Consider the following 57,671-nt stretch of genomic DNA (forward strand, 5'->3'; position numbering starts at 1 on the left):
GCACTGGAGCCCGGCGCACACCTTCGGGCTCGACGCGGCCCAGTCCCTGCTTGCTGGGACAGTGGGCTCCGCGGGCACCGAGGAAGAGGTCGCCGCCTGATGTCCACCCTCACCGAGGCGCCCCCGCCCCTCGCGCCCGCGACCCCGGAGAAGCCCCCGCGCAGGCGCGGCCGGTTCACCCCTTACTGGCTGCTGCTGCCCGGCATGCTGTGGCTGATCGTCTTCTTCGCGCTGCCGATGCTCTACCAGGCCTCCACCTCCGTGCAGCAGGGCTCCCTGGAGGCGGGCTACAAGGTCACCTGGCACTTCGCGACCTACTGGGACGCCCTGTCCGCGTACTGGCCGCAGTTCCTGCGGTCCGTGTTCTACGCCGCCGCCGCGACCGTGCTGTGCCTGCTGCTGGGCTATCCGCTGGCCTACCTCATCGCCTTCCGCGCGGGCCGCTGGAAGAACCTGATCATGATCCTGGTGATCGCGCCGTTCTTCACCAGCTTCCTGATCCGCACCCTGGCCTGGAAGACGATCCTCGCCGACAACGGCGTGGTCGTGCACACGCTGAACTCACTGCACGTCCTGGACCTCACCAACTGGCTCGGCTGGACGGCCGGCGACCGCGTCCTGGCCACCCCCCTCGCGGTCGTGTGCGGCCTGACGTACAACTTCCTGCCGTTCATGATCCTGCCGCTGTACACCTCGCTGGAGCGGATCGACGGCCGGCTGCACGAGGCGGCCGGCGACCTGTACGCCAAGCCGTGGACCACCTTCCGCAAGGTCACCTTCCCGCTGTCCATGCCCGGCGTGGTCTCCGGGACGCTGCTGACCTTCATCCCGGCGGCCGGTGACTACGTCAACGCCGAACTCCTCGGCTCCACCGACACCCGCATGATCGGCAACGTCATCCAGACGCAGTTCCTGCGCATCCTCGACTATCCGACGGCCGCGGCCCTCTCCTTCATCCTCATGGCCGCGATCCTGGCCATGGTCACGCTCTACATCCGCCGCTCCGGGACGGAGGATCTGGTCTAAATGCCCTTCGTCACCTGGCTCAAGCGCCATCTCGTCGTCATCGCCGGACTGCTGACGCTCGCCTATCTCCTGCTGCCGAACGTCGTCGTCACGGTGTTCTCCTTCAACAAACCGAAGGGGCGCTTCAACTACGAATGGCAGCGGTTCTCCACGGACGCCTGGAAGGACCCCTGCGGCGTCGCCGACATGTGCGGCTCGCTGTCCATCAGCCTCCAGATCGCCGTGTGGGCGACGGTCGGCGCCACGATCCTCGGCACGATGATCTCCTTCGCGCTGGTCCGCTACCGCTTCCGCGCGCGCGGCGCCGTCAACTCGCTGATCTTCCTGCCGATGGCGATGCCCGAGGTCGTCATGGCCGCCTCGCTGCTCACCCTGTTCCTGAACATGGGCGCCCAGCTGGGCTTCTGGACGATCCTCATCGCCCACATCATGTTCTGCCTGAGCTTCGTCGTCACCGCGGTCAAGGCCCGCGTGATGTCGATGGACCCGCGCCTGGAGGAGGCCGCCCGGGACCTGTACGCCGGTCCCGCGCAGACCTTCGTGCGGGTCACCCTGCCCATCGCGGCCCCCGGGATCGCCGCGGGCGCGCTGCTGTCGTTCGCGCTCTCCTTCGACGATTTCATCATCACCAATTTCAACGCGGGCTCGACCGTCACCTTCCCCATGTTCGTGTGGGGCTCGGCCCAGCGTGGAACACCCGTCCAGATCAACGTGATCGGCACGGCCATGTTCCTGATCGCCGTTCTCCTCGTGCTGACGTCGATGGCCGTCGGCAATCGCCGGAACAAGCAAAAGGCATAAGCCCTTTCCCGGCACGTCCTCTGTAGGGAGTTGAAATCATGGCCCCGAGCGCCATGAGCCGTGGCAAAGACAACTGGACCGCCTCTCTCTCCGAAGCCCAGCCGGTCCCGTACTGGCTGGAAGACCCCGGCAAGCCGCCCGCCGAGCCCGCCCTCACCGGCACCGAGACCTGCGACCTGCTGGTCGTCGGCGGCGGCTACAGCGGGCTGTGGACCGCGCTCAACGCCAAGGAGCGCGACCCGCGGCGCGATGTGGTGCTGCTGGAAGGCCGCGAGGTGGGCTGGGCCGCCTCCGGCCGCAACGGCGGCTTCTGCGCCGCCTCCCTCACGCACGGCCTGCCCAACGGCCTGGCCCGCTGGCCCGACGAGATCCACAGGCTTCAGGAGCTGGGCCGGCGCAACCTCGACGGGATCGAGGCGGCGATCGCCCGGCACGGCATCGACTGCGACTTCGAACGCACCGGCGAGATCGACGTCGCCACCGAGACCTACCAGGCCTGGGAACTGCGCGACTGGCACCGGGAACTCCAGGAGAAGGGCCTCGCGGACGGCATCGAGTTCCTGGACGCCGACGCCGTGCGCGAGCAGGTGAACTCGCCCACCTTCGAGGCCGGCCTGTGGGACCGCCGGGGCGTGGCCATGCTCCACCCGGCCAAGCTGGCGTGGGGCCTGAAGAAGGCCTGCCTGAAGCTCGGGGTGCGGGTGTACGAGCACACCCCCGCCCTGACCCTGAAGGGCTACGGCGCCGGGATGGCCGTACGCACCCCGTACGGCGCCGTCCGCGCCCGCAAGGTCGCGCTCGGCACGAACATCTTCCCGAGCCTGCTGCGCCGCGTGCGCTCGTACACCGTCCCCGTCTACGACTACGCCCTGATGACCGAGCCGCTGACCGCCGAGCAGCTCGCCTCGATCGGCTGGAAGAACAGACAGGGCCTCGGGGACTCGGCGAACCAGTTCCACTACTTCCGGCTGTCCGCCGACAACCGCGTCCTGTGGGGCGGCTACGACGCGATCTACCCCTACGGCGGCCGGGTCCGCGCCGAGTACGACGACCGGCCCGAGACGTACGCCAAGCTCGCGGGCCACTTCTTCACGTGCTTCCCGCAGCTGGAGGGCGTCCGCTTCACCCACGCCTGGGGCGGCGCGATCGACACCTGCTCCCGCTTCTCGGCGTTCTTCGGCACCGCCCACCAGGGCCGCGTGGCCTACGCGGCGGGCTACACCGGCCTCGGCGTCGGCGCGACCCGGTTCGGCGCGGACGTGATGCTCGACCTGCTGGACGGGGAGCACACCGAGCGAACCGAGCTGGAGATGGTCCGCAAGAAGCCGCTGCCGTTCCCGCCGGAGCCCTTCGCCTGGACGGGCATCGCCCTGACCAAGTGGTCGCTGGCCCGCGCGGACGCCCACGGGGGCCGCCGGAACCTGTGGCTGCGGACCATGGACCGGCTGGGACTGGGCTTCGACAGTTAGCCGGGGTCCACCCCGGGCCGCCGCGACAAGTCGGCCGAACCCGCGTAATGCTCCCCGGAGGACCTCCCTCTCCCCCGTGACGGACGCGACCGCGTCCACGACAACCACGGGAGAAAGGGAGGCCCTGTCATGACTGGGGCGAAGACGGCGGTCGAATGGCTGGCATCCGTCGCACCGGACCCCGAGGCCTGCCGCCGGGAGTGGGAGCGCAACCCCCTCGGGGTCGCGCTGCTGCCCGCCGGCAAGGCGTGGGACGTCCTGATCCCGCCGGGTGCCCTCGGCTACCCGACCCTCGACGTGCTCACCCGCGTCCTCGATCAACTCGGCCCGGTGCTGGTCGACTTCGGCGACAACCGGGTCGGGTTCCTCGTGCCCCCGGGCACCGCGGCCCGCTGGCTCGGCACCGGGATCAGGACCGCGGGGGCCGGCACCTGGATCGTCGTGCCGTATCCGGGCCGGGCGACCCGGGGCGTGCGCTGGCTGGTGCCGCCGGACGGCTCGGGCACGCTGACCGACCCGGCGCTGCTGGAACTGGCGATGCACGAGGCGGCGGCGGGGGCGGCGGGGGCGTCGAGGGAGGGGGGTGGGAACCGCTGACGCCCCGACACCTTGACAACGCGATTGGTCTGGACCAAGTTGTGTGCGCTCCGCCCCTCCAACTCCCCGGCACCCGGAGGCCCTTGTGGATCGTGCCCGACGCCCCAGATCCGTCCTCGCCGTGCTCACGGCCGCACTGCTGGCCGTGCCCGGCATCACCGCGCTCTCGTCGGCCGCCCACGCGGCCGACGCGGACGTCGCGGTCAACGGCGGCTTCGAGTCCGGCCTGACCGGCTGGACCTGCACCGCCGGCACCACCGTCACCTCACCCGTGCACAGCGGGAGCGCGGCGCTCCAGGCCACCCCGGCCGGCAGCGACAACGCCCAGTGCTCCCAGACGGTCACCGTCCAGCCGAACGCGCAGTACACCCTGTCCGGGTACGTCCGCGGTTCCTACGTCTACCTCGGCGCGAGCGGCACCGGCACCACCGACGTCTCCACCTGGACCCAGTCCGCCCCCGACTGGCAGAAGCTCAGCACCACCTTCCGCACCGGGGCGGCCACCACCAAGGTCGCGATCTACACCCACGGCTGGTACGGCACCGGCGCCTACTACGCCGACGACCTCACCCTCGTCGGCCCCGGCGGCAGCGGCACCACACAGCCGCCCGCCGCCCCCACCGGCCTGCGGACCACCACCGTGACCTCGTCCTCCGTCGGCCTGTCCTGGTCCGCGGTGACCGGCGCGACCGGTTACGCGGTCTACCGCGACGGCACCAAAGTGCAGAGCGTGACCGGCACCTCGGCCACCGTCTCCGGCCTCGCGGCCTCCACGGCGTACAGCTTCCAGGTCACCGCGGTGAACGACGCCGGCGAGTCCGCGAAGTCCGCGGCCGTGACGGCGACGACCGGCACCGGCACCGGCGGCGGGGGCACGTCCGACCTGCCCGCCCACGCCCTCGTCGGCTACCTGCACGCCAGCTTCGCCAACGGCGCCGGCTACACCCGCCTCGCCGACGTCCCCGACAGCTGGGACGTCATCGACCTGGCCTTCGGCGAGCCCACCTCGGTCACCTCCGGGGACATCCGCTTCAACCGCTGCCCGGTCACCGAGTGCCCGAACGTGGAGAGCGACGCCGACTTCAAGGCGGCCGTCAAGGCCAAGCAGGCCGCCGGCAAGAAGGTCCTGATCTCGATCGGCGGCCAGAACGGCCAGGTCCAGCTCACCACGACCGCGGCCCGCGACACCTTCGTCTCCTCCGTCTCGAAGATCATCGACACCTACGGCCTCGACGGCCTGGACATCGACTTCGAGGGCCACTCGCTGTCCCTGAACGCGAACGACACGGACTTCAGGAACCCGACCACCCCCGTGATCGTGAACCTCATCTCCGCGCTGAAGACCCTGAAGGCCAAGTACGGCGCGAAGTTCGTCCTCACCATGGCCCCGGAGACCTTCTTCGTGCAGAACGGCTACCAGTACTACGGCACCGGAAAATGGGGCGGCCAGGACCCCCGCTGCGGCGCCTACCTCCCGGTGATCTACGCGCTCCGGGACGACCTCACGCTCCTGCACGTCCAGGACTACAACTCCGGCCCGATCATGGGCCTGGACAACCAGTACCACTCCATGGGCGGCGCCGACTTCCACATCGCCATGACCGACATGCTCCTGACCGGCTTCCCGGTCGCGGGCGATCCCGGCAACGTCTTCCCGCCGCTGCGCCCCGACCAGGTCGCGATCGGCATGCCGGCGTCGACCAACGCGGGCAACGGCTACGTCTCCCCGTCCGAGGTCACCAAGACCCTGGACTGCCTGACGAAGAGGACGAACTGCGGCTCGTACGCCACCCACGGGACCTGGCCCGCGCTGCGGGGCCTGATGACGTGGTCGGTGAACTGGGACCGCTACGCGAACTGGGAGTTCCAGAAGAACTTCGACGCGTACTTCGGCTGAGCACGCGGGACAGGGCGGCCAGCAGCACGGTGCCCAGGCACCAGCCGGCCACCACGTCCAGCGGCCAGTGCCAGCCGTGGCGGACCAGGCCGTACGACACCCCGAGGACCAGGACCGCGCACCCCGCGACCAGGGCGCGGCGGGCGACGGGGGAGCGGAGCCAGGGGAGGAGGAGCAGGGTCGCGGAACCGTACGCGACCGCGGCCGTCGTCGTGTGACCGGACGGGAAGTAGCCCGTCCCCGGGGGCACCACCGGTGTCCCCGGCCGGGCCGTCCACTCCTTCAGCGGGACGACGACCGCCGGGACCAGCGCCATCAGCACGGCCGCGGCGAGCGGCGGCAGCCACCACCGCCCGGCACCGGCGGCCCGGCCCCGCCAGGCCGTGTACCCGAGGGCCACGGCGAGCACGGGCAGGGCGACCTGGACGTTGCCGAGGTCGGAGAGCAGCTGGGAGAACCGGTCCGGGTGCACGAGGGCCCGGCTGACGTCCGCGTCCAGCCCGAGCAGCGGCCCGCCGGCGACGACCTGCCAGGTGACGAGGGCGAAGACGACCGCCGGGAGGACCAGGAGCAGCATGGGCCCAGCTTGACAGACGGCCGCGGGGAAGGAGGCCGGCCGCCCCGGAACGGGGGGGTGGTTCCGAGGCGGCCGTCCGGACCGGAACGTCGCGCGCCCCGGGGGGTTTGGGGCGGCGACCGTCCGATCGGTGAGGAGATCCCGGAGCCGTCGGGCGCCGGTTGTGTGCGCGAGGGCACGACCAGGTCGAAGCTGGGGAGGCCCCGGCCCGGTGTCCGCCCGCAGTCCCCCGCGGGCGGGTGTATCTCTCATCTGAGGAGAACCTACGGCAGGCGGCGGCGCTTGGGCAGACGGAATCGGCTCCCGTCATCCACCCCGCACACCTTCTTCACACGGCCTGCCGCAGGCGTCTTCAGAGGTGCGGACCTCCCGCTCGGATGCGCGGGTCCCGGGGTGCCGCTCAGATGCGGGCGAACCCCTGCTCGATGATGTCGAGGCCCTCGTTCAGCAGGTCCTCGCCGATGACCAGCGGCGGCAGGAAACGCAGCACGTTGCCGTAGGTGCCGCAGGTCAGGACCAGCAGGCCCTCGGCGTGGCAGGCCTTGGCGAGCGCGGCGGTGGCCTCCGGGTTCGGCTCCTTGGTGGTGCGGTCCTTGACCAGCTCGATCGCGATCATGGCACCGCGTCCGCGCACGTCACCGATGACGTCGAACTTCTCGGCCATGGCGGTGAGGCGACCCTTCATGATCTCCTCGATGCGCTTGGCCTTGCCGTTGAGGTCCAGCTCCTTCATCGTCTCGATCGCACCGATCGCACCGGCGCACGCGACCGGGTTGCCGCCGTAGGTACCACCGAGGCCACCGGCGTGCGCGGCGTCCATGATCTCCGCGCGGCCCGTGACGGCGGCGAGCGGCAGACCGCCGGCGATGCCCTTGGCGGTCGTGATCAGGTCGGGCACGATCCCCTCGTCCTCGCAGGCGAACCACTGCCCGGTCCGGCAGAAGCCGGACTGGATCTCGTCGGCGACGAAGACGATCCCGTTGTCGGCGGCGAACTGCCGGATGGCGGGCAGGAAGCCCTTGGCCGGCTCGATGAAGCCGCCCTCGCCGAGCACCGGCTCGATGATGATCGCGGCCACGTTGTCCGGGCCGACCTGCTTGGTGATCTGGTCGATGGCCTGCGCGGCGGCCTCCGGGCCGGCGTTCTCCGGGCCGGTCGGCCAGCGGTACGCGTACGCGACGGGCACGCGGTACACCTCGGGCGCGAACGGGCCGAAGCCGTGCTTGTACGGCATGTTCTTCGCCGTCAGCGCCATCGTGAGGTTGGTCCGCCCGTGGTAGCCGTGGTCGAACACCACGACGGCCTGCCGCTTGGTGTAGGCACGCGCGATCTTGACGGCGTTCTCGACGGCCTCGGCGCCCGAGTTGAACAGCGCGGACTTCTTGGCATGGTCGCCCGGGGTCAGCTCGGCGAGCGCCTCCGCGACCTCCACGTAGCCCTCGTACGGGGTGACCATGAAACAGGTGTGGGTGAAGTCGGCGAGCTGGGCGCTCGCGCGGCGCACCACGGCCTCGGCGGAGGCGCCGACGCTCGTCACGGCTATGCCGGACCCGAAGTCGATCAGCCGGTTGCCGTCGACGTCCTCGATGATGCCGCCGCCGGCGCGCGCGGTGAACACGGGCAGCACGGAGCCCACGCCCTGGGCGACCGCGGCGGTACGGCGGGCCTGAAGCTCCTGCGACTTCGGGCCGGGGATGGCGGTGACGACGCGGCGCTCCTGCGGAAGTGCGGTCATGGGGGCTCCCTGATGATCTTGCGTACCGGGCGGTCCCGGGCGGTTCCGGGCGGTGCGTTTACGGACGCATACCTTCTTTTCTCGCAGGCTAAGACCGGTTCCGGAAGGTGGGCATGCTCCATGTGGGCGTTGTCGGCGACCCCCCTTGTCCGCCGTGGACATAGCCCGGCCGGGCGGGACGGCTCCTTACGGCCGCGTAAGCGGTGAACTCCCCCTGCCGGGGCGTTAGATTGACTCGCTGACGACGGACGGAACGGCTGGTCAGGGGGCAAGGTCGATGGACAGCGACGCGACGCGCGAGACCCGCGGCACCCACGCGAACCCGCTACCGCGGCCTATGGCGGCGCCGGAGGGGGCGGGACTACCACCGATGCCGCCCGGGGTGCCGCCGGCGCCCCCGATGCCGCCCGGCGCACCGCCGAAACCGGACGGCTCCGTCTTCCTCACCTGGCTGCGGACCCCCCGCCCGGAGGCGCCGCCGGGTGTGTGGCGCTTCGGACACCGGCCCCGTCCCGAGCAGGAGCCCGAGCAGATCCCTTCCCGGCAACTGCTCAGCGGCGCGCTGATCGCCTTCCTCGTGGGCTGGCTGGTGTGGTCCCTGCTGTGGAACGGCTACCTCGGCGCCTGGTGGGTGCTGCCGCTGGAGCTGTTCACACCGGACTCCTGGCGCCAGGGCAACGACGCCGTGGGCAACGCGATCCTCTGGTACTCGTACTACACCCTCATCGCCCTCGCCATCCTGTTCGTCGTCGGCCGCCTGGGCCGCTGGGGCGAGGTCTGGCGCCGCTACGGGCCGCGCGGCTGGCGTCCCGCCACGCCCGCGGCCGCGCCCCCGCCCACCCCCGGACAAGACCCCGCCGAATGGCCGCTGCTGCGGCAGGCCGGAGCCCACGAGGCTGCCGAGCGGCTGGCCGCTGAGGCGCGGGCCGGGCTCATGCGGGACGTGGATCACGCGCGGATCAGCAGGGCCTGGCAAGGCGTGCGGTCCGGCCGGCACAGCCTGGCCGGCTTCACCGGCGCCGTACTGAAGGACGGGGCCGCCGCCTGCCCGCACCCCTCCGGCGAACGCGACCTGCCCGCCCGGCACGCCCGCCACGACCTGCTCACCGGACAGGTCCGGCTCGGCACCACCGCCGACGACCCCCGCAACCCCTACCACTACCGCGGCGCCGGCCTCGCCCTGGGTCCCGACCTGCTCGGCACCTCCCTGCTCGCCGTCGGCCCGGCCGGCTCGGGGAAGACCGGCGCGGTGGTGCGCCCGCTCGCCGAGTCCCTGTGCCTGCACGCCCTGGCCGGCCGGACGTCGGTCGTGGTGGTCGGCGCGGCGAGCGCCGGGCTCGGCCCGGCCGAGGCCTACGACGTCGTCGTCCGCGTCGGCCACCCCGAATCCGTCTACGACCTCGACCTCTACGGCGGTACCACCGACCCCGACGAGGCCGCCGCCATACTCGCCGAGGCCCTCGTCGGCGACCTCGCGGACCCGCACCCCGGCAGCGACAGCCGCCGGTCCACCACCGTCCTCGCCCAGCTGCTCGGCCCGTTCCGCGCCGTCCACGACCGCTTCCCCTCCGTACCGGAGCTGCGGCAACTGCTCGACGGCGCCCCCGGCCCGCTGGCCGCGCTGCGCAAGGGCCTCACCGACACGGGGCACGCGTCCCTGCTCAGGGAACTCGACGCCCGGGAGCGGCAGATGGCCCACCCGGGCGACGTCGGGACGGTCCTCGCCGACCGGATCGCCCTGCTCGACCGGCCCGCCTTCGCCGCCTTCTTCGACACCTCCGGACAGAGCCGGCCGTTCTCCCTGAAGGCTCTCGACCACCCGGTCCGGGTCCGCATCGACCTGCCCCAGCGTGGTCATGCCGACGCCTCCCGGATCCTGGCGCGGCTCGTGCTCGCCCAGTTCACGGCCTCCGTGACGGTGCGGGAGGACCGGTCGCTCTTCGCCTGCCTGCTGCTCGACGACGCCTCCGGGGTCGTCACGCCGGAGGCCGTACGCGGCATCCAGCGGCTGCGCAGCGCCAACGCCGGCGTGGTGCTCACCCTGCGCACCCTGGACGACGCGCCCCGGCCGCTGCGCGGCCCCCTGCTGGGCGCCACGGGCTGCCGGATGGCGCTGTCCGGGCTCACTCCCTGGGACGGGCAGGACTTCGCCGAGGTGTGGGGCAAGGAGTGGACCGAGACCCGGGACGTCACCGACCGGCAGATCATCGCCGAGACCCCGGCCGGCAAGGCCGTGCACATGCTGCGCCGGGTCATCACCGGCCAGGCGCCCACCGCCCGTGCCGTCACCGTGCGCCAGGTCGAGCGGGAGCGGTGGTCGGCTTCCGAGTTGGCCCATGGGGTGCCGCCGGGGCACGCCGTGTTGTCGCTGACCACCGTGGAGGGCGAGCACGCGCCGCCGCTGCTGGTGGATCTGCGGGGGTGAGGGACGGGCGCGGGCTCGTACGGTGAGGCAGAATCGGGGTGGGCCGTTCATACACGGCGGCCAAGATCACCGGGATCGACGGATCTCCCTCACCGTGAAGGCCCCATGCCCCCGACTCTCGCCTCGCTCGTCCACCACTCCGCGCTCAAGCTGACCGTGCGCGCGGGCGAGGACCGTCTGGACGTGCCCGTCCGCTGGGCGCACGTCAGCGAGCTGGCCGACCCCGTCCCCTACATGGAGGGCGGCGAGCTGCTGCTGATCACCGCGCTCAAGCTGGACGCGGAGGATCCCGAGGCCATGCGGCGGTACGTGCGGCGGCTCGTCGGCGCGGGCGTGGTCGGGCTGGGCTTCGCCGTCGGGGTCAACTACGAACAGATCCCCGACGCCCTCGTCGACGCCTGCGCGCAGGAGGGGCTGCCGCTGCTGGAGGTGCCCCGCCGCACCCCGTTCCTCGCCATCAGCAAGGCCGTCTCCGCGGCGATAGCCGCCGACCAGTACCGGGCCGTCACCGCGGGCTTCGCCGCCCAGCGCGAGCTGACCAGACAGGCGCTGAACGCCGGCCCGGAAGGGGTGCTCACCGCGCTCTCCGCCCAGGTCGACGGCTGGGCCGCGCTGTACGACGCCTCGGGCGCCGTCGTCGCCGCCGCGCCGGAGTGGGCCGGCCGCCGCGCCGCCCGGCTCACCACCGAGGTGGAACGGCTGCGGGAGCGGCCCGCGCCGGCGTCCTCCGTCGTCGGCGGCCCCGAGCACGAGGACCGGGTGGAGCTGCACAGCCTCGGCACCGGCCGCCGCCCGCGCGCCGCGCTCGCCGTGGGGACGGCCGCCGCGCTCGGCACCGCCGAACGCTACGCCGTCCACTCCGCCATCGCCCTGCTCACCCTCACCACCGAACGTTCCCGCTCGCTGCACGCGGCCGAGCAGCGCGTCGGTGCGGCGGTGCTGCGCATGCTCCTCGCGGGCGAGCCCGACCACGCCCGGGCGGTCGCCGGGGACCTGTACGGCGAGCTGCTGGACGCCCCGTTCCGGATGATCGTCGCCGAGTCCGGCTCCGGCCCGGCCGGCGAACCGCTGGGCGAGCTGGCGGAGACCGTGGAGAGCGCGGCGGCGCGGGCCGGGGAGGCCGTGCTGGTCGTGCCCGAGGGGGAGCGGCTGGTCGTGCTGGCCGCCGACCGGGGCGCCGCGGTGGCCGCGTGCGTCGATCACGCGGCGGCGCGGGAGGCCGACCGGGCGGCGGCCGAGCAGGGCCGGGCGGAGGAGGACACCCTGGTCGTCGGCCTGTCCGCGCCCGCCGGGCCGATCGCGGCGGCGGCGGCGTACAAGCAGGCCGAGCAGGCGCTGTCGGTGGCGCGGCGGCGGGGGCGGGTGTTCGTGGAGCACGAGCAGCTGGCCGCCGGGTCGGTCCTGCCGCTGCTGGCCGACGACGCGGTGAAGGCGTTCGCCGACGGGTTGCTGCGGGCGCTGCACGAGCACGACGCCACCGGCCGGGGTGACCTGGTCGCCTCGCTGCGGGCGTGGTTGTCGCGGCACGGGCAGTGGGACGCGGCGGCGGCCGACCTGGGGGTGCACCGGCACACCCTGCGGTACCGGATGCGCAGGGTTGAGGAGATCCTGGGGCGCAGCCTGGACGATCCCGATGTGCGGATGGAGCTGTGGCTCGCCCTGAAGGCGACGTCCACGGACTAGACCCCGGTAGGACGAAGTGGCGTGGAGAGGGGCGGAGCGCCGAGTAGTCCAATCAGTAGTGTCCCGTCAGCCCACTGCTACGACTCGGACAAGCACCCCCGAGCCGGCCCCGCCCTACCGTGGACCACGCAAGCCAAGCGACACACCTCCAACGCGGAAGGGCCGGGACTCGTACATGACTTCCACCCATGCCTTCTGGCTCGCCGGCCGCCAGGCCACCGGCGAGGACACCTTCGACGTCACCTCCCCGTGGGACGGCCGGCTCGTCGGCAAGGTCAGCGTGCCGACCGACGCCCAGGTCGAGGAGGCCGTGGCCGCCGCGTACGCCGTCCGCGATGACTTCGCCGCCACCCCGGCGCACGTCCGCGCCGCCGCTCTGGACCACGTCAGCAAGCGGCTGGCCGAGCGCACCGAGGAGATCGCCCAGCTGATCTCCGCCGAGAACGGCAAGCCGGTCAAGTGGGCCCGGGGCGAGGTCGGCCGTGCCGTCTCCGTGTTCCGGTTCGCGGCCGAGGAGGCCCGCCGGTTCAACGGCGGGGAGGCCCAGCGGCTCGACACCGACGCCGGCGGCCAGGGCCGGCTCGCGCTCACCCGCCGCTTCCCGAAGGGTGTCGTGCTCGGCATCGCGCCGTTCAACTTCCCGCTGAACCTGTGCGCCCACAAGGTCGCCCCGGCGATCGCCGCCGGCGCCCCGATCATCCTCAAGCCGGCCCCGGCCACCCCGCTGTCCGGCCTGATCATCGGTGACCTGCTCGCCGAGACCGAGCTGCCGGCCGGGTCGTGGAGCATCCTGCCGGTGCCGAACGACAAGATGCCCGCCCTGGTCCAGGACGAGCGCCTGCCGGTCATCTCCTTCACCGGTTCCGAGAAGGTCGGTTACGCGATCATGGACTCGGTGCCGCGCAAGCACTGCACGCTGGAGCTGGGCGGCAACGGGGCCGCGGTCGTCCTCGGCGACTACGCCTCCGACGCCGACCTGGACTGGGCCGCGACCCGCATCGCGACCTTCTCCAACTACCAGGGCGGCCAGTCCTGCATCTCGGTGCAGCGCGTGATCGCCGACGCCTCCGTGTACGACCGGCTGCTGCCGCGGATCGTCGCCGCCGTCGAGGCCCAGGTCACCGGTGACCCGTCCGACGCGAAGACCGACGTCGGCCCGCTGGTCAGCGAGGACGCGGCCAAGCGCGTCGAGTCCTGGGTCAAGGAGGCGGTCGAGGCGGGCGCCACCCTGCTCACCGGCGGTGACCGTGACGGCGCCTCCTACGCGCCGACCGTGCTCACCGACGTACCGGCCGGTGCGACCCTCTCCTGCGAGGAGGTCTTCGGGCCCGTCCTCACCGTGCAGAAGGTGAACGGCGAGGCCGAGGCGTTCGCCGCGGTCAACGACTCCAAGTACGGCCTCCAGGCGGGCGTGTTCACCCACGACCTCCAGGCCGCCTTCCGGGCCCACCGCGCCCTGGAGGTCGGCGGTGTGGTGATCGGCGACGTCCCGTCCTACCGTGCCGACCAGATGCCGTACGGCGGCGTCAAGCAGTCCGGTGTGGGCCGCGAGGGTGTGCGGTTCGCGATGGAGGACTACACCTACGAGCGCGTGCTGGTCCTCACCGGTCTCGCGCTCTGACCTGCCACGGACAGGTCGGGAAACGGAACGGCCGCAGCCCACTGTGCGGGGGCTGCGGCCGTTCGCCGTTCCCTCTCGCCGAGGCAATCCGGAAGGGCTCCGCGGACGTACAGAAAGTAGGGCCGCATCCCTGAGGGAAGAAGGAGGGCCATCATGCGAGCATCACGAGCGAGGCGCCTCGTCGCGGCGTCCGCGGCCGGCCTGGTGATGGCCGGCGGCGCCGCGATCGGCGCGGCAGGCACGGCTTCGGCGGCAGCCCCCGCCGTGTCCACCCGGGTCACCGACGACTGGTGCTGGGGCCACTACGGCTGGAGCTGCTTCGACCATCGCTTCGACCACGGCTTCGGCGATCGCTTCGACCACGGCTTCGGTCATCGCTTCGATCACCGCTTCGGCGATCGCTTCGACCACGGCTTCGGTCATCGCTTCGACCACCGCTTCGATCACCGGTTCGACGACGGAGGCACCGTGATCGTCGTGGTCCGCTAGCGGTGAGAGGGCACGTCCCCCGCACCCCGCCACCCCGTAGGGGCCCGGCACCGCTGCCTTCCGGTGCCGGGCCCTCGTCGGTCCAGGTGCGCAGGTGCTCGCGCTGCTGCGCCGGCAGGGCCCGGCCGGGCCCGGCGGGTGGTCAGGGCGCGGCCGGTGCCGGTCCCGAACTCGCCCGTACGGTCAGCTCGGGCGTGAGCAGCACGACCTCGTCGCCGCCCCGCCCGTCCAGCTTGGCCACCAGGTGCTCCACCGCCTGCCGGCCCATCTCCTGGGCGGGGACGGCGACCGAGGTCAGCCGTACCGAGGCCTGGACGGCGACCTGGTCCGGGCAGACCGCGACCACGGACACGTCCTCGGGCACGGCCCGGCCCTGCTGGCGCAGCAGCGCGAGCAGCGGTTCCACCGCCGACTCGTTCTGCACCACGAACCCGGTCGTCCCCGGCCGCTCGTCGAAGATCCGGGCCACGGTCAGCGCCAGGGCGTCGTAGCCGCCCTCGCACGGCCGGTGCAGCACCCGCACGCCCGTCTCCCGGGCGCGCGAGCGCAGGCCGTCCAGGGTGCGCTCGGCGAAGCCGGTGTGCCGCTCGTACACCGCCGGCGCCTCGCCTATGACGGCGATGTCGCGGTGCCCGAGCCCCGCCAGATGCTCCACGCACAGCGCTCCGGTCGCGCTCCAGTCCAGGTCCACGCAGGTCAGCCCGGCGGTGTCGGCGGGCAGGCCGATGAGGACCGAGGGCTGGCCGGTGCCCCGCAGCAGCGGCAGCCGCTCGTCCTCCAGCTCGACGTCCATCAGGATCATCGCGTCGGCGAGACCGCTGCCGGTGACCCGGCGCACCGCGTCGGGCCCCTCCTCACCGGTGAGCAGCAGGACGTCGTAGCCGTGCGCCCGGGCCGTGGTGGCCACCGCGATGGCGATCTCCATCATCACCGGCACGTACATGTCGGTGCGCAAGGGGACCATCAGCGCGATGATGTTGGACCGTTTGCCGGCCAGGGCGCGGGCACCCGCGTTCGGGTGGTAGCCCAGCTCCCGGATGCTCTGCTCGACCCGTTGCCGGGTGGTCGCGGAGATGGACCGCTTGCCGCTGAGGACGTAGCTCACCGTGCTCGCCGAGACCCCGGCGTGCTGAGCGACCTCGGCGAGGGTGACCATCCGGCTCTCCAGAGTTTTTGAAGCGCTTCGACACTGCGCCGTGCGGACAAGGTGGGTGAAGGTAAGGCAGACCCTAGCTCCAGGCAAGGCAGGGTGTCCATAGGCCGTCGAAGCGCTTCGACGCATCCGGTGAGCCTTTCCGCCGTTCGCGCGCGAGGGGTGGTGGGGTCGGCCCGTTTCGGGTACCAACGATCCAGTAGCACTGGTCGGTAACGAACGGTCCCATTCGTCCCTCTTCGCGGCGAGGTGAGCCTGCATGTCCGCCACCACCACCCCACGCACCACCGTCACCGAGCGCGAGGCGCGCCAGGTGGCGGAGGCCGCCCGGCAGCAGGACTGGCACAAGCCCAGCTTCGCCAAGGAGCTGTTCCTCGGGCGCTTCCGGCTCGACCTCATCCACCCCCACCCGCTGCCCGACGACGAGTCCGTGCGGCGCGGCGAGGAGTTCCTGGCGAAGCTGCGTGCCTTCTGCGAGAGCGCGATCGACCCCGCCCGGATCGAGCGCGAGGCCCGCATCCCCGACGAGGTCGTGGCGGGCCTGAAGGAACTCGGCGCCCTCGGCATGAAGATCGACCCCACGTACGGCGGCCTCGGACTCACCCAGTTGTACTACAACAAGGCCCTCGCCCTGGTCGGCTCCGTCAGCCCCGCCGTCGGCGCGCTGCTCTCCGCCCATCAGTCGATCGGCGTACCGCAGCCGCTCAAGATGTTCGGCACCCAGGAGCAGAAGGACGCCTTCCTGCCCCGCTGCGCCCGCACCGACATCTCCGCCTTCCTGCTCACCGAGCCGGACGTGGGCTCCGACCCGGCCCGCCTCGCCACCACCGCCGTACCCGACGGCGAGGACTACGTGCTCGACGGGGTGAAGCTGTGGACCACCAACGGGGTGGTCGCCGACCTGCTCGTCGTCATGGCGCGCGTGCCGAAGTCCGAGGGGCACAAGGGCGGCATCACCGCGTTCGTCGTGGAGGCGGCGTCCGAGGGCGTCACCGTCGAGAACCGCAACTCCTTCATGGGGCTGCGCGGCATCGAGAACGGCGTCACCCGCTTCCACCGGGTGCGGGTCCCGGCGGCCAACCGCATCGGCCCCGAGGGAGCCGGGCTGAAGATCGCCCTCACCACCCTGAACACCGGCCGGCTGTCGCTGCCCGCGATGTGCGCCGGAGCCGGCAAGTGGTGCCTGAAGATCGCCCGCGAGTGGGCGGCCGAGCGCGAGCAGTGGGGCAAGCCGGTCGCGCTGCACGAGGCGGTCGGCGCCAAGATCAGCTTCATCGCGGCCACCACCTTCGCCCTGGAGGCCGTGCTCGACCTGTCCTCGCAGATGGCCGACGAGGACCGCAACGACATCCGCATCGAGGCCGCCCTCGCCAAGCTCTACGGCTCCGAGATGGCCTGGAGGATGGCCGACGAACTGGTCCAGATCCGGGGCGGGCGCGGCTACGAGACGGCCGAGTCGCTGCGGGCGCGCGGGGAGCGTGCGGTGCCGGCCGAGCAGATCCTGCGCGACCTGCGCATCAACCGCATCTTCGAGGGCTCCACGGAGATCATGCACCTGCTGATCGCACGGGAGGCCGTCGACGCCCACCTCTCGGTCGCCGGTGACCTCATCGACCCCGACAAACCGCTGTCCGCCAAGGCGAAGGCGGGCGCCAACGCGGGCGTGTTCTACGCCAAGTGGCTGCCGAAGCTGGTAGCCGGACCGGGGCAGCTGCCGACGGCGTACGGCGAGTTCAAGCACGGCATCGACCTCTCCGGGCACCTGCGCTACGTCGAGCGCACGGCCCGCAAGCTCGCCCGGTCCACCTTCTACGCCATGTCCCGCTGGCAGGGCCGGATGGAGACCAAGCAGGGCTTCCTCGGCCGGATCGTGGACATCGGCGCCGAGCTGTTCGCGATGAGCGCGGCCTGCGTCCGCGCCGAGCGGCTGTGGCGCGAGGGCGAGCACGGCCGCGAGGCCTACCAGCTCGCCGACGCCTTCTGCCGCCAGGCCCGCATCCGGGTGGACGAACTCTTCGCCCGGCTGTGGACCAACACCGACGACCTGGACCGCAAGGTGGTCAAGCACGTCCTCGGCGGGGCCTACACCTGGCTGGAGGAGGGCATCCTCGACCCGTCGGGCGAGGGGCCGTGGATCGCGGACGCGACCCCCGGGCCCTCGACCCGCGAGAACGCCCGCCGCCCCTTCGGCGGCTAGCAGTACTTGTCGCTCGGGTCCCGCGTCGTCCAGGAGCAGGTGTCGACCTTGCTGCCGCCCGCCTTGGTCAGGGTCGCCGTGTCCTTGTCGTTGTTCCAGACGTAGGCACGGCGGCCCTGGTACTTGTCCGACGCCGTGTCCGAGCCGCTGCCGGTGTGCACCTTCACGTACTTCCCGGCGCCGATCTTGACGTTGCCGAAGACGTACTTGTGGTTGGAGGCGTCCTTCAGCACCCACCCCTTGAGCGAGACCGCCGAGCCGCTGGTGTTCTTCAGCTGCACCCACTCGGCGTTCAGGCTCTTGTTCGAGCGGTTGTCCGTGCCGGGGCTGTCGAACCACACGTGGTGGATCCGCACGCCACCGGCGGCCTCGGCCGGGGTGCTGAGCAGGGTGCCGGTGAGCAGGGCCGCGCCGGCGAGGGCGGGCAGGGCTGCGCGTATGCGCACAGTACGCATGGAGAGATCCCCCCAGGATGTCGTCCGCGAAGTCGTGGCCGGGCCGGTCGGCGACCGGCCCGGCCTGAAGTGTTATCACATGATCTTCACTATGCGTCCACAGTTCTGCTGAACGCACCCGCGCGGGGGACGCGCTGTCCGGGCCGTCACCGCGTGCCGCCACAATGGGGGGATGACCGACAGTCCCGCCCGTCCGGCCCCCCTCGCCGACCCGCACCTCGTCTACGACCCCGCCCCCGGCGGGGGCCCCAAGGACGTGGTGGTCCTCGGCTCCACCGGATCCATCGGCACCCAGGCCATCGACCTCGTGCTGCGCAACCCCGACCGCTTCCGGGTCACCGCCCTGTCCGCGAACGGCGGCCGGGTGGCGCTCCTCGCCGAGCAGGCGCACCGGCTGCGGGTGCGGACCGTGGCGGTCGCCCGCGAGGACGTCGTCCCCGCGCTGCGCGAGGCGCTCGCGGCCGAGTACGGCGGTGCGGAGCCGCTGCCCGAGATCGTCGCCGGACCGGACGCGGCCACCGAGGTCGCCGCCTCCGAGTGCCACACGGTGCTCAACGGCATCACCGGCTCCATCGGCCTCGCCCCCACCCTCGCCGCCCTGGAGGCGGGCCGCACCCTCGCGCTCGCCAACAAGGAGTCGCTGATCGTCGGCGGCCCGCTGGTCACCGCGCTCGCGAAGCCGGGCCAGATCATCCCGGTGGACTCCGAGCACGCGGCCCTCTTCCAGGCGCTCGCCGCCGGCACCCGGGCCGACGTCCGCAAGCTCGTGGTCACCGCCTCCGGCGGCCCCTTCCGCGGCCGGACCAGGGACGAACTGGCACACGTCACCGTCGCGGACGCCCTCGCCCACCCCACGTGGGCGATGGGCCCGGTCATCACCGTCAACTCCGCGACCCTCGTCAACAAGGGGCTGGAGGTCATCGAGGCCCACCTCCTCTACGACCTTCCCTTCGACCGCATTGAGGTGGTCGTGCACCCCCAGTCGTATGTCCACTCGATGGTCGAGTTCACCGACGGATCCACGATCGCCCAGGCGACGCCCCCCGACATGCGCGGGCCCATCGCCATCGGACTGGGCTGGCCCGAACGTGTCCCGGACGCGGCCCCCGCGTTCGACTGGGCCAAGGCATCCACCTGGGAGTTCTTCCCGCTGGACGACGAGGCCTTCCCCTCGGTGAACCTCGCCCGGCACGTGGGGCGGCTCGCGGGCACGGCCCCGGCGGTGTTCAATGCCGCCAACGAGGAGTGCGTCGCGGCCTTCCTGAGCGGCGCGCTGCCCTTCAACGGGATCATGGATACCGTCACCCGGGTGGTGGAGGAGCACGGCACCCCGGTCACGGGAACTTCACTCACGGTGTCGGACGTCCTCGAAGCGGAGACCTGGGCGAGGGCCCGGGCCCGTGAACTCACAGCCACGACGGCGACCGCGGAGGCGCGTGCATGACGACCTTGATGTTCATCCTCGGCATAGTGGTCTTCGCGGTCGGCCTGCTCGTCTCGATCGCGTGGCACGAGCTGGGGCACCTGTCGACGGCCAAGCTCTTCGGCATCCGCGTGCCGCAGTACATGGTCGGCTTCGGCCCGACCATCTGGTCACGCAGGAGGGGCGACACCGAGTACGGCATCAAGGCGATCCCGCTCGGCGGCTACATCCGCATGATCGGGATGTTCCCGCCGGACGACCAGGGCCGGGTCTCCGCCCGCTCCACCTCCCCGTGGCGCGGCATGATCGAGGACGCCCGCTCGGCGGCCTTCGAGGAGCTCCAGCCCGGCGACGAGACGCGCATGTTCTACACGCGCAAGCCGTGGAAGCGGGTCATCGTCATGTTCGCGGGCCCCTTCATGAACCTGGTGCTCGCGGTCGCCCTCTTCCTCACGGTGCTGATGGGCTTCGGCATCCAGAAGGAGACCACCGTCGTGGAATCCGTCTCGCCCTGCGTCATCGCGCAGAGCCAGCACCGCGACAGCTGCAAGAAGTCCGACCCGTCGTCCCCGGCCGCGCAGGCCGGCATGAAGGCGGGCGACAGGATCGTCTCCTTCGACGGCAAGCCGACCGAGGACTGGAACACGCTCTCGGACCTCATCCGGGACAGCGCCGGGAAGGACGTCTCCTTCGTCGTCGACCGCGACGGCCGGGACGTGACCCTGCACGCGAAGATCGCCACGAACCAGGTCGCCAAGAAGGACACGGGCGGCAACTACGTCGACGGCTACGTCAAGGCCGGCTTCCTCGGCTTCAGCCCCGCCACCGGCGTCGTCAAACAGGACTTCGGCGAGTCCGTGACCTGGATGACCGACCGGGTCGGCGACGCCGTCGACTCCCTCGTCGCCCTGCCCGGCAAGATCCCGGCCCTGTGGGACGCCGCCTTCGGCGACGGCCCGCGCGAGCCGGACTCCCCGATGGGCATCGTCGGCGCGGCCCGGGTCACCGGCGAGATCGCCACCCTGGACATCCCCGCCTCACAGCAGCTGGCGATGTTCGTGTTCGTGCTGGCCGGCTTCAACCTCTCCCTGTTCCTGTTCAACATGCTCCCGCTGCTCCCGCTCGACGGCGGGCACATCGCGGGCGCCCTGTGGGAGTCGCTGCGGCGCAACCTGGCCCGGGTGCTGCGCCGCCCCGACCCCGGACCGTTCGACGTCGCCAAGCTGATGCCGGTGGCGTACGTGGTCGCCGGGATCTTCGTCTGCTTCACCGTCCTGGTGCTCATCGCCGACGTCGTGAACCCGGTGAAGATCTCCTAGCCGCCCGTCGTCCACCGCGGCCCGGACCCCTCGGGTTCCGGGCCGCATTCCATCGGGTGGTTTACGGGTGGGATGTGCTGACGCGGGACCCGGTGCCGTAATCTCAAAGCCTGGAGCCCGCCGTTGCACGGGACCGGACCTTGATTCACGACTTGGGGTTGCACAGCAGATGACTGCGATTTCTCTCGGCATGCCGTCCGTTCCGACCAAGCTCGCCGAGCGCCGGAAGAGCCGGCAGATCCAGGTCGGAAGCGTGGCGGTCGGCGGAGACGCGCCCGTCTCGGTCCAGTCGATGACCACGACCCGCACGTCCGACATCGGCGCCACCCTCCAGCAGATCGCCGAGCTGACCGCCTCCGGCTGCCAGATCGTCCGGGTGGCCTGCCCCACCCAGGACGACGCCGACGCCCTCGCCACCATCGCGAAGAAGTCCCAGATCCCGGTGATCGCGGACATCCACTTCCAGCCCAAGTACGTCTTCGCCGCCATCGAGGCCGGCTGTGCCGCCGTCCGCGTCAACCCCGGCAACATCAAGCAGTTCGACGACAAGGTCAAGGAGATCGCCAGGGCCGCCAAGGACCACGGCACCCCGATCCGCATCGGCGTCAACGCCGGCTCCCTGGACAAGCGCCTGCTCCAGAAGTACGGCAAGGCCACCCCCGAGGCCCTGGTCGAGTCGGCGCTGTGGGAGGCGTCCCTCTTCGAGGAGCACGACTTCCGCGACATCAAGATCTCCGTCAAGCACAACGACCCGGTCGTGATGATCGAGGCCTACCGGCAGCTCGCCGAACAGTGCGAATACCCCCTCCACCTCGGCGTCACCGAGGCCGGCCCCGCCTTCCAGGGCACGATCAAGTCGGCCGTCGCCTTCGGTGCCCTGCTCTCCCAGGGCATCGGCGACACGATCCGGGTCTCCCTCTCGGCCCCGCCGGTCGAGGAGGTCAAGGTCGGCCTGCAGATCCTCCAGTCGCTCGGCCTGCGCCAGCGCGGCCTGGAGATCGTCTCCTGCCCGTCCTGCGGCCGCGCCCAGGTCGACGTCTACAAGCTCGCCGAAGAAGTCACCGCCGGCCTGACCGGCATGGAGGTCCCGCTCCGCGTCGCCGTCATGGGCTGTGTCGTCAACGGCCCCGGCGAGGCCCGCGAGGCCGACCTCGGCGTCGCCTCCGGCAACGGCAAGGGGCAGATCTTCGTCAAGGGCGAGGTCATCAAGACCGTCCCCGAGTCCAAGATCGTGGAAACCCTCATCGAGGAGGCCATGAAGCTGGCGGAGCAGATGGAGGCCGAGGGCGTCGCCTCCGGCGAACCGTCGGTGTCGGTGGCGGGCTGAGCTTTCCGGCACCGGCCGGACCGCGCCCCGCAAGGGGCGCGGGGCCACGCTGGATGTGCGGCTCGGCCACGGGGGCGCGCGGCCACGGCCGGCGCGCGTCGGCGGCGATCCCGGCCCCCGGCCTCGGAGGCGCACCGCAAAGCCGGCGCGGCTATAGTGCGGAGATCAGCAGACCCCCAGCGTGAGGCCCCGCACGTGTTGACCCAGACCACCTCACGAGTGCTCGAACCCGGCGACCTGGACGCCGCGCTCGCCGTCCTCGACCGCGAGCCGGTCGCGAACGCCTTCGTGACCTCGCGGGTCCAGGTCGCGGGCCTCGACCCCTGGCGGCTCGGCGGCGAGATGTGGGGCTGGTACGAGGACGGCATGCTCACGTCCCTGTGCTACGCGGGCGCCAACCTCGTGCCGATCTGCGCCACCCCCCGCGCCGTCCGCGCCTTCGCCGACCGCGCCCGCCGGGCCGGCCGGCGCTGCTCCTCCATCGTCGGCCCCGCCGAATCCACCGCCGGACTGTGGCGGCTGCTGGAGCCGCACTGGGGCCCGGCCCGCGAGGTCCGCGCCCACCAGCCGCTGATGGTCACCGACCGCATGCCGGCCGACATCACCCCGGACCCGTACGTCCGCCGCGTCCGCAAGGACGAGATCGAGACGATCATGCCGGCGTGCGTGGCGATGTTCACCGAGGAGGTCGGCGTCTCGCCCCTCGCCGGCGACGGCGGCCTGCTCTACCAGGCCCGGGTCGCCGAACTCGTCGGCTCCGGCCGCTCCTTCGCCCGCGTCGACGACCAGGGCCGGGTCGTGTTCAAGGCGGAGATCGGCGCGGCGACCCCCCAGGCCTGCCAGATCCAGGGCGTGTGGGTGGCCCCCGAGTACCGGGGCAGGGGCCTGGCGGCCCCCGGCATGGCGGCCGTACTGCGCTACGCCCTGGCCGATGTGGCCCCCGTGGTCAGCCTGTACGTGAACGACTTCAACACCGCGGCGCGCAGGGCGTACCGCAAGGTGGGCTTCCGTGAGGTGGGAGCCTTCATGAGCGTGCTCTTCTGACCGCCCTGTACGCTCCCCGCATGGACCTCGTGATCGGCCCCCTGGACCTCACCGCCCACGTGGACGAGGCCCTCGCCGTCCAAGCCCTCGCCTTCGGGCTCGGCCCGGACGAGGTCGCCGTGCGCCGGCAGATCGTCCAGCGGCACATGCAGTACCGCGGCGCGCGCGCCTACGGGGCCACCGTCCGGGGACGGCTCGTCGGTTTCGTCTACGGCATGCCGAACAGCCGTACCCACTGGTGGTCCACCGTCGTCGAGCCCTACCTGCGCGCGGGCGGCAACGACTTCTGGCTGGACGACTCCTTCGTCATCACCGAACTGCACGTCCACCCCGACCACCAGAACCGCGGCATCGGCCGGCGTCTGATCACCACCATCACCGACACCGCCGACGAACCCCGCTCCATCCTCTCCGCGATCGACACCGACAGCCCCGCCCGCGGCCTCTACCACTCCCTCGGCTACGTCGACCTCGCCCGCCGGGTCCACTTCCCGAGCGCGCCGAGGCCGTACGCCGTGATGGGCGCCCCGCTGCCACTGCGCAGGCGTTAACCGATTTCCACCGGCACGGGCGGCCCGGCTAACCTCCATGCCATCACCTTTACCCGGCAGGAGTACGAGAACCATGGCCAACGCACCGGTCCAGCGCATGTCCCAGTTGATGGCGAAGACGCTGCGCGACGACCCGGCGGACGCCGAGGTCCTCAGCCACAAGCTCCTCGTCCGCGCCGGCTACGTCCGCCGCACGGCCGCCGGCATCTGGAGCTGGCTGCCCCTCGGCAAGAAGGTCCTCGCCAACGTCGAGCGCGTCGTCCGCGAGGAGATGGACGCCATCGGCGCCCAGGAGGTCACGCTGCCCGCCCTGCTGCCGCGTGAGCCCTACGAGGCCACCGGCCGCTGGGACGAGTACGGCCAGGAGCTGTTCCGGCTCAAGGACCGCAAGGGCGGCGACTACCTCCTCGGCCCCACCCACGAGGAGATCTTCACCCTCCTGGTCAAGGACCAGTGCACGTCCTACAAGGACCTGCCGGTGATCCTGTACCAGATCCAGACCAAGTTCCGTGACGAGGCCCGGCCCCGCGCCGGCATCCTGCGCGGCCGCGAGTTCCTGATGAAGGACTCGTACTCCTTCGACCTGGACGACGAGGGCCTCGCCCGGTCCTACGCCCTGCACCGCGAGGCCTACCAGCGCGTCTTCGAGCGCCTCGGCCTCGACTACCGCATCGTCGCGGCCACCGCCGGCGCCATGGGCGGCTCCAAGTCGGAGGAGTTCCTCGCCCCGGCCGAGGCCGGCGAGGACACCTTCGCCGACTGCCCGAACTGCGACTTCGCCGCGAACACCGAGGCGATCACGTACGAGCTGAAGCCGGTGGACGCCTCCGGCGTGCCCGCCGCCGAGGACATCCCGACCCCCGACACCCCGACCATCGAGACGCTGGCCGCCTCGCTCGGCGTCCCGGCCTCCGCCACGCTGAAGAACCTGCTGGTCAAGGTGGACGGCGAGATCGTCGCCGTCGGCGTGCCCGGGGACCGCGAGGTGGACCTGGGCAAGGTCGAGGCGCACTTCGCCCCGGCCACCGTCGAGATGGTCACCGAGGCGGACTTCGCCGCGCGCGGCGACCTGGTCCGTGGCTACGTCGGCCCGCAGGGCCTGGGCGAGAAGGTGAAGTACATCGCCGACCCGCGCGTGGCCCCCGGCACCGCCTGGATCACCGGCGCCAACAAGGAGCACACGCACGCCAGGAACGTCGTCGCCGGCCGGGACTTCGAGGTCGACGAGTACGTGGACGTCGTGGTGGTCCAGGAGGGCGACCCCTGCCCCCGGTGCGGCACCGGCCTGAAGCTGGACCGCGCCATCGAGATCGGCCACATCTTCCAGCTGGGCCGCAAGTACACCGACGCGCTCAAGCTGGACGTCCTCGGCCAGAACGGCAAGCCGGTCCGCGTCACCATGGGGTCCTACGGCATCGGCGTCTCCCGTGCCGTCGCCGCGCTCGCCGAGCAGACCGCCGACGAGCACGGCCTGGTCTGGCCCAAGGAGATCGCCCCGGCCGACGTGCACGTCGTCGCCGCCGGCAAGGCGCTCCAGACCGAGCTGGCCCTCGAGGTCTCCGACAAGCTCGCCGCCGCGGGCGTCCGCGTCCTGGTGGACGACCGCGCCGGGGTCTCCCCGGGCGTGAAGTTCACCGACGCGGAGCTGATCGGCGTCCCGCAGATCCTGGTCGCCGGCCGCCGCTCCGGCGAGGGCGTCCTGGAGCTGAAGGACCGCAAGACCGGCGAGCGCGAGGAACTGACGGTCGAGGCCGCGATCGCCCGCCTGACCGCACGGTAAGCGGGAGCGACAGCGCGAGGGACACCCCGGGTTCGCCAGGGGTGTCCACGAACACGGGTGTCTCATGGGACCGGGGCGTCCCGTGAGCCCGCGTAGTCCGTGAGCCCGGGCACGGTAGCCGTGCCCGGAGCCCTGGTGCGCGCCTGGCTTGGTGGCGCCGGGCGACCTGGCCGTCACGGCTCACGGGCCTGGCGGCCCGGCCCCGCTCACCCAGGCGCTGACGTTCGGCGGCGCTCGCGCGGGGCTTCTCGCGTTGGCGCCGTCCGTCGCCTGGGCGGCCTGCGCGCACCGGGCTGCCGCCGGCCGACGCGTCTCGTGCGCGTCAGGCCCCGCCGCGTCCGGCTCGCCGGCGCCGGGCGACTTGCCCTTCACGGCTCCCCGGCGTTGCGGGCCGGCCTCGCTTCGCAAGGAGCTGTCGTTCGGCGGCGCTCGCGCGGGAGGATCTTCTCCCGTTGGCGCGCTGCGCGGCCCGCGCGCCCTAGGCTCCGCCGCGCCTGGCTCGGTGGTGCCGGGGGGCTTGTTCTCCACGGCTCGCGGGCCCTGTGGCCCGGCCTCGCTCCGCCAGGCGCTGTCGTTCGGCCGCGCTCGCGCGGGAGGATCTTCTCCGGTTGGTGCGCTGCGCGGCCCGCGCGCCCTAGGCTCCGCCGCGCCTGGCTCGGTGGTGCCGGGGGGTTTGTCCTTCACGGCTCGCGGGCCCTGTGGCCCGGCCTCGCTCCGCCAGGCGCTGTCGTTCGGCCGCGCTCGCGCGGGAGGATCTTCTCCGGTTGGCGCGCTGCGCGGCCCGCGCGCCCTAGGCTCCGCCGCGCCTGGCTCGGTGGTGCCGGGGGGCTTGTTCTCCACGGCTCGCGGGCCCTGTGGCCCGGCCTCGCTCCGCAAGGCGCTGTCGTTCGGCCGCGCTCGCGCGGGGCCCCTCGCGTTGGTGCGCTCCGCTGCCTGCGCGGCCTGCGCGCACCGGACCACCACCAGCCCGCGCGGCCCCGGTGCATCAGCCCCGCGCCGGCCGACGCGGCCCGCCCGCGCCAGGCCCCCGCGTCAGGCTCGATGGTGCCGCTCCTCGTCGCAGGTGCGGGCACGGCGGCGTCGGCTGGTCAGAGCCAGCTCGCGAACTCCAGCAGGAGTTCCGCGTCCTTCTCGCGGCCGACCCGGCGGGCCCGCACCCCCGACTCCACCGCCCGGAACAGGGTCCAGCCCCGCAGCCGTTCCTGGTCGACCTCCAGCGACTCGGCGAGGCGCTTGATCCGGCGCCGGGTGGTGGACGGCCCGGAGGACGCCGCGATGAGGTCCTCCACCCGGTCGCGCACCAGCCGCGCCAGATCGAAGGCGCTCTCGCCGACCACCGGGTCCGGGCCCACCGCCAGCCAGGGCATCCGGTCCCCGGAGAGCACCTTGCTCTGCCGGAACGTGCCGTGCAGCAGCAGGTGCTCGGGCGGCGCGGCCAGCAGTTCGGCACGGGCGGCGAGGGCCGCCTCCACCAGCGGGGCCGCCTCCGGGTCGGCTCCGGCACCCGCCCGCATCGCCACCGCCTGCCGTCCGGTCCGCTCGGCGACGGTCTCGAAGACGTGCCCGGCCGGCGGCGCGACCCACAGCCTGCGCAGCGTGCCCGCCGCCTCCAGCAGCGCCTTCGCCTCCGGCAGCGACCGCACCGACACGTCCGGGTGCAGCCGCTCCAGCAGCAGCACCCCGTCCTCCGCCTCGGCTTCGAGCAGTTGTACGGCGCCCAGCCCGCCCCAGTGCGCCAGCGCCGCCCGCTCGCTCTCCGGGCGGGCCCGGGGCGGCGCCAGCTTCAGCACGGCCGGGGCACCGTCGGCCCGCCGCACCAGCACCACCAGGCTGCTGCGGCCGCCCGGCACCTGCACCCGCTCGACGGTCAACTCACGCCGGGCGACGGCCCGCTCGGCCACCGCGGGCAGCCGCGCCAGCCAGTCGTCACCGGCCGGTGCCGTCTCACCGAGCGCCCGCACCAGGCGCTGCGGCGGTTCGAAAGCCATGCGCGAGTCGTTCCCTTCGTGTCCTGTGCTGCCGGGACCCCGCCCGAGTCTCCCGTCCTGATCCCGTTGTCGATCGTGTCCGGTGCCGTCCTGCCGTCCTGCCGCCCCGCCGGCGGTCAACGCGCCGGCGACCCGGACGGCGACGGTGCCGTGCCGGCCGCACCGGTCCGCTCGCCGGACCGCTCGGCCAGACCAGGGAAGGCTACGCTCCCCCCGCTCCAGCGCACCGCCCGCACCGCGGCCTCCCGCAGCGCCCCGGCCGCGTCGGCCCGCCGCGCGCCGCTCGTGGCCCGCACCAGGTCCGAGTACACGCCGGCGACCCGCTCCTCCAGCCGCGCGGCCAGCCGCAGCGCGGTCGCCCGGTCCTCGACCGGGAACGGCAGCGCGTACGCGGCGCTCGCGGCGACCGGCGCGCCGCCCAGGTCGCGCACGGCGCGCACCAGCGCGTCCCGGCGCGCGCGGTGCGCGTCGTACGCGGACCGCGCCTCCGCCCGCCGCGGCTCGCCGATCCGTCCGCCCACGACGCCGTACCCGTACACCGCCGCGTGCTCCGCCGCCAGCGCGGCCTGCAACGCGGTCAGCTCGGCATCCGCGGCCCGCTCGGTCCCGTCGCTCACCTGGCCCCCTCCGTCAGCAGGTACGCGTGCGCGGCCCCGGCCGCCGCGACCGACGCCAGCAGCCGCGCCAGCTCGCCCGGCACCTCCAGCAGGTCCTTGGCGCGCTGGTCGGCGAGGGCGCGCTCGGCGGCGGCCAGCCCGGTCACGGCGTCCTTCTCGCCGGCCGGGACGGGAGCGGGCGAGGCGGTGGCCGTGGCGGAGGCCGTGGGCGCCGTACCGTCCGTGAAGGCCGCCGCGTGCGCCGCCACCTGGGCCCGGAGCGGGCGCAGCCGCTCCGCCAGCCCGGGATGCGCGGCGAGCACGGCGTCGTACCGCGCCAGCAGGCCCCGGCTGTCGCGCGCCGCACGCGCGCGTGCCCGCTGCGCGGCCGACGGCCCGTCGTCGCCGGACCCGGGTCCGGCCGAGCAGCCCACCAGCAGGGCGCCGCCGGCGGCCGAGGCGAGCAGGGTTCTTCTGCGCGGCCCCGGGGGCACGCGCGGAGGCGGGGGGTACGGCACGGCTGACGTCCTCGGGGGCTCGTACGAACACACGGGCGGGAATGCCGGCCCGCCGTTGATCACGGTACCCGCGAGTCCCTCCGCCTCGCGTCACCGGCTCGGCGGCCGACCGTCCCGCCCGCGAACCGCCCCGGACCTCTCCTGCGATCCGGCCCCCGCCGGAGGCAGTACCCTTTGATCAGACACGCGACCCATCCCACAACAGCACACGCGGCCGAGGAGTCACCCGGATGAGCACCACCCAGAGCGAGAGGCTGCGAGAGCTGCTGGAACCGCTCGTCACCTCCCAGGGGCTGGATCTCGAAGAGATCGCCGTGGACTCCGTCGGACGCAAGCGGGTGCTGCGCGTGGTCGTCGACTCCGACACCGGGGCGGATCTGGACGCCATCGCCGATGTGAGCCGCGCGCTCTCGGCGAAGCTGGACGAGACGAACGCGATGGGTGACGCGGCGTACGACCTGGAGGTCGGAACCCCCGGCGCGGAGCGCCTCCTCACCGAGCACCGGCACTTCGTGCGCGCCACCGACCGGCTCGTGAGGTTCCAGCTCACGGAGGGCGGCGAGCTGGTCGCGCGGATCCTTCAGGTCGACGACGAGGGCGTCGACGTCGAGGTGCCCGGCGTGAAGGGCCGCAAGGCCACCGCCCGCAGACTCGGCTTCCCGGAGATCGCCAGGGCGCGCGTGCAGGTCGAGTTCAACCGCAAGGACAGCGCCGGCCCGGCCGGCGAGAAGGACATGAAGGAAGAGGAGGAGGCGTAGCCGTGGACATCGACATGAGCGCCCTGCGGGGCTTGGTTCGGGAGAAGGAGATCTCCTTCGACCTGCTGGTCGAGGCGATCGAGTCGGCCCTCCTCATCGCCTACCACCGCACCGAGGGAAGCCGCCGGCACGCGCGCGTGGAGCTCAACCGGGAGACCGGGCATGTGACCGTGTGGGCGAAGGAGGACCCCGACGACCTCGCCGAGGGGCAGGAGCCCCGGGAGTTCGACGACACCCCGTCCGGCTTCGGCCGCATCGCCGCCACCACCGCCAAGCAGGTGATCCTCCAGCGGCTGCGCGACGCCGAGGACGACGCGACGCTCGGCGAGTACGTCGGCCGCGAGGGCGACATCGTCACCGGTGTGGTCCAGCAGGGCCGCGACCCGAAGAATGTGCTGGTGGACATCGGCAAGCTGGAGGCCATCCTGCCGGTGCAGGAGCAGGTGCCCGGCGAGACCTACCCGCACGGCATGCGCCTGCGGTCGTACGTCGTCCGGGTGGCCAAGGGCGTGCGCGGGCCGTCCGTCACCCTCTCCCGTACGCACCCGAACCTGGTGAAGAAGCTCTTCGCCCTGGAGGTGCCGGAGATCGCCGACGGGTCCGTGGAGATCGCCGCGATCGCCCGTGAGGCCGGTCACCGCACCAAGATCGCCGTACGGTCCACCCGTTCGGGCCTGAACGCCAAGGGCGCCTGCATCGGCCCCATGGGCGGCCGGGTGCGCAACGTGATGGGCGAGCTGAACGGCGAGAAGATCGACATCGTCGACTGGTCGGACGACCCGGCGGAGATGGTCGCGAACGCCCTGTCACCCGCTCGGGTGAGCAAGGTGGAGGTCGTGGACATGGCCGCCCGGTCCGCGCGGGTGACCGTGCCGGACTACCAGCTGTCGCTGGCGATCGGCAAGGAGGGCCAGAACGCCCGCCTGGCGGCCCGGCTGACCGGCTGGCGGATCGACATCCGGCCCGACACCGAGCAGGCCGGGGAGTAGACCGGGGAGCGGCCGGGGCGCCGGGGAATAGATCCAAGCCGCCCGGCGCTGAGATCACGACAACAGCCGTTCGATTTTTGCCCCGAAGGGGTGAGGTCGGTACGGGGAGGTAGACTTAGCTGTGTCTGGCCGGACGCATGACCGAGCACGCCCTGAACGCACCTGTGTGGGGTGCCGGGAGCGGGCGGCCAAGAACGATCTCCTGCGGATCGTGAAGACCGAGGGCGCGTGCGTCCCCGATCCTCGCGGTACGCTGCCCGGCCGGGGTGCGTACGTACACCCCGCCCTGGTCTGTCTCGACCAGGCGGTACGCCGCCGGGCGTTCCCGCGGGCACTGCGCGTCCCGGGACCGCTCGACACAAAGGCGTTGCGCCGATACGTCGAGCAGACAACAGTTGCCGAGCAGGCAACGCAGTAAGACAAGCCGCACGGAACCCCGTGCGGTCTGGTACCTCGCGAGTCGAAAGCAGGTCGAGATTGCGATGAGCACTCGATGAGTACGCGATGAGTACGCCCATGAACTAGCGACGGTCCGGCTTCAACCCGGACCTCAAAGGAGCGAAGTGGCTAAGGTCCGGGTCTACGAACTCGCCAAGGAGTTCGGTGTCGAGAGCAAGGTCGTCATGGCCAAGCTCCAGGAACTCGGTGAATTCGTCCGTTCGGCGTCTTCGACCATCGAAGCGCCGGTTGTACGCAAGCTGACCGACGCCTTCCAGGGCGGTGGCAACGGCAAGTCCGCCGGCAAGCCCGCCCCGCGCAAGGCTGCCCCCAGGCCCGCCGCGCCCTCTCCGGCGCAGGCGGCCCGTCCGGCTGCTCCGGCCCCGAGGCCGGCGGCCCCCAAGCCCGCGACGGCGCCCGCTGCCCAGCAGCCGGCCGCCCCGTCGGCCCCCTCGGCGCCCGCCCAGGCCCCGGGCCCGCGCCCGGTGCCGGGTCCCAAGCCCGCGCCGCGTCCGGCCCCGGCCGCCCCGGAGTTCACCGCTCCGCCGGCCCCGGCCGCGCAGACCCCGCAGGCTCCGGCCGCCCAGGGTCCGCGTCCCGGCGCCCGTCCCGGTGCCCCGAAGCCCGGTGGCGCCCGTCCGGCCCCCGGCCAGGGCCAGGGTGCCCGTCCGGGTCAGGGCGGTGGCCGCCCCGAGCGCCAGGCCGCGCGTCCCGGTGCCCGTCCGGCCGGTCCGCGTCCGGGCAACAACCCCTTCACCTCCGGCGGCAACGCCGGCATGGCCCGTCCGCAGGCCCCGCGCCCGCAGGGCGGTCCGCGTCCCGGCCCCGGCGGTGCCCCCGGCGCCGGTCCCCGTCCGCAGGCGCCCGGCGCCCAGGGCGGCGGTCCGCGTCCGCAGGCTCCGGGCGGTGCCCGTCCGTCGCCGGCCGGCATGCCCCGGCCGCAGGGCGGTCCGCGTCCCGGCCCGGCCGGTCCGCGTCCGAACCCCGGCATGATGCCGCAGCGTCCCGCTGCCGGCCCGCGTCCCGGCCCCGGTGGCGGTCGCGGCCCGGCCGGTGCCGGTCGTCCCGGTGGCGGCGGCGGCGGTCGTCCCGGTGGCGGCGGCTTCGCCGGCCGTCCCGGTGGTGGCGGTGGCGGCTTCGCCGGTCGTCCCGGTGGTCCCGGTGGCGGTGGCGGCGGCTTCGCCGGCCGTCCCGGTGGTCCCGGCGGTGGCGGCGGTGGCCGTCCCGGCTTCGGCGGCCGTCCCGGCGGTCCCGGTGGCCGTGGTGGCACGCAGGGCGCCTTCGGCCGTCCCGGCGGTCCGGCGCGTCGTGGCCGCAAGTCGAAGCGGCAGCGTCGCCAGGAGTACGAGGCCATGCAGGCCCCGAGCGTCGGCGGCGTGATGCTGCCGCGCGGCAACGGCGAGACCATCCGTCTCTCCCGCGGCGCGTCGCTCACCGACTTCGCGGAGAAGATCAACGCCAACCCGGCGTCCCTCGTCGCGGTCATGATGAACCTCGGCGAGATGGTCACCGCGACCCAGTCCGTCTCCGACGAGACCCTCCAGCTCCTCGCCGACGAGATGAACTACACGGTTCAGATCGTCAGCCCGGAGGAGGAGGACCGCGAGCTGCTCGAGTCCTTCGACATCGAGTTCGGCGAGGACGAGGGCTCCGACGAGGACCTGGTGGTCCGTCCGCCGGTCGTGACCGTCATGGGTCACGTCGACCACGGTAAGACCCGGCTGCTCGACGCCATCCGCAAGACGAACGTCATCGCGGGCGAGGCCGGCGGCATCACCCAGCACATCGGTGCCTACCAGGTCGCGACCGAGGTCAACGACGAAGAGCGCAAGATCACCTTCATCGACACCCCGGGTCACGAGGCGTTCACCGCCATGCGTGCCCGTGGTGCGAAGTCGACCGACATCGCGATCCTGGTCGTCGCGGCCAACGACGGCGTCATGCCGCAGACGGTCGAGGCGCTCAACCACGCCAAGGCGGCCGACGTGCCGATCGTCGTCGCGGTCAACAAGATCGACGTCGAGGGCGCGGACCCGACCAAGGTGCGCGGTCAGCTGACCGAGTACGGCCTGGTGGCCGAGGAGTACGGCGGCGACACCATGTTCGTCGACATCTCCGCCAAGCAGGGTCTGCACATCGACTCGCTGCTGGAGGCCGTGATCCTCACGGCGGACGCCTCGCTCGACCTGCGGGCCAACCCGAACCAGGACGCGCAGGGCATCTCGATCGAGTCCCGTCTCGACCGCGGCCGTGGTGCCGTGGCGACGGTCCTCGTCCAGCGAGGCACGCTGCGGGTCGGCGACACGATGGTCGTGGGCGACGCCTACGGCCGTGTGCGCGCCATGCTCGACGACAACGGCAACAACGTCGCCGAGGCCGGCCCCTCGACGCCGGTGCAGGTCCTGGGCCTGACCAACGTCCCGGGTGCGGGCGACAACTTCCTGGTGGTCGACGAGGACCGTACGGCCCGTCAGATCGCCGAGAAGCGCGCCGCCCGCGAGCGCAACGCGGCCTTCGCCAAGCGCACGCGCCGCGTCTCGCTGGAGGACCTGGACAAGGTGCTCAAGGCCGGCGAGGTCCAGCAGCTGAACCTGATCATCAAGGGTGACGCTTCCGGTTCGGTCGAGGCCCTGGAGTCCTCCCTGCTCCAGCTGGACGTCGGCGAAGAGGTCGACATCCGCGTCCTGCACCGCGGCGTCGGTGCGGTCACGGAGTCCGACATCGACCTGGCGATGGGCTCGGACGCCATCGTGATCGGCTTCAACGTCCGCGCGGCCGGCCGCGCGGCGCAGATGGCCGAGCGCGAGGGCGTGGACGTCCGGTACTACTCGGTCATCTACCAGGCGATCGAGGAGATCGAGGCGGCCCTCAAGGGCATGCTCAAGCCGGAGTACGAAGAGGTCGAGCTCGGTACGGCGGAGATCCGCGAGGTCTTCCGCTCGTCCAAGCTGGGCAACATCGCGGGTGTCCTCATCCGCTCCGGCGAGGTCAAGCGCAACACCAAGGCGCGCCTCATCCGCGACGGCAAGGTCATCGCGGAGAACCTCAACATCGAGGGACTGCGTCGCTTCAAGGACGACGTCACCGAGATCCGCGAAGGCTACGAGGGTGGTATCAACCTCGGAAACTTCAACGACATCAAGGTCGACGACGTCATCGCGACGTACGAGATGCGGGAGAAGCCGCGGGCGTAACGCCTGGGGTTCGCGCTGGCCGGCGGGACTGCGGTCCCGTCGGCCAGCGCGCCGTTTTGCGCCGGGCGCCCGTCCGGCCGGCCGCACCGAAAGCCTGTCGAGCCACCGGCGGGTACGCGGTACGGTTCTTGATGTCCCCGGCCCACACGGACCCGGGGCCACCGATCCCGTACCGGCGGGTGAACCGGTTGCACACATGTACGTGGGGACTCTGTCCTTCGACCTCCTCCTCGGCGACGTCCACTCGCTGAAGGAGAAGCGCTCCGTCGTCCGCCCGATCGTCGCCGAACTCCAGCGGAAGTACGCCGTGAGCGCGGCCGAGGTGGACCACATGAACCTCCACCGGCGGGCGGTCATCGGCCTCGCCGCGGTCTCCGGCGACGTGGCGCACCTCACCGACGTCCTGGACCGGTGCGAGCGGCTGGTCGCCGGCCGCCCCGAGGTGGAACTGCTGTCCGTGCGACGGCGCATCCACGGCGACGACGACTGACCACGAAACGCAAGCAAGAGAAAGAACGGGAGACGGACCAGTGGCCGACAACGCGCGGGCTAAAAGGCTGGCGGACCTCATCCGGGAGGTGGTGGCCCAGAAGCTGCAGCGCGGGATCAAGGACCCGCGGCTCGGCTCACACGTCACCATCACGGACACCCGGGTCACGGGTGACCTCCGGGAGGCGACCGTCTTCTACACGGTCTACGGCGACGAGGAGGAGCGCAAGGCGGCGGCCGCCGGCCTGGAGAGCGCCAAGGGCATCCTGCGCTCCGAGGTGGGCCGCGCGGCCGGGGTGAAGTTCACGCCCACCCTGACCTTCGTCGCGGACGCCCTGCCGGACACCGCCCGGACCATCGAGGACCTCCTCGACAAGGCCCGGCAGTCCGACGAGAAGGTGCGCGAGGCGGCCACGGGCGCCGCGTACGCCGGCGGCGCCGACCCGTACCGCAAGCCGGCGGACGACGACACCGACACGGACGGCGACGCCACCGAATGACCCCGAAGCACACCACGCCCGACGGCCTCGTCATCGTCGACAAGCCGTCGGGCTTCACTTCGCACGACGTGGTCGCCAAGATGCGCGGGATCGCCAGGACCCGCCGCGTCGGCCACGCCGGCACCCTCGACCCGATGGCGACCGGCGTCCTGGTCCTCGGCGTCGAGCGCGCCACCAAGCTCCTCGGGCACCTCGCGCTCACCGAGAAGGAGTACCTGGGCACGGTCCGCCTGGGCCAGAACACCCTCACCGACGACGCCGAGGGCGAGATCACCTCGTCCACCGACGCCTCCAAGGTGACCCGGGACGCCATCGACGCGGGCATCGCCAAGCTGACCGGCGAGATCATGCAGGTGCCGTCCAAGGTCAGCGCCATCAAGATCGACGGCGTACGGTCCTACAAGCGGGCCCGTGAAGGCGAGGACTTCGAGATCCCCGCCCGGCCGGTGACCATCTCCTCCTTCGCGGTGTACGACGTCCGGGACGCGGTCGCCGAGGACGGCACGCCCGTGCTCGACCTGGTGGTGTCGGTGGTCTGCTCCTCCGGCACCTACATCCGCGCCCTCGCCCGCGACCTGGGCGCCGACCTCGGTGTCGGCGGCCACCTCACCGCGCTGCGCCGCACCCGCGTCGGCCCGTACCGGCTGGACGCGGCGAGGACACTGGACCAGCTCCAGCAGGAGCTGACCGTGATGCCGATCGCCGAGGCCGCCACCGCCGCGTTCCCGCGCTGGGAGGTCGACGCCAAGCGGTCCCGGCTGCTGCTGAACGGCGTCCGGCTGGAGATCCCCGACGAGTACGCCGGAGCCGGTCCCGTCGCCGTGTTCGACCCCGACGGCCGTTTCCTCGCGCTGGTCGAGGAGGACCGGGGGAAGGCGAAGAGCCTGGCCGTGTTCGGCTGAGGCGCCGGCGTCCGAGCCCCGGGTCCCGGGCCGTCCGCCGTGGAGCGGCCGTCTGCCGTGGAGCGGCGGCTGGCCACACGGGGTCGGTCTTGCCGCCGCTCCACGGTCCCCCTCGGTTCCCCCACCCCTAGGGATATCCAGCGACATCCGCCTATTCACCCGTCCGGGCAGGCGCTCGGAGTGAACCGGGGGAGCGGAAGGGGGCGCGTTCCCCGCGCGATCTTTCCGGCCGATCATCCCGCGCCTACCGTCGGAACCAGGGCACGGGGACGGGCGGGGAGGTACGAGCATGACGGAACGGGGCCCGCGGAGCGGAAGCGGGCGCCGGGGGGACGGGAGCGAGGAGCGGCCGTCCGAGCAGCGCGCGGAGGGGGACCGCGCGGGCGGGGACGGCGCGTACGGGGACTGCGCGGGCGGTGCGCCGGGTGCGGGTCCGGATGACCGGGCCGCCGCCCTCGTCCGCATCCGGGACCTGGCAGGGCGCCCGCGCGGACTCGGCTTCCTCGCCGATCACCAGGGCACCCTGCTCACCAGCCACGAGGCTGTCGACGGCCTGCCCCGGCTGGTGCTGCACGCCGGTGGGGACCGTACCTGCGTGGTCGGCCCCGACGCGGTCACCGCACTGCCCGGTCTCGACCTCGCCCTGGTGCGCACCGAGGGCCTCGGTGTGGAGCCGCTGCCGCTGACCGTGCGGGAGCGCATCGACGCCGGCACCTACGTGCAGGTCGCCGCCGGCTGCTGGCGCGAGGCGCGGGTGCTGGCCGCCACGCAGGTGACGTGCACCGCCACGGACCGCTTCCACCTCCTGGACGACGCGCTGGAACTAGCCATCGGCACGGCCGGCCGGGACGCGCTGCGGCTGGGCGGCGGCGCGGCCGGCGGACCGGTGCTCGACGCACGCACCGGCGCGGTCGTCGGCGTCCTCGGCACCGCCCTGCACAGCGCCCAGCGCGACGCGGGCTTCGCGGTGCCGCTGCGGCCGCTCGACGGCGCCCTCGCCGACCTGCTCGCCCGCAACGCGGCCACCGTGCCCGCGTACGGCGCCGACCTCAACCTCGCCGGCATCCTCCAGCTGACCACGGCCTCGGCCGGATACGACGGCCCTCCGGGCGCCGTCGAGCCGGTCGAACGCCCCGGCGTCGCCCGCGAGCTGGCCGCCTTCACCACGGGCGACCGGCCCGTGCTCGGCCTCGTCGGCGCGCCGGGCTGCGGGCGTACGACAGAACTCGCGGCGCTCACCGCCCGCCGTGCCCGGGGTGAGCGGCCGGCCCCCACGCTCTGGCTGCGCGGTGCCGACCTGAGGGACACGGACGACTCGGTGGCCGGCGCGGCCCGCCGCACCCTGGCGCGAGCCGCACGGGTCGTCGCCGCGTCCCGTTCCGGCCGGCCCGACGACCTGGGCGACGTCACGCCCGAACGCGTGGCCCGCCTCGCCGCCCGGGCCGGCCGTCCGCTGCTGCTCCTCCTGGACTGCCCCGAGGAGATGCCCCCCGCCCTCGCCGACCGCCTGTCCGCCTGGGCCCGGACCACGGCCACCTGGCTGACCGGGACGGGAACCCGGCTGGTGGTGGCCTGCCGGGAGGAACACTGGGAACGCACCGGCCGGGCCTTCCCGCCGGACGTCCTCCACGTGCCGGGCGACCCGGGGGAGCGGGATCACAAGGGTGCGGCGGAGAACGGTGAGCCGCCGGGCACGCAGCCCGGAACCGGGCCGGACCGTGCGCCGGCCGCGGACTGTGCCGGAGCGGAGGGCGCGTCGGCTGGGCCCGCGGTCGAGGCGGGCGGTGCCGGTGCGGGGTGTGCGTCGACCGGCTCCGTGGCTGAGGCGGACGGTGCTGGCGCGAGGCGCGGCCCGGCTGGGCCCGCCGCCCTGGCGTGTGGCGGTGAGCCGCTGCGCGGCGCACCGGCCGGTCCTCCGGCCGCGCCCACGGGTTCAGCCGGACCGGCCGAGCCGCCGTATGGTCTCGCCGGTCGCCTGCCCTCGCCCGGTGCCTCCACCGACGGCGGCGAACCGCGGGTGCCCCTGCCCCGGTTCGCCTTCTCGGCGGGCGGTCCCGAGCCCCATCACACCCCGGTCCGCCTCACCTCCCCTGCGGGCAGCCCCGAGCCGGACCTCCCCCCGGGTCACCTCGGCTCCCCGTCCGACAGCCCCGCACCGGACCGTCCTGCCCGCACCTCCGAGCCTCCGCCCCAGGCCCGCCCCGTACCCACCGAGCCGCCCCCCGGCGAAGCCCCCCACCCCCCAGCCACCGATCCCCTTCCGCCCTGTCTGCGGATCGGGGACTTCTCGTTCGGGGAGGCGCGGTGGGCTCGGGCGCGGTACGGGATCCCGGAGGGCGTGCTCGGTGAGCGGGACGCGCGGCATCCGCTCGCGCTGCGGCTGTTGTCCGAGGTCCGGGCCGCCGTACCCGACGCACCGGTCGCCGGGCCCGTCGACCGGCACGACGTGTTCGCCGCCTACCTCGATCTGATGTGCCTGCGCGTCGCGGTCCGCCTCGCCGCCGCCGGCGGTCCGCGCGGCACGGCCCTGCGGCGGCTCGCGGCCCGGGTGGCCGGGCAGGTGCACGAGGCCGCCCGGCGCAGTCTCGGACCGGGGCAGGGGGAGCTGGACCGGGAGTCGTTCGAGGCGCTGTTCCCCCGGGGCCCCGCCCCGGCCCGGCTCGGCGGCGGCACCGGCTGGGCGTCCGCCGTGCTGGCCGAGGGCCTCCTCGTGCCGGCCGGTACCGGCTACCGCTTCGCCCACGAGGAGCTGGCCGACTGGATCCAGGGCACGCACCTGGACCTGGACGCGGCACTGCCGGCCCTGGTGCACCGCGTCGGCGAGCCGGGCGCGGCCCGCCCGGTTCCGGTGCCGCACCACCGCGTCGGCCCCGTCGTCCAGGCGCTGCTGCTCCTCGCCCGCCAGCAGGGTCCCGGGCAACTCGCCCTCCGCCTGCGGGAGATGGTGGACGCGCTGGACCGTGACACCGGCTCCTGGTGGGCCGCGCGGCTGCTCGCCCGGACCCTGTTCCAGGTCCCGGACGCGACGCCGTACACCGAGGTGCTGCGCCTGCTCGCGGACCGTGTCGTCGCCTGGCACGGTGACGGGCGGCCCGTGCCGGCCGACTTCCGCCCCGCCTTCTGGACCGGCCTGCCCCTCCCCGGCACCGAGCGCGTGGACCTGCTGCGCCGCCTCGTCCTGGCGGACCCGGCGCCGCCCGCCGCCGGCGACCGGTACCTGGACGCCGCCGCCGGACTGCTAGCCGCCGCACCCGCCGTCGTACAGCCCCTGCTCACCCAGTGGTTCACGGACGAGCGGCCGCTGCCCGCGACCCCGCACGCCACCGTGGCCACCGCCGCACAGGCGCTGCTGCACACCCACCGGCACGGTGCCCTGGACGACCTCACCGAGGTGCTGGTGGCCAGCGCGCACCGACGTGCCGACGAACTGCTCGCCGTCCTCGCCGAGGAGGAACCGTCGGCCCTGTGCCGGGCGGTGGACCGCTGGGCGCACGACGAGCGCCCCGCCCGCCGGGTCGCGGCCGTGGCCTTCGCCTTGCGCGCGGCCCCCCACGCCCGCTCGGACGCCGACCGCGAGCTGCTGCGCTACGCCGCCCTCACCCTGCTCGCCCGCCCCGCCGACCGCGGCCTGCACGGCGCCGCGCTGGCCCTGCTGGTCCGCGATCCGCGCACCCGGGACCGGCACCTGCCCGCGGCCCTGCGCCACTTCACCGACGGCGACCCGCAGTTCCCGCCCAGCGCCCTCGTCCCGGCCCTCGCCACGCACCCGGAACCGGTCCTGGAGGCCTTCCGCGCCCGCCTGTGCGCTCCGGGCGCCGGTGGTCCGGACACCGGAGCGGTCCTGCGCGGTCTCACCCAGGTCCCCACCGCGGCCCTGGCCCGCCGGGTCGCCGTCCTCGTCCGGGAGGCGCTGCTGCGGCGCCCGGAGACCGCCGGACCCGTCGCCGGACAGATCGCCGTCCAGGTCGAGCGCCGCCTCGAACAGGGCCCCACCGCCCGCCCGGTCCTGCTGCCCCTCGTCACCGGCCTGCTCGACGGCGGCCCGGAACCGCTCCGGGCGGCCCTCGCCACCGTCCTCGCCGCCCCCGGCACCCCCGCCTCCCACCCGCTCCGTCGCGAGCTGCTGGAGGCCCTGCTCGCCCGGGAGGAGGACCCGTCCGTCCTGCTCGCCGTCCTGTACGCGGCCACGGAACACGGCGGCCGGGCGGAGGAGGCCCGCGGCCTGGTCCACCGCACCGGCCTGCTCCTCGTCCGCACACCCGAGGGAGCCACCCGTTTCGACCGCGCCCTGGTCGACATCGGCCGGCACGTGCCCGGCTTCGCCGCCCGCATGGCACGCTGGCTGACCGAGGCCCCGGACGACTGGGCGGCCGTGGTCGGCCCCAGCGCCCGCCGCACGATCGAGACCCTGTCGGGCATACGCGTACCGGCCTGAGCGGCGGCGGGAGCGTGCGCCCCGTCACAGCCCCCATGCCGATGCTGGCGAGATGCACCCGGCATGGCACCCTTAGACCTGCACGACGAGGTCAAGGTAGACACGGACAAGGGTTCGAGGAGCGGTCACAGTGCAGCGCTGGCGTGGCTTGGAGGACATTCCCCAGGACTGGGGGCGCAGCGTCGTCACCATCGGTTCCTACGACGGCGTCCACCGCGGCCACCAGCTGATCATCAAGCACGCCGTCGACCGGGCCCGCGAGCTCGGCGTCCCCGCCGTCATGGTCACCTTCGACCCGCACCCCAGCGAGGTCGTCCGCCCGGGCAGCCACCCGCCCCTGCTCGCCCCGCACCACCGCCGTGCGGAACTGATGGCCGAGCTGGGCGTCGACGCGTGCCTCATCCTGCCCTTCACCACCGAGTTCTCCAAGCTCTCGCCCGCCGACTTCGTGGTGAAGGTCCTGGTGGACAAGCTGCACGCCAAGGCGGTCGTGGAGGGCCCGAACTTCCGCTTCGGCCACAAGGCGGCCGGCAACGTCGAGTTCCTCATCGAGCAGGGCAAGATCTACGACTTCGACGTCGAGGTCGTCGACCTGTACGTCACCGGTGAGGCGGGCGGCGGCGAACCGTTCTCCTCCACGCTGACCCGCCGCCTGGTCGCCGAGGGCGACGTCGCGGGCGCCCGCGAGATCCTCGGCCGCCCGCACCGCGTGGAGGGCGTCGTCGTCCGCGGCGCCCAGCGCGGCCGGGAACTGGGCTTCCCGACGGCCAACGTCGAGACGCTCCCGCACACCGCCATCCCGGCCGACGGCGTGTACGCCGGGTATCTGCACGCGCAGGGCGAGGCCATGCCGGCCGCGATCTCCGTCGGCACGAACCCGCAGTTCGACGGCACCGAGCGCACGGTGGAGGCGTACGCGATCGACCGCGTCGGCCTCGATCTGTACGGCCTGCACGTCGCGGTCGACTTCCTCGCTTATGTGCGCGGGCAGGCGAAGTTCGACTCGCTGGAGGCCCTGCTGGAGCAGATGGCCGCGGATGTGAAGCGGTGCCGGGAGATCGTGGCGGCCCAGGAGTAGCCGCTGCGGCGGGAGTCCTTCGGCGGGCCTCGTCACACGAGAAGGGCGGCCGGTGCGGTGAGCACCGGCCGCCCTCTTTTCGCGGCCCTTACTGCTGGGGCGGGGCCGGGGGCGCCTGCGGAGGCTGCTGCGCCTGCTGCCCCGGCTGGGGCTGCGGTTCCGGCTGCGGCTGTGACGGCGGCTGGGGCTGCGGCTGCGGCTGTCCGGCCTGCGGGTAACCCGGCTGCTGCGGCGCCCCCGGATAGGGCTGCGGCTGGCCCGGCTGGGGCGGGTACGGCTGCTGCGCCGGAGCGTACGGCTGGCCTGCGGGCGGGCCGTACGGCTGACCGGGGGCCGGGGCGTACGGCTGGCCTGCGGCCGGGGGATACGGCTGGCCGGGGGCCTGGGGGTACGGCTGCCCGGCGCCGTACAGCTGTTCCGGCGTGGGCTGACCCGGCAGCGGCTGTCCGGGCATGGGCTGTCCGGGCATGGGCTGGCCCGGCATGGGCGCTCCCGGCATGGGTGCTGCCGGCATCGGCCCTCCCGGCATGGGCGGGGCGGCCACCGGGGGCGGGTTGCCGTCGCTCGTCCACAGGCCGTGTGCCTGCTGGTGGCGGGTGAAGTCCTCGGCGACCAGCGCGGCGAGGTTGAAGTACGCCTCGCGCGTCTTCGGCCGCATCATGTCCAGGTCGACCTCGGCGCCGGCCGCCAGGTGCTCGTCGAACGGCACGACGACGACCCCGCGGGTGCGGGTCTGGAAGTGCGCCACGATGTCCTCGACCTTGATCATCTTGCCGGTCTCGCGCACCCCGGAGATGACGGTGAGGGACCGGGAGACCAGGTCGGAGTAGCCGTGCGCGGACAGCCAGTCCAGCGTCGTACTGGCGCTGCTGGCGCCGTCCACCGACGGCGTGGAGATGATGATGAGCTGGTCGGCGAGGTCGAGCACCCCGCGCATGGCGCTGTACAGCAGTCCGGTGCCCGAGTCGGTCAGGATGACCGGGTACTGCCGGCCGAGCACGTCGATCGCGCGCCGGTAGTCCTCGTCGTTGAACGTGGTCGAGACGGCCGGGTCCACGTCGTTGGCGATGATCTCCAGACCCGAGGGCGCCTGGGAGGTGAACCGCCGGATGTCCATGTACGAGTTCAGGTACGGGATGGCCTGGACGAGGTCACGGATGGTGGCCCCGGTCTCCCGGCGCACCCGCCGCCCGAGCGTACCGGCGTCCGGGTTGGCGTCGATGGCGAGGATCTTGTCCTGCCGCTCGGTGGCGAGGGTGGAGCCGAGCGCGGTGGTGGTCGTGGTCTTTCCGACGCCGCCCTTGAGGCTGATGACCGCGATCCGGTAGCAGGACAGCACCGGCGTACGGATCAGCTCCAGCTTGCGCTGCCGCTCGGCCTCCTCCTTCTTGCCCCCGAGCTTGAACCGGCCGCCCGCCGCCGCGGGCCGCCCGCTCTTCGCCTTCTGCCTCCTGTTGTTGAGCAGCCGGTCCGAGGACAGCTCCACGGCGGCGGTGTAACCCAGCGGCGCGGCACCGGGGTTGGTCGGCTGCCGCTGATCGTGCTGAACGGGCTGCGGCCACGAGGCGCCGGAGCGGGGGTCGACCGGGGCGTGCGGGGCCTGCGGGGCGCCGGGGGTGCCGTCCGGGTTCTGGGGCGGCTGCGGGAAGCCGTAACCGTCCAACTGGGCCTGGGGGTTGGGAGTCCCCGGCGGCGGGAAACCGTAGCCGCCGGACTGCGCCGGGGGGTTGGGCACGCCCGGCTGCGGGAAGCCGTAACCGCTCGGCGGGGTGGGGCCGTTGGGGTGTGGCTGGGGCGCAGGGGGCTGCGGGAAGCCGTAACCGTTGGACTGGCCAGGCGGATTGCCGGCGCCGGGCTGGGCCGGCGGGTTGGGAACGCCGGGCGCGGGGGCGCCGGGCTGGGGGAAGCCGTAGCCGCTCGGGGGCGTGGGGCCGGGAGTCGGGCCGTCGGGGACCGGGGCGCCGGCTGCGCCCGGCTGGCCCGGTCGCTGGGCGGGGTCGGCCTGGTCCGCGGTGTGGTTCGGCTGGTTCCACGCGGCGGGCGCGGGCTGCGGGGCCTGCGGGTGGAACGGCGGCTGCTGACCGGGTGCGCCGGCGGGGCCCTGCGGGCCGGTCGGTTGCGGCTGCTGACCGGGCATCGGACCGGGCTGCTGCGGGGCGGCACCCGGCTGCTGCCCGGGCTGCGCGGGCCACTGGCCGGCGGCGGCGGGGGCGGCCGGCTGGTACGACGGCGGCAGCGGGGGCACCCCGCCCTGCGACGCGGCCGGCGTCCAGCCGGGCTGGACGCCCGGCGGGGCCGGGGGAGCGGGGGGTACGGCGCCGTAGGGGGCACCGGGAACGCCGGGGGCGGGCTGAGCCGCGTGGGGCTGGGCGCCGGGGGCGGGCTGAGCCGCGTGGGGCTGGGCGCCGGGGGCGGGCTGAGCCGCGTGGGGCTGGGCGCCGGGAAGGCCGGCGTTCGGCTGGGGGAAGCCGTATTCGCCGGGCCGGCCGGGGACAGGCTGGGGCGCGTCGGCCTGCGGAGCGCCGGGTCCGGGGGTACCGGGCTGGGCGGCGCCGGCCTGCTGGGCCGGGCTGTCGGAGGCACCGTGGTCCGCAGCCTCACCACCCGATAGGGCGCCGTCTTCCGCCGCACCCGCCTGTGGCGCACCGCCCGGGGCCGTCAAGTCCGCTGCCCCGGCGGTCGAGGGCTCCGGCACGTCGGACCGCGCCGAGTCGGCGGTGCCCTCGGAGGCCGGGGCAGGACGCACGGCGTCGACCGCGCCCTCGTCGGCACCACCCTGCTCGGTGCGCTCCTCCTCGGAGCCGTCCTTCTCACTGGCGGTCAGCTCACCGGCGGCCTGCTCGGCCACGCCCTCTTCCGCCCCGGCCTTCGCATCGGCGGCGATTGCGTCGGACGCGGAACCCCCGGAAACGGCGGCCTCCGCCACCGAACCGTCCCGCGCGGCAACCTCGCCACCGGACTCCTCGGCGCCGTCCTGGCCACCGGACGTCCCGGCACGGCCGACGTCGCCCTCGGCATCGACGGCCCGGTTGGTGCGGGCGGCACCGGGAGCACCCTCGGAACTGCCGGAACCGTCAGCACCAGCGGCCCCTTCGACACCAGCGGTGTCCTCCGAACTACCGGAACCCTCCGAACTACTCACACTCGCCGCACCGTTGGCGCCCTCGGTACCGGAGGAACCCTCACTCACGGCCCCGGCCGGCTCTCCGGCGGCGCCGGCCCGCTCGGTGATCTCCGCCATCTGCCGCTTCAGGGCGACGGCGGAGAACCGCATGGTCGCCCCGCTCTCCAGATCCCCGTTGTCGGTCTCCGGCTCGACCACGCCGGAAGCGGCCGACGCCGAGGCCTCCGGCTGGGCGGGCTGGGCCGGCTGCGGCTCGAAGCCCTCGGGCAGCCGCGGCATCGGGACGGGATCACCGGTCGGCGGCGCGGGCTGCGCGGGCCCGGCCGGGTGAGCGTGGGCGGCGCCCTGCGGCGGAGTGAACGAGGCGTCCTGCGCCGGACCGTAGGGAGCCCCCTCCGTCGGACGGTGCGAGGCCCCCTGCCCCGGAATGAACGGCGTCCCCTGCGGCGGAGTACCCACCGGCGGGGTGGCCGGCGGTGTCGGTGTCGGACCCGGAACCGGCGTGCCCGTGGGGAACGGCAGCCCAGGAGCCGCCGGAGTGACCGGCTCACCGGTGGCCGCGGACCCGGTGGACGCGGCGAAACCGCCCGCACCGCCCACGCCACCGGTACCCGTACCGCCCGCTCCGGACGCATTCTGCGTGTACCAGGCGGGGGGAGCGTAGTCGATGGTGAACTCACCGGTGGTCTCGACGGCCTCCGCGTCGGGCTGGTCATCGCCGGGTGTGTCCCAGCCCCCGCGCATCCCGTCCCGATCGCTGCTCACAGTTCCTCCTGGTGTGGTCGAGCACCCTCATGCCGTGCCGTGGCGACCATGTCGTGTCGTACCGAGTCGTCCGTAGTCGTTCGGGGCGGTCCGAAGCACCGGCTCTCCCCCGGGGACACCGACGCCGGTTCACGGGTCCTGCCATCGCGCCCGCTCCCAGCCTAATCACCAGGAGCCACCCCTCGGCAGGGCCGCCCGCCCCTCCGTGCCCGCGCACCAGGTCACGGCACGCGCGCAGACACCCGCCCGCGCCGCGCGACCGCGTACGACACCCTGAACAAAAGGGCGGGAAAAGGGCAGTTCAGTCCATCCGTCGGGGCGTGCCCAACAATCCGATCTCGGCGTCGGTGGGTTGCGTCAGGACGTACTGCCGGTCGCGGTCGGTACACCACAGGGTGACGCCGTCGGGCAGCCCCGGCAGGGACTCCACCTCGGTCCGCGACAACCCCATCGTGCGCCCCAATTCGGCCGCCTCGTCCGGCGAGACCCGCTGGATACCGGCGAGCCGCGCCTGTCGCAGCAGCCGGGGCGCGACGGGACTGAGGTACGGCAGCAGGGTCAGCACCGACTGCCAGGGCCCGGACACCACCCGGCCGCGCGGGGGCCGCATACCGCAGTCCCGCACCACCAGCACCGGCGTACCGGCGGAGGCACCCTGCGGCGGCACCCGCCCGACGTCGTACACGGACAACCCGTTCTGCCCACCGCCCATGGCATGCACCATCTGCATCCATGCCTGCGGCCGCCCGGTCTCCACCGCGACCCGGGCACCGGTGGCGGCGGAGCGCAGAGCCATGACCTGCGCGGTCCACAGGCCGCCGATGAGCACGATGTCGTACGGCGTGGGGCGGTTCACCCCGAGGATGGCGGGCCGCCCCTCGTTGTTGACGCCGACCACCACACCGTCGTCACCGATGGGCAGCGTCAGCGCGTCCGCCTGCTCCACGGGCAGGGTGTGCCGCGGGTGACGGGGACCGAGCAGGCCGAAGCCGGTGCGCAGCCGCTCACCGAGGCCCGGACCGGACGGGGTGGATGGGGTCGTCGTGGTCATCAGCGGGCACCTCCGAGCGGCAGCGTGGCCAGAACGCCGGGGAGTTGTTCCCGGTCCAGGCGCGCCAGCCCGGTGCGTGCCTGCTGTGCCGCACGTTCCAGATCGCGTCGCGCGTCGGTCAGTTCCTGCTTGCTGCGGCCGGTGATCCGCACGTGGCCGGTGACGGACACGTCCTGTTGCGCGCCCTTGGCCAGCGTCAGGCTGAAGGTCGTCGCGAGCGCCGGCACCGCGGTCAGCTGTGCCACCAGCTGGGCCAGCGAGCCCCCGGAGCCGCCGAGCTGGGGCCAGCGCCGCACCCAGTAGGTGGTGTGCCGGCGGTTGTCGCAGCGCCAGCTTCGGCTGGACTCCTCGGTCCGCCGCTGTGGCGCCTCGCCCCGGCCGGCCTGGGCGGTCACCATCGGGTTGGCACACGCCGAAGTGGCGATGGCGGCCGTCAGCTCCTCCTCGGTGAGCACGTTCGCCCGGAACCCGGCGCCGGTCAGCCGGCTCGACAGGTGTTCGGCCGAGCGTGCCAGGCACTTCTGCGCCCCCAGCAGCCCGCCGCCGCGCGCGGCCACCGCCTCCGGGCACAGCTCGGGGTCGAGCTTCAGCGCGATCCAGGTGATGCGGACCGCGGGGGAGCCGGTCTGGGCCTGCAACGGCGCGTAGTTGCTGACGACGACGGACTGCTGGGGCAGGTGCAGCGCGGGCGCGGGCTGGGTGTGCACCACGATCTGCGCCGACTCCAACTGGATGCCGTCGACTTCGAGGACGTCCCGGACCAGGGCCATCGGCAGCGGTCGCCTCCCGTGCTCCGCGCGGAGCGCGTCGACGTCCGACTCCACCTGGAGCACCGCGGTCAGGAAGCCGCCGTCGCCCACCATGCCGATCGGCCGCTGATCGCGGTCGTCACCGCGGTTGAAGCTGTACGTGCGCAGGGTCGGGTCGCACTCCACGGCGGGCGCGAGACCGGAGTCGGTCCCCGGCGCCACCGGAGTGCTCGTGGCCCGCCGTATGCGGGCACGCATCGCCAGCAGGGTGCCGAGCCATTCCGGCAGGGAACGTCCCCGGCGTCGCACGACGGCGAGGACCACGAGCACCACGCAGACGGGGGCGACGGCGATCAGCGCGATTGTCCCGATCAGCCAGCCGCACAGCGCGAGCGCGCCCGTGATCTCCAGCAGCACCAGCCGCTGCACCGCGAACGAACCGCCACGGCCCGATCGGGATGCCAGACGAGGCGCGAAGGCGCCCTGGTAGGACGTGGGTGCCTGCGAGGCGCCACCCCGCTCGGAGGAAGAGCCGAGGGCACCCGACCGGCGTGCGCCGCCCGATCGTGCCCTCGATTGCGATCGCGACCGGATCCGCGTTGCGGAAGCCACCACTTCAAAACCCCCGAACTCTCCCGAAAGACCGTGCGCTCCGGTCCCTTCAAGCTCTGAGCACCCTACCCGTGCCACCAGCACGTCCCCGTAACAGGCATAGTAGGGGCCGGGTCTGACAGTCGAGTCACCAGAGGCAAACCGAGGACGGGGGACGGATCTTCACAGGTCCCCCACGGCTCCGCAACGGGGAGAGAGCGGACACAGATGGCATCACGGCGGGACGAACTCAACGCCTACACCTTCGCGAAGCGCCGCACGCTCGCGTCCTTCCTGCAGCCTTCCCCCTCCGGCTCTGAGGAGGGCGCTCCCAAGCCGCTGGGCGCGCTGGTCCCCGGCGTCGTCGTCGGTGTCGTGATCCTCGCGGTTTTCGGCGCGATCGGCATGTTCAGCCCGACGGCTCCCAAGGGCTGGGACACCCCCGAGGAACACGTCATCGTCGCCAGCAAGTCGACCACCCGGTACGTCGTCCTGAAGACGGGCAAGCAGAAGCAGCTCCACCCCGTCCTCAACATGGCCTCGGCCAAGTTGCTCCTGGACCCCGGCAAGGCCAGCGTCATCACCGTCGACGAGACGATCCTGGACAGCGGCAAGCCTCCGCACGGCGCCACCATCGGCATCCCGTACGCCCCCGACCGCCTGCCCTCCCCGGACGAGGCCGGGGCCGCCAAGCGCTGGGCGGTCTGCGAGCGCCCCGCCGACGGCGGCCGGGCCATCCAGAAGGCGGCGTTCGTCCTCGCGAAGAAGGAGTGGTCCAAGACGGAGGGGCCCGACAGGCTCACCCGCGGTGACCTGATGTACGTCGTCGGTCCGGACGGCAAGACCCAGTACGTCGTCGACGCACGGGGCACGGCGTACAAGCTCGCCGACCCGGGCGACAAGGAACTCCTCAAAGCCCTCGACACCCGGGGCCGTGCCCCGCAGCGCGTCTCCCAGGAATGGCTCGACACCCTCCACAAGGGCACCCCGATCAGCATCCCGCCGATCAAGGGCACACCCGGCGCGAAGGCCGACGCCGGCATCATGCCCGCGCAGTACGACAAGGTAGGCGAGGTCATCAAGGCCTACGACGGACAGGTGTTGCGGTACTACGTCGTCCTGCGGGGCGAGGTGGCCCGTATCTCCGAGTTCACCGCCACGCTCCTGCTCAACAGCGGTCAGCTCGTCGGCGTCGGCCAGGCCGGTGAGGCACAGCAGGTGAGCCCCGGCGCGGTCGCCGACAGCACGGCCTTCGACGCGGACAAGCACTGGCCGACGTACAAGCCCAGGACGGTGAACGACGGCTCCAGCGCCACCAGTGGCCGCAACACGGTCTGCAACGTGCTGCGTTCGGTCGGCGCCAAGGGAGTGACGACCCTGTCCACCTGGGTCGGCAAGGACTTCCCGGCGCAACTGCCCACGGGTTCCTCCAGCGCCTACGTCACCGCTGGTTCCGGTCAGCTCTACCGTCAGTTCCAGGGCACGGAGACCGCGGCCGGCGGCGTCTTCCTGGTCACCGACACGGGCCTGCGCTACGCCCTGCAGTCCAACAGCGACAGCGCCACCGACGACAAGGGCATCGGCACCTCCGCCAAGAAGCGCAAGGAGGAACTGGCCGAGGCGAGGATCGCCCAGACCCGCCTCGGTTACGAGAGACTGACGCCCACGCCCATCCCGCTCACGTGGTCGACGTTCCTGCCGACGGGCCCGCGCCTGTCGGAGGCGGCGGCGCGTCAGCCGCAGGGTTCGTAGCGGCGCGCGGAGGAGGACGGACTCATGCTGAAGGCAAGGATGTCGGCAGCCGCGAGCCGAGCGGCGGTCGTGGCCGCGACGGTGGCCCTCACCGCGTCCGCCACGGTGCTCGCCCTGCCCGCTTCCCCGGCTCGTGCGGACGACGGCCAGTGCACGTTCCCCTCGAAGCCGTACGCGGGCCGGCCGTGGGCGCTCCAACGCGTCAACCTGGACGAGCTGTGGGCGCGGTCCACGGGCAAGGGCGTACAGGTGGCCGTGATCGACACGGGTGTGGACGTGAAGAACCCGCAGCTCACCAAGGCCGTTGACGCGTCCAGGGGCAGGAACCTGCTACCCGACAAGAACCGCAAGGGCGAGAAGATAGACCGCGGCAACAAGTCGGGCACCACCGACACGGTCGGCCACGGCACGCGCGTGGCAGGCATCATCGCGGCCCGCCCTGCGAAGGGCACGGGCTTCGTGGGCCTGGCGCCGGACGCCACGATCATCCCGATCAAGCAGAACGACGCCGAGGGGGACGGCACAGCCGACTCACTGGCCCTGGCGATCACGTACGCGGTCCAGGCGGGCGCCGACGTCATCAACATCTCCCAGGACACGGCCGAGGCGCTCAACCCGAAGACTTCGAAGCTGAAGGACGCCGTCGACTACGCCCTGAACCGGAAGGTCGTCGTGGTGGCCTCCGCCGGCAACGACGGCCTGGGCGGCAACGTCAAGGTCACGTACCCGGCGTCATACGAAGGAGTGCTGGCGGTGGCGGCCTCCGACCGCAACAACGAACGCGCCGCCTTCTCACAGTCGGGGGACTTCGTGGGGGTCGCGGCTCCCGGCGTCGACATGATCTCCACGGTCCCGGGCAAGGGCCACTGCTCGGACAACGGTACGAGCTTCTCGGCGCCCTATGTCGCGGGCGTGGCCGCCCTGCTGAAGTCCAAGTACCCCGACTGGACGGCCCAGCAGGTCGTCGCCCAGATCGAACAGACCGCGGAACGCTCGATCCCCGGACGTGACCGGCTGGTGGGCTGGGGCGTGGTGGACCCCGTGAAGGCACTCACGGAGGTGGACCCGGCGCACCCCGTCGAGTCCCCGAAACCCGAGAACGGCATGGCCAGGGGAGAGGCTCCGTCGGTCACGCCCCTGCACTTCGGTGAGACGGCGGAGGAACGCGACAGCCGTTTGGCGACGTACACGGTCGTGGGAGGCCTGGTGCTGGTGGCAGGCCTGGCGGGTACGGCGGTGGCGGTCCGGGACGCGCGCCGCAGACGCGGTGGCCGCCCGCGCACCTCCTGACAGCGGCTCTCGGCGCCGTTGGAGACGGAGACATGGTGCGGCGGCGGTGCCTCGGGAGGCACCGCCGCCGCACGTCGTACCACGGTGTTCGCTCTGAAGCGCCCGCGTCAGCTCGCCGGCGGGGAGGCCTTGTCGTCGGCCTTGATGTCGAAGCCGATCTGGCTCCCCTTCACGGAGGAGACGGTCACGGTCACGCCCAGCGTGCTGCCGTCGTCGGCGGTGAGCGTGCAACGGGTGGTGGCGCCGACCTTGCCTGTGAGGTCCTCCGGACAGGTGATGTCCGGCTTCGGCCGACCCGTCTGGGCCGCGAGCTTCCCGGACACCGTGTCGGCCAGCTTGCCGGCGGAGATCTTAGGTTCGGACTTCTCCACGGTGACCGATCCCGAACAGCCGACGAGCAGCACACCGGCGGCCACAGCCGAAAGACTCCATGCTGCCGCGGACGCGCGGGCTATCACCATAAGGGGCTCCATTCCGGGTGCAGGACGAGAGAACGGCGGAATCATACTGGCACCCGGAAAGCTTCATGAATCCTCCACTCCCCTTGCTCGGCCCTTCACTTGGTCTGCCGGAAATCATCACCGGGAAACTAGTGCGCGGTCGAGAACATCGCACAGGTAATTGAGCCTCGGCAGGACGTCTTCTTCTCGGAGCCGACCCTTGGTCCACGTGATGAGTTCACCCCTGTCGAATCGCAGCGGCCTTTCGGCGTCCGCTGCGCGGAGCGCGGGACGCGGGGCGGTGTCCGGGGCGGTGGCCGAGAAGACGCCGTAGTACGACGTCTTCGTGAGGGAGCGCCCGGGGCCCGCCGACTGGACGGTCCGCACATCGCGGTACTCGAAGCAGCGAATGCTGCGGCCTCGATGCCGGCCGTCGACGCAGTTCCAGGCGCTCAGTCCCGACGACACGTCAGGAAAGGGAGCTGCGCCCTCGTAGCGATCGGCGCCTCCGGCGACCCGCGCCCGGTACGTCCACCCCCGCCGCTGCGCGAGGGAGACGAGGGCGGACGCCTCGTCGTCGCCGAGGGAGTCCTCCTGGGCGTCGGACCAGCTCGCCCAGACGATCCCACCGAAAGCGCCGCCGAAGAGAACGAAGACACCTGCGGCGGCCAGGAGAAAGTAACGACGTGGTATCTCCCGGTCGTTGACGATGACCACGTCGCGTCGTTTCGCCGGATGCGGCAGGTCCTCGAAGTTCATCGCTGAGTTCGCCTTCTGATGCTCGTGAGTGCCGATGCTACACTTCGCGCGCCGATCACTGCGTACGCCAATAGCCAGCGTTTCGGCAGGAGTTGAAGATGGGGAGGACGGCCATGGGTGACCCGGATCTGGGTGCGGATTCACAGATTCTCAAAAAGGGCGCCAAAGACGTCACCGAGGCCCTGCGCCCGACCGAGGGTTTCGACTTGGAGGAGTCGGCAGGACGGAGTTCGTCCTTCGGGCATTCGTCGGCGTCCTCGTCGTTCGTGGCGTTCTGCGCGACCTGGCAGGCGGGCGCGCAGCTCCTCAGTGGCAGCACGGCCCGGCGTGCGGCCGGGCTGATCTCGGCATCGGGCACCTTGACGGACACGGACGGTCAGGTCCGGGACGCGGCCAACTCCGTCAAGACGAACCAGGGCAAGTAAGGCAAGAGCGGGGAAGCAGTGGCAGCCGCACTCGGGTCGACGAAGGACCCCAAGGAGCTCATTCCTGGTGACGTACACGCGTTGACCGAGCTCGCAGACACCATGCAGCACTGGTCCGACAAGTTCGACAAGGTCGGGTCCAATCTGCGGGACGTGAAGGTCCCCGGCTGGCACGGAGAGGCCAGCGACGCGTTCTGGAGGAGCCTGGACGGCGAGAAGGGCAAGTGGTACATCGCCTCCGACCACATGGCAGGTGCGGCCGGTGCCATCAAGTCGTACACCAGCGTGCTCCACTGGGCACAGGGACAGGCGGCCGACGCGATAGAGAAGTGGGACAAGGGCGACCACGCGGGAGCACAGCAGGTCCTCGGCACCGCGCGCACCCAGCTGGAACACGAGGCCGGAACGCTGTCGTCCAAGCTGGAGAAGCTGTCCGGCGGCGCCAAGGACAGCCCGAGCTGGCTGACCCAGGCGCGACAGCTCGCCAAGGAGCTCGGGCTCGGCCAGACCACCGTCAAAGAAGACGAGCTGTGGCAGTACGGCAACAACCCTGCCGACAAGCGGAAGCGGCAATGGGGCTACCAGGCCCCCAACGCCACGTCGGAGGATCCCGACGCGCCGAAGAAGGTCAGCTGGTCGGTGAAGATCGCCGAGTTCAGCGGTGGCTCCAATGTCTGGTCGGCGGACGCCAAGGGCGAGACCACGGTCGGCGGCGTCAAGCTGTCCGGCAACGCGGGCGTCTCGCTGCTCGGCTATGACGCCTCCGCGGTCGCCGGCGTCACCGACGGGAACCTGGAGGTGAAGGGGACGGCCAGCCTGTACCTCGCCAAGGCCGAGGTCGGCGGCAGGGCCGAGTACGGGATTCTCGGTCTCCAGGCCCAGGGCGGCGCCTTGGTGGGGGCCAACGCCGAAGCGAAGGCCACCATAGGCAAGGACGGCCTGCACGGGGGCGCGGAGGCTTTCGCCGGCGCGAAGGCCGAAGGGTCGGCCGCCGCTGACGTGGGCGGTGTCGGTGCCGGTGTGACCGGCGAGGCATGGGCCGGCGCGGGGGCCTCCGCCAGCGCCGACGTCGGCAAGGGGGACGACGGCAAGTACCACGTCGGCGGTGAGGTCGGTGTCGGACTCGGACTCGGTGGGAAGGTGGGCTTCCAGGTCACCGTCGATCCGGGTGAAGTCGTCGACACGGTCGGTGACGCGGCGGACGCGATCGGCGATGCCGCAGGCTCGGCGTACGACCACACGCTCGGCAAGTGGTTCTAGGCCGGCGATGAAGCTCAGCAAGGAAGTGGGTTCACGATGACGGGCACACTGCCGGTCAAGATCTCGTTCTCGTTGCCGGACGGCTGGCGGTCGGCGCCGCCGGACGAGGTGGGGGCGCCCGATGCGGCCTTCGTCGCGCTGCACCCCGCCTCCATCGACGGGTTCACGGCGAACATCACCATCGCCGGCGGGATGCGCAACGACAGCGCCACCATGCGGCAGATCGCCGACGAGTCCGTACGGCGGCTCGGGCAGGCCGGCGCCGTGCAAGTCACCAAGCAGGAAGAGGTCGGGACCCCCGACATCCCGGGGCTGACCGACTCACCAGGCATCGTCCAGAACCTGCGCCTGTCGACCACCCTGCACGGAGAACCGCTCGAACTGGTGCAGAGCCAGGTCTACCTCGGCCTGGAGGACGTGGACCGTCCGTCACAGCGGGCCGTGATCGAGCTGGTGCTCACGGCGAAGCCGGAACAGATGGCGGCGGTGCTGGACGACTTCAAGCAGTTCGTCCGCTCGGTACGGGCGGACCAAGCCGCCTGACCCCGGGGCGGTGGACTCAGACCGCCGACCAGACCTGCGGTGGGATCCGGTCCAGCACGTCGCACAGGTAGTCGAGCCGCTCGTCGAAGTCCTGCGGGCTCAGCCGGCCGCGCCGCCAGGTGAGCAGTTCGTCGTTGTGCAGCCGGATCGGGAAGTCCTGCACGGACTGTGGCTGCGCGGTGAGGAAGGGCACCACGCCGCCCGTCAGAGCGTTAAGGGCGAACGACTCGTCATCCGTGATCACCCGGAACGCCTCGTCGAACTCCGGCACGCCGAGCTGCACCACACGGCCCCGCTGTGTCACCCCGTCGAGCGTCTGCGGCCGCCGTACCACCATCTCGGGCCCGGGGCCCGGCGCGGCTACCGCGAACACCGTCCAGAAGACGGGCTGGCTCCGTCCCGGGCCGTCGTGGACGTTGAGGGTGCCGGTCACGTACTCGAAGCAGCGGAAGCCGCGGCCCCGGAACTCCCCGGTGATGTAGTGCTCCGCCCGCAGGTTGTGACCGCTGACGGGCAACGGCGCCATGCCACAGAGCCCGTCGATCACCCCGTAGGCGGCTTGCTGGTAGCCGTAGCCGCGCTCCTGGGCGAGTTGGATCGCTGCGGCTCTCGCCTGCACGCCGCGCGCCCGGTTCCGCTGGGCGCGCACCATCATGGTGATGACGAGGGCGAAGATCCCTCCCACGACCAGGATCATGAGCACAGGCATCAGTACGGTCATGGGACGGGATTATGTCTGATGGCCTGCACCTCGGGTGGGGACCGGGCCCGACCGTACCCGGGTCGGCGGTTGGCGTCATGCGACCGATGGCATGGGTGCGTCCGACGGCATGAAAGCGTTTTGGCTGGGTCACTCCTCTTGCAGCCGGTCTCTTCAGCGACATCCCGCGCCAACTGGTCATGCGCCGGAGGGCGACCACGCGCGCGGCGTGAGCTCGCGGAGGCTCGGCTGGACGGTGTGAGTGGAGCGGTGACCGCCTCCGTCAGGCATGGTGGGGGAGTGTCGCGACCAGGGCGGCGAACCTCTGGCGGCAAAGCCCTCTCGGATGGTGCTGCCCCACAGTCCCGACGACCGCGCCAGGGGGAGCAGATGCTTCTCCCCGCTTGCCTCGATACATGCATCGCTCCATTCGGAGCGCAGGTCGACCAAGTCCAAGGCTGCCGTGGGCGGACCGGCAGGCGGAACTCCGACGAGAGCGTCCGCAAGGAAAGGCACGAGGGCGCGGCGTACCAAGTGACGTCTTCGAGTGAATTCACCTGACTGCGGCACCGCTCCGGCGTGGAGGTTTGATGCAGATCGCATGAGGGTGCCCTGCTGATGCTTTCTGGTGTGCTCATCGTTGGTAGGTGGAGTGGTGGCGAACGACCGCGTCGCCCGTGCGCGTTCACCCGTTACAGACCGGCATGCCCGGCGAAATGCGGCACCTGTGCCGGAGGCGAGTTCCGGTCAACACACCTGCCTGGTTGGACTGGTTGGACGGGTTGACTAGAGTGGTAAAGGCGTTGTGAGACGCGGCTCGCTTTGCGATCGTACGGCGAGCGGTTGGTCGGCCCTCGCTCCGGAGTGGCCGATGGATGTACGGGGAAACGGGGAGGAGCGTCGTGCTTCCGTCAGACATGGTGGGGGGCGTGTCGGCGACCAGGGCGGCGAACCTGGAGGCCAGTGGCGAGGCGCTGGGCAGGTTCGTGGGCCAAGTGGACGAGGTGCTGAGCACTCTCGAAAGGTCCGCGGGCAACCCGGCGAAGGTCGGCGCTCAGACGATCAGGGCGACGTCGCTGACGTCGGGCGGGGAGAGCGAGTTCCCTGAGGCACACGGTCTGTACAAGCAGTACAGCAGGGTCCATCACGAACTCACGACCCTGTCCAAGAGCTTGCACCTGCAGATCGAGGCGATCGGCATCGCGGTCGCCGGTGCGCGCAACGGCTTCGAGAGTTTGGAAGAGGAGCAGCGTCAGCGCTTCTGGGCGATCCAGGCGGAGATCAAGAAGCTCGAACCCAGGGCGGACGACAAGCAGCACGCCAGCAGCGGCACCAAGACGAAGGCGTGACGATGACGGACAAGCAGCACAAGGACGATCTGCATCGCGTCTCTCAGCAGAACTCCGTGACGGACATCGTCCGCGGTATCGAGGACGGACCGCGCGGCGGCTTCCTCACCGGCATGATGCGCTCCGTGGTCGAAACCACGCCCTTCGGACGGGCCGTCGCCGCCAGGACGGACTTCGACAAGCGCGATCTCGACCTGAACCAGATGATCGATCTGGTCGAGAAGACCGACCCGGAGGATCTCGAATCCTCCGGCAAGGCGCTATGGGAAGCGCGCGACGCCATCAAGAAGGCCGCCGACGATCTCAAGGCCTACATCGACAAGGTCCCCTGGGTGGGAGTGTCGGGTGACCAATTCCGCTCGTGGGGCGAAAGTCTGGTCACCAACACCCACCATCTGAGTGAGTTCGCCGGGGCGGCGGGTGACCAGATCACCGCCGCTGCCGTGGGCCTTGCGGCCGTGCGTGGTGGCATGCCGGCTCGCGACACCAGGGCGAATCCGAAGCGACCCGAGAAGTTCACCGAGGCCGAGAAGGCCGCGAACAAGACGGAGTACGACCACGCCGTTCAGGTGGAAAAGCACCGCCAAGAGGCGATCAACCAGATGAACAGGTTGGCGTCGTACTACGCGGTCTCGGAAGAGGTCTTGGCGGCCCTGCCCGCCAAGGACAAGACGCCGAACTTCACTTCGATGCCCGACGTGGGGGTGCCTCGGCCGCGGCCCGTCAACTCGCTGGGGACCGACCGTCCGACGTCCGGTACGGGTTCGCATGCGGGCACGGGCTCGGCGCCCGCCGTCGGTCATCACATCACTGCAGTGGGGGTCGACCATGTAGCCCACCACGTCACCGGAGACACCACCCCGCCTCACGTGCCGACGACGCACGACAACCACGCGGTCACGCTCCCTGAGGAGCCGCCCGTCGGCACGCACATCGACAGCACCGGCACGCTGCCTCCTCCCACGACCACACACACAACCGGCCCCACCCCGCCGGTCACGAGCACACTTCCGGCAGGCGGCCAACCCGACCCGTTGGGTGGCGCCGGCTACCGGGTTCCGGTGCCCAACCCGACATCGGGCCGGAGCCTGAGTGGTTCGGGTGGGTACCGTACTCCTCCCCTTGCTCAGGGGCGTGCGGGTACGGCCGGCCTTTCCAATCCCCAGGGCCCCGGACGCAACGCGGCACAAGGGCCCATGAACCAGATGGGCCGTGCCACGTCGACGGGACAGCCCGCCGGTAGGACTACTGCGTCGCCGATGGGCCGCGCGGTCACTGGTGGTACGCCGCGGCCCGGCGGCACGACGACGCCCCGTGCGAACGCCACGCCGGCCACCGGCGCCGGCCGTTCCAACGGTGTCGTCGGGGGGCGCCCCACGGCCACCGGTGGTCCCGCGAAGGCGGCGAGGATTCCACGTG

General features: G+C 72.5%; 45 protein-coding genes and 1 pseudogene (2 of these 46 running past the window's edge). 33 read left to right on the forward strand and 13 right to left on the reverse strand.

Annotated features, from left to right (window positions below; translation table 11 throughout):
- The 6 genes from AB0947_RS17235 to AB0947_RS17260 form a co-directional block, all read left to right on the forward strand.
- On the forward strand, nt 1-100 hold the 3' end of the coding sequence (locus AB0947_RS17235) for an ABC transporter ATP-binding protein (RefSeq protein ID WP_366751147.1). Its footprint begins 1,067 nt before the window's first position; 100 of the gene's 1,167 nt are visible here — the last part of the coding sequence; its start codon lies off the left edge, out of view; its stop codon occupies nt 98-100.
- Nucleotides 100-1,026, forward strand: a complete 927-nt coding sequence (locus AB0947_RS17240) for an ABC transporter permease (RefSeq protein WP_366751148.1) — start codon at nt 100-102, stop codon at nt 1,024-1,026. The genes AB0947_RS17235 and AB0947_RS17240 overlap by 1 nt, the downstream gene beginning before the upstream one ends.
- On the forward strand, nt 1,027-1,827 hold the full coding sequence (locus tag AB0947_RS17245; RefSeq protein WP_366751149.1) for an ABC transporter permease: 801 nt from the start codon (nt 1,027-1,029) through the stop codon (nt 1,825-1,827).
- Between the two features lie 38 nt (nt 1,828-1,865).
- On the forward strand, nt 1,866-3,296 hold the full coding sequence (locus tag AB0947_RS17250; RefSeq protein ID WP_366751150.1) for an FAD-dependent oxidoreductase: 1,431 nt from the start codon (nt 1,866-1,868) through the stop codon (nt 3,294-3,296).
- A gap of 129 nt (nt 3,297-3,425) precedes the next feature.
- On the forward strand, nt 3,426-3,893 hold the full coding sequence (locus AB0947_RS17255; protein WP_366751151.1) for a hypothetical protein: 468 nt from the start codon (nt 3,426-3,428) through the stop codon (nt 3,891-3,893).
- Between the two features lie 85 nt (nt 3,894-3,978).
- Entirely contained in the window at nt 3,979-5,790 is a 1,812-nt protein-coding gene (locus AB0947_RS17260; protein ID WP_366751152.1) for a glycoside hydrolase family 18 protein, read from the forward strand.
- Here the strand turns inward: AB0947_RS17260 and AB0947_RS17265 are convergent.
- Nucleotides 5,732-6,367, reverse strand: a pseudogene (locus AB0947_RS17265) (phosphatase PAP2 family protein); the annotation flags it as partial. The gene AB0947_RS17260 and the pseudogene AB0947_RS17265 overlap by 59 nt on opposite strands.
- Before the next feature lie 400 nt (nt 6,368-6,767).
- Nucleotides 6,768-8,102: a 4-aminobutyrate--2-oxoglutarate transaminase gene (gabT, locus tag AB0947_RS17270; protein WP_366751153.1), complete on the reverse strand. Its 1,335-nt coding sequence runs from the start codon at nt 8,100-8,102 to the stop codon at nt 6,768-6,770.
- A 277-nt stretch (nt 8,103-8,379) separates the two neighbouring features.
- Here gabT and AB0947_RS17275 point away from each other — a divergent pair, with 277 nt between their 5' ends.
- From AB0947_RS17275 to AB0947_RS17290, 4 genes are all read left to right on the forward strand, one after another.
- On the forward strand, nt 8,380-10,527 hold the full coding sequence (locus AB0947_RS17275) for an ATP-binding protein (RefSeq protein ID WP_366751154.1): 2,148 nt from the start codon (nt 8,380-8,382) through the stop codon (nt 10,525-10,527).
- A gap of 105 nt (nt 10,528-10,632) precedes the next feature.
- Nucleotides 10,633-12,210: a PucR family transcriptional regulator gene (locus AB0947_RS17280; RefSeq protein WP_366751155.1), complete on the forward strand. Its 1,578-nt coding sequence runs from the start codon at nt 10,633-10,635 to the stop codon at nt 12,208-12,210.
- 175 nt (nt 12,211-12,385) lie between these two features.
- Entirely contained in the window at nt 12,386-13,831 is a 1,446-nt protein-coding gene (locus AB0947_RS17285) for an aldehyde dehydrogenase family protein (RefSeq protein WP_366751156.1), read from the forward strand.
- A gap of 153 nt (nt 13,832-13,984) precedes the next feature.
- Nucleotides 13,985-14,320, forward strand: a complete 336-nt coding sequence (locus AB0947_RS17290) for a hypothetical protein (protein WP_366751157.1) — start codon at nt 13,985-13,987, stop codon at nt 14,318-14,320.
- 142 nt (nt 14,321-14,462) lie between these two features.
- Here AB0947_RS17290 and AB0947_RS17295 read toward each other — a convergent pair whose 3' ends face one another.
- Nucleotides 14,463-15,476 carry a LacI family DNA-binding transcriptional regulator gene (locus AB0947_RS17295; protein ID WP_366751158.1) on the reverse strand — a complete coding sequence of 338 codons (1,014 nt, stop codon included), beginning with the start codon at nt 15,474-15,476 and terminating at the stop codon, nt 14,463-14,465.
- A 256-nt stretch (nt 15,477-15,732) separates the two neighbouring features.
- Between AB0947_RS17295 and AB0947_RS17300 the strand changes: the two genes are divergently transcribed.
- Complete coding sequence (locus tag AB0947_RS17300) at nt 15,733-17,670, forward strand: acyl-CoA dehydrogenase family protein (RefSeq protein WP_366751159.1); 1,938 nt, start codon at nt 15,733-15,735, stop codon at nt 17,668-17,670.
- Here the strand turns inward: AB0947_RS17300 and AB0947_RS17305 are convergent.
- Nucleotides 17,667-18,125: a lamin tail domain-containing protein gene (locus AB0947_RS17305; protein ID WP_366751160.1), complete on the reverse strand. Its 459-nt coding sequence runs from the start codon at nt 18,123-18,125 to the stop codon at nt 17,667-17,669. The genes AB0947_RS17300 and AB0947_RS17305 overlap by 4 nt on opposite strands.
- A 172-nt stretch (nt 18,126-18,297) precedes the next feature.
- On the opposite strand from AB0947_RS17305, the gene dxr reads away from it, so the two are divergent.
- The 6 genes from dxr (at nt 18,298) to AB0947_RS17335 (ending at nt 25,569) form a co-directional block, all read left to right on the forward strand.
- On the forward strand, nt 18,298-19,569 hold the full coding sequence (dxr, locus tag AB0947_RS17310; protein WP_366751161.1) for a 1-deoxy-D-xylulose-5-phosphate reductoisomerase: 1,272 nt from the start codon (nt 18,298-18,300) through the stop codon (nt 19,567-19,569).
- Nucleotides 19,566-20,867 carry a site-2 protease family protein gene (locus AB0947_RS17315; RefSeq protein WP_366751162.1) on the forward strand — a complete coding sequence of 434 codons (1,302 nt, stop codon included), beginning with the start codon at nt 19,566-19,568 and terminating at the stop codon, nt 20,865-20,867. Before dxr ends, AB0947_RS17315 begins: the two co-directional genes overlap by 4 nt.
- Nucleotides 20,868-21,036: 169 nt before the next feature.
- Complete coding sequence (gene ispG / locus AB0947_RS17320; protein WP_366751163.1) at nt 21,037-22,194, forward strand: flavodoxin-dependent (E)-4-hydroxy-3-methylbut-2-enyl-diphosphate synthase; 1,158 nt, start codon at nt 21,037-21,039, stop codon at nt 22,192-22,194.
- Between the two features lie 195 nt (nt 22,195-22,389).
- Complete coding sequence (locus AB0947_RS17325; RefSeq protein ID WP_366751164.1) at nt 22,390-23,238, forward strand: GNAT family N-acetyltransferase; 849 nt, start codon at nt 22,390-22,392, stop codon at nt 23,236-23,238.
- Between the two features lie 20 nt (nt 23,239-23,258).
- On the forward strand, nt 23,259-23,789 hold the full coding sequence (locus AB0947_RS17330) for a GNAT family N-acetyltransferase (RefSeq protein ID WP_171152346.1): 531 nt from the start codon (nt 23,259-23,261) through the stop codon (nt 23,787-23,789).
- Nucleotides 23,790-23,862: 73 nt separating this feature from the next.
- Entirely contained in the window at nt 23,863-25,569 is a 1,707-nt protein-coding gene (locus AB0947_RS17335; RefSeq protein ID WP_366751165.1) for a proline--tRNA ligase, read from the forward strand.
- 1,088 nt (nt 25,570-26,657) lie between these two features.
- On the opposite strand, the gene AB0947_RS17340 is transcribed toward AB0947_RS17335, so the two are convergent.
- From AB0947_RS17340 to AB0947_RS17350, 3 genes are all read right to left on the reverse strand, one after another.
- Entirely contained in the window at nt 26,658-27,557 is a 900-nt protein-coding gene (locus AB0947_RS17340; protein WP_366751166.1) for an aminoglycoside phosphotransferase family protein, read from the reverse strand.
- 116 nt (nt 27,558-27,673) lie between these two features.
- Nucleotides 27,674-28,174: a ferritin-like domain-containing protein gene (locus tag AB0947_RS17345; protein WP_366751167.1), complete on the reverse strand. Its 501-nt coding sequence runs from the start codon at nt 28,172-28,174 to the stop codon at nt 27,674-27,676.
- Nucleotides 28,171-28,671, reverse strand: a complete 501-nt coding sequence (locus AB0947_RS17350) for a hypothetical protein (RefSeq protein ID WP_366751168.1) — start codon at nt 28,669-28,671, stop codon at nt 28,171-28,173. Before AB0947_RS17350 ends, AB0947_RS17345 begins: the two co-directional genes overlap by 4 nt.
- A 230-nt stretch (nt 28,672-28,901) precedes the next feature.
- On the opposite strand from AB0947_RS17350, the gene rimP reads away from it, so the two are divergent.
- The 9 genes from rimP (at nt 28,902) to AB0947_RS17395 (ending at nt 41,454) form a co-directional block, all read left to right on the forward strand.
- Nucleotides 28,902-29,429 (forward strand): ribosome maturation factor RimP, encoded by a 528-nt coding sequence (rimP, locus tag AB0947_RS17355; RefSeq protein WP_366751169.1) that lies wholly within the window; start codon nt 28,902-28,904, stop codon nt 29,427-29,429.
- 2 nt (nt 29,430-29,431) lie between these two features.
- Nucleotides 29,432-30,418 carry a transcription termination factor NusA gene (nusA, locus tag AB0947_RS17360; protein WP_366751170.1) on the forward strand — a complete coding sequence of 329 codons (987 nt, stop codon included), beginning with the start codon at nt 29,432-29,434 and terminating at the stop codon, nt 30,416-30,418.
- Nucleotides 30,419-30,539: 121 nt separating this feature from the next.
- Complete coding sequence (locus AB0947_RS17365) at nt 30,540-30,836, forward strand: YlxR family protein (RefSeq protein WP_366751171.1); 297 nt, start codon at nt 30,540-30,542, stop codon at nt 30,834-30,836.
- A 145-nt stretch (nt 30,837-30,981) separates the two neighbouring features.
- The gene (gene infB, locus AB0947_RS17370; protein WP_366751172.1) at nt 30,982-34,050 is read left to right on the forward strand and encodes a translation initiation factor IF-2; all 3,069 of its coding nucleotides are present in this window, start codon (nt 30,982-30,984) and stop codon (nt 34,048-34,050) included.
- A gap of 196 nt (nt 34,051-34,246) precedes the next feature.
- Complete coding sequence (locus tag AB0947_RS17375) at nt 34,247-34,540, forward strand: DUF503 domain-containing protein (protein ID WP_366751173.1); 294 nt, start codon at nt 34,247-34,249, stop codon at nt 34,538-34,540.
- Nucleotides 34,541-34,580: 40 nt separating this feature from the next.
- Nucleotides 34,581-35,039: a 30S ribosome-binding factor RbfA gene (rbfA, locus tag AB0947_RS17380; protein ID WP_366751174.1), complete on the forward strand. Its 459-nt coding sequence runs from the start codon at nt 34,581-34,583 to the stop codon at nt 35,037-35,039.
- The gene (gene truB / locus AB0947_RS17385) at nt 35,036-35,941 is read left to right on the forward strand and encodes a tRNA pseudouridine(55) synthase TruB (protein WP_366751175.1); all 906 of its coding nucleotides are present in this window, start codon (nt 35,036-35,038) and stop codon (nt 35,939-35,941) included. Before rbfA ends, truB begins: the two co-directional genes overlap by 4 nt.
- Nucleotides 35,942-36,230: 289 nt before the next feature.
- Entirely contained in the window at nt 36,231-40,376 is a 4,146-nt protein-coding gene (locus AB0947_RS17390) for a trypsin-like peptidase domain-containing protein (protein ID WP_366751176.1), read from the forward strand.
- A 130-nt stretch (nt 40,377-40,506) separates the two neighbouring features.
- A complete protein-coding gene (locus AB0947_RS17395) occupies nt 40,507-41,454 on the forward strand; it encodes a bifunctional riboflavin kinase/FAD synthetase (RefSeq protein ID WP_366751177.1) in 948 nt (315 codons plus the stop codon).
- 88 nt (nt 41,455-41,542) lie between these two features.
- On the opposite strand, the gene AB0947_RS17400 is transcribed toward AB0947_RS17395, so the two are convergent.
- The 3 genes from AB0947_RS17400 to eccE form a co-directional block, all read right to left on the reverse strand.
- Nucleotides 41,543-45,343: an SCO5717 family growth-regulating ATPase gene (locus AB0947_RS17400; protein WP_366751178.1), complete on the reverse strand. Its 3,801-nt coding sequence runs from the start codon at nt 45,341-45,343 to the stop codon at nt 41,543-41,545.
- 301 nt (nt 45,344-45,644) lie between these two features.
- Nucleotides 45,645-46,394 carry a hypothetical protein gene (locus AB0947_RS17405; RefSeq protein WP_366751179.1) on the reverse strand — a complete coding sequence of 250 codons (750 nt, stop codon included), beginning with the start codon at nt 46,392-46,394 and terminating at the stop codon, nt 45,645-45,647.
- Nucleotides 46,394-47,755 (reverse strand): type VII secretion protein EccE, encoded by a 1,362-nt coding sequence (gene eccE, locus AB0947_RS17410; protein WP_366751180.1) that lies wholly within the window; start codon nt 47,753-47,755, stop codon nt 46,394-46,396. The genes AB0947_RS17405 and eccE overlap by 1 nt, the downstream gene beginning before the upstream one ends.
- 207 nt (nt 47,756-47,962) lie before the next feature.
- Here eccE and eccB point away from each other — a divergent pair, with 207 nt between their 5' ends.
- Together eccB and mycP are read left to right on the forward strand one after the other, a co-directional pair.
- Nucleotides 47,963-49,486, forward strand: coding sequence for a type VII secretion protein EccB (gene eccB, locus AB0947_RS17415; protein ID WP_366751181.1), 1,524 nt, complete (start codon nt 47,963-47,965; stop codon nt 49,484-49,486).
- 24 nt (nt 49,487-49,510) lie between these two features.
- Entirely contained in the window at nt 49,511-50,776 is a 1,266-nt protein-coding gene (gene mycP, locus AB0947_RS17420; protein ID WP_366751182.1) for a type VII secretion-associated serine protease mycosin, read from the forward strand.
- 107 nt (nt 50,777-50,883) lie between these two features.
- Here mycP and AB0947_RS17425 read toward each other — a convergent pair whose 3' ends face one another.
- Both AB0947_RS17425 and AB0947_RS17430 read right to left on the reverse strand, forming a co-directional pair.
- Nucleotides 50,884-51,237, reverse strand: a complete 354-nt coding sequence (locus AB0947_RS17425; protein ID WP_366751183.1) for a DUF4333 domain-containing protein — start codon at nt 51,235-51,237, stop codon at nt 50,884-50,886.
- Between the two features lie 117 nt (nt 51,238-51,354).
- Nucleotides 51,355-51,975, reverse strand: coding sequence for a hypothetical protein (locus tag AB0947_RS17430; RefSeq protein WP_366751184.1), 621 nt, complete (start codon nt 51,973-51,975; stop codon nt 51,355-51,357).
- Between the two features lie 113 nt (nt 51,976-52,088).
- Between AB0947_RS17430 and AB0947_RS17435 the strand changes: the two genes are divergently transcribed.
- The 3 genes from AB0947_RS17435 to AB0947_RS17445 are packed head-to-tail and all read left to right on the forward strand — an operon-like array spanning nt 52,089 to nt 54,203.
- The gene (locus tag AB0947_RS17435) at nt 52,089-52,400 is read left to right on the forward strand and encodes a hypothetical protein (RefSeq protein WP_366751185.1); all 312 of its coding nucleotides are present in this window, start codon (nt 52,089-52,091) and stop codon (nt 52,398-52,400) included.
- Between the two features lie 18 nt (nt 52,401-52,418).
- The gene (locus tag AB0947_RS17440; protein ID WP_366751186.1) at nt 52,419-53,660 is read left to right on the forward strand and encodes a putative T7SS-secreted protein; all 1,242 of its coding nucleotides are present in this window, start codon (nt 52,419-52,421) and stop codon (nt 53,658-53,660) included.
- Nucleotides 53,661-53,696: 36 nt separating this feature from the next.
- Entirely contained in the window at nt 53,697-54,203 is a 507-nt protein-coding gene (locus tag AB0947_RS17445) for a hypothetical protein (protein WP_366751187.1), read from the forward strand.
- Nucleotides 54,204-54,219: 16 nt separating this feature from the next.
- Here the strand turns inward: AB0947_RS17445 and AB0947_RS17450 are convergent, their stop codons facing one another.
- Entirely contained in the window at nt 54,220-54,924 is a 705-nt protein-coding gene (locus AB0947_RS17450; protein ID WP_366751188.1) for a hypothetical protein, read from the reverse strand.
- A 908-nt stretch (nt 54,925-55,832) separates the two neighbouring features.
- On the opposite strand from AB0947_RS17450, the gene AB0947_RS17455 reads away from it, so the two are divergent.
- Nucleotides 55,833-56,252, forward strand: coding sequence for a hypothetical protein (locus AB0947_RS17455; RefSeq protein WP_366751189.1), 420 nt, complete (start codon nt 55,833-55,835; stop codon nt 56,250-56,252).
- A 2-nt stretch (nt 56,253-56,254) separates the two neighbouring features.
- On the forward strand, nt 56,255-57,671 hold the 5' portion of the coding sequence (locus AB0947_RS17460) for a hypothetical protein (protein WP_366751190.1). The gene runs 326 nt beyond the window's last position; only the first 1,417 of its 1,743 coding nucleotides appear in the window; it begins with the start codon at nt 56,255-56,257; its stop codon lies off the right edge, out of view.

The sequence above is a fragment of the Streptomyces sp. NPDC047841 genome, from assembly GCF_040704085.1.
GTDB lineage: Bacteria > Actinomycetota > Actinomycetes > Streptomycetales > Streptomycetaceae > Streptomyces > Streptomyces argyrophylli.

Excerpts from the sequence above, each read along its gene's own strand:
- AB0947_RS17240 (WP_366751148.1), top strand. The coding sequence starts at position 100 with ATGTCCACCCTCACCGAGGCGCCCCCGCCCCTCGCGCCCGCGACCCCG.
- AB0947_RS17245 (WP_366751149.1), top strand. The coding sequence starts at position 1,027 with ATGCCCTTCGTCACCTGGCTCAAGCGCCATCTCGTCGTCATCGCCGGA.
- AB0947_RS17250 (WP_366751150.1), top strand. The coding sequence starts at position 1,866 with ATGGCCCCGAGCGCCATGAGCCGTGGCAAAGACAACTGGACCGCCTCT.
- AB0947_RS17255 (WP_366751151.1), top strand. The coding sequence starts at position 3,426 with ATGACTGGGGCGAAGACGGCGGTCGAATGGCTGGCATCCGTCGCACCG.
- gabT (WP_366751153.1), bottom strand. The coding sequence starts at position 8,102 with ATGACCGCACTTCCGCAGGAGCGCCGCGTCGTCACCGCCATCCCCGGC.
- AB0947_RS17275 (WP_366751154.1), top strand. The coding sequence starts at position 8,380 with ATGGACAGCGACGCGACGCGCGAGACCCGCGGCACCCACGCGAACCCG.
- AB0947_RS17280 (WP_366751155.1), top strand. The coding sequence starts at position 10,633 with ATGCCCCCGACTCTCGCCTCGCTCGTCCACCACTCCGCGCTCAAGCTG.
- AB0947_RS17285 (WP_366751156.1), top strand. The coding sequence starts at position 12,386 with ATGACTTCCACCCATGCCTTCTGGCTCGCCGGCCGCCAGGCCACCGGC.
- AB0947_RS17290 (WP_366751157.1), top strand. The coding sequence starts at position 13,985 with ATGCGAGCATCACGAGCGAGGCGCCTCGTCGCGGCGTCCGCGGCCGGC.
- AB0947_RS17295 (WP_366751158.1), bottom strand. The coding sequence starts at position 15,476 with ATGGTCACCCTCGCCGAGGTCGCTCAGCACGCCGGGGTCTCGGCGAGC.
- AB0947_RS17300 (WP_366751159.1), top strand. The coding sequence starts at position 15,733 with ATGTCCGCCACCACCACCCCACGCACCACCGTCACCGAGCGCGAGGCG.
- AB0947_RS17305 (WP_366751160.1), bottom strand. The coding sequence starts at position 18,125 with ATGCGTACTGTGCGCATACGCGCAGCCCTGCCCGCCCTCGCCGGCGCG.
- dxr (WP_366751161.1), top strand. The coding sequence starts at position 18,298 with ATGACCGACAGTCCCGCCCGTCCGGCCCCCCTCGCCGACCCGCACCTC.
- AB0947_RS17315 (WP_366751162.1), top strand. The coding sequence starts at position 19,566 with ATGACGACCTTGATGTTCATCCTCGGCATAGTGGTCTTCGCGGTCGGC.
- ispG (WP_366751163.1), top strand. The coding sequence starts at position 21,037 with ATGACTGCGATTTCTCTCGGCATGCCGTCCGTTCCGACCAAGCTCGCC.
- AB0947_RS17330 (WP_171152346.1), top strand. The coding sequence starts at position 23,259 with ATGGACCTCGTGATCGGCCCCCTGGACCTCACCGCCCACGTGGACGAG.
- AB0947_RS17335 (WP_366751165.1), top strand. The coding sequence starts at position 23,863 with ATGGCCAACGCACCGGTCCAGCGCATGTCCCAGTTGATGGCGAAGACG.
- AB0947_RS17340 (WP_366751166.1), bottom strand. The coding sequence starts at position 27,557 with ATGGCTTTCGAACCGCCGCAGCGCCTGGTGCGGGCGCTCGGTGAGACG.
- rimP (WP_366751169.1), top strand. The coding sequence starts at position 28,902 with ATGAGCACCACCCAGAGCGAGAGGCTGCGAGAGCTGCTGGAACCGCTC.
- AB0947_RS17375 (WP_366751173.1), top strand. The coding sequence starts at position 34,247 with ATGTACGTGGGGACTCTGTCCTTCGACCTCCTCCTCGGCGACGTCCAC.
- truB (WP_366751175.1), top strand. The coding sequence starts at position 35,036 with ATGACCCCGAAGCACACCACGCCCGACGGCCTCGTCATCGTCGACAAG.
- AB0947_RS17390 (WP_366751176.1), top strand. The coding sequence starts at position 36,231 with ATGACGGAACGGGGCCCGCGGAGCGGAAGCGGGCGCCGGGGGGACGGG.
- AB0947_RS17405 (WP_366751179.1), bottom strand. The coding sequence starts at position 46,394 with ATGACCACGACGACCCCATCCACCCCGTCCGGTCCGGGCCTCGGTGAG.
- eccB (WP_366751181.1), top strand. The coding sequence starts at position 47,963 with ATGGCATCACGGCGGGACGAACTCAACGCCTACACCTTCGCGAAGCGC.
- mycP (WP_366751182.1), top strand. The coding sequence starts at position 49,511 with ATGCTGAAGGCAAGGATGTCGGCAGCCGCGAGCCGAGCGGCGGTCGTG.
- AB0947_RS17425 (WP_366751183.1), bottom strand. The coding sequence starts at position 51,237 with ATGGTGATAGCCCGCGCGTCCGCGGCAGCATGGAGTCTTTCGGCTGTG.
- AB0947_RS17430 (WP_366751184.1), bottom strand. The coding sequence starts at position 51,975 with ATGAACTTCGAGGACCTGCCGCATCCGGCGAAACGACGCGACGTGGTC.
- AB0947_RS17435 (WP_366751185.1), top strand. The coding sequence starts at position 52,089 with ATGGGTGACCCGGATCTGGGTGCGGATTCACAGATTCTCAAAAAGGGC.
- AB0947_RS17445 (WP_366751187.1), top strand. The coding sequence starts at position 53,697 with ATGACGGGCACACTGCCGGTCAAGATCTCGTTCTCGTTGCCGGACGGC.
- AB0947_RS17450 (WP_366751188.1), bottom strand. The coding sequence starts at position 54,924 with ATGACCGTACTGATGCCTGTGCTCATGATCCTGGTCGTGGGAGGGATC.